The organism is Nocardia sp. NPDC024068, from assembly GCF_040638875.1.
Lineage (GTDB): Bacteria > Actinomycetota > Actinomycetes > Mycobacteriales > Mycobacteriaceae > Nocardia.
In genome coordinates this window covers 1-43856 of the sequence record NZ_JBEZYU010000048.1, presented here as the reverse complement: position 1 = coordinate 43856, position 43856 = coordinate 1, and the positions used below count along the sequence as shown (strand labels likewise).

Below are 43856 nucleotides of genomic sequence, written 5' to 3'. Positions count from 1 at the left end.
CCTCGAGACTCGTGGCTTCGCCACATGCGCTTCGAGGGCTGACAGCAGACGCGGGCCGAACCCTTTCAGGGCCTCGCTGAACTCGGCACCGAGGACGTGACCCATCCAATGGGTTGAGCCCTGTCCGGATCGGAACCGGGTAGTGACGCCGGTACCGGACCATGCGCTGCGTAGTACGGGGCCGCGTTCGCGGGGATCTCACGTTTTATCCGGATGGTCGCAATCTGTCCTGGGTGGGGCCCGCCCGGTTCTGGAGCGACCAGAGGGAGGGAGCGCAGCGACCGACCGGCGGGAGTGAAGAACCGGGTTAATAGGGCCCCACCCTCGAGCGGCGGAGCCGCTCCAAAATCACAGCCCGACCCTTCACGGAGGGGTCGATCCGAACTCCTCTTCGCGGAGGGGCCACTCCAACCCACCTACCCACCCCTTAGAAAATTACAGCTCGGGGATTCTGGTGGCGCGGGCGTAGACCGTTTCTCCCTCGGTCAGGCGCAGTGCCTCGGCGTCGCCGCGGGTCACCTGGGCGACGAACAGGTCGCCGGTGGCGGCGTTGCGCATTTCTACCCGGACCTCGAACCCGAGGCGCACCACCCGTTCGATCGTGGCCCGGGTGACTCCCGCCGATTCCGCTGTTCCCTCGTGGGCGGCCATGGCCATACTCGGATCGCGGCCCACCCGGATATCGTGCGGACGCACCAGATGCCCGTTCAGCCGGGCGACGGCGCCGAGGAACGTCATCACGAATTCGCCGGCGGGGCGGTCGTAGACATCTTCGGGTGAGCCGACCTGCTCGATCCGGCCCGCGTTCATCACCGCGATCCGGTCGGCGACGTCGAGCGCCTCCTCCTGGTCGTGGGTGACCAGCACCGTGGTCACGTGCACCTCTTCGTGCAGGCGGCGCAGCCAGGTGCGCAGGTCGGCGCGGACTTTGGCGTCCAGCGCGCCGAACGGCTCGTCCAGCAACAGCACCTGCGGATCCACGGCCAGCGCCCGCGCCAGCGCCATCCGCTGCCGCTGGCCGCCGGACAACTGTGCCGGATACCGGTGCTGGAACCCGTCGAGCCCGACGATGCCGAGTAGCTCGTCGACCCGTTTGGCGATCTCGTTCTTGGGCCGTTTCCGGATGGTCAGGCCGAAGGCGACGTTGTCGCGGACCGTCATATGTTTGAACGCCGCGTAGTGCTGGAAGACGAAGCCGATATCGCGTTTCTGCGGCGGCACCCGGGTCACGTCGCGGCCGCCGATGGTCACCACCCCCGAATCGAGGCTCTCCAGCCCGGCGATCGAGCGCAGCAGCGTCGACTTCCCGGAACCGGAGGGGCCCAGCAGCGCGGTCAGCTCGCCGGAGGGTATCTCCAGGCTGACGTCGTCGAGGGCGGCGAAGGAACCGTAGTTCTTGCGCGCGTTGGTCACGGTGATCATGGGCGGCCTCCGGCGTGCACCATCAAGATGTCTCCCGCTTACGTTCCAGGAGCGTCATCAACAGCAGGGTGATGAGCGCGAGACCCATCAGCAGAACTGCGGCGCAGTACGCGCCGAAATCGTTGTGATCGTTGATATAGCGTTCGTGCACCAGCAGGGTCAGCGTCTGCGAGACGCCGGGGAAACCGGACGACACCATGATCACCGCGCCGAACTCGCCGAGCGCGCGGGCCACGGTGAGCACGACGCCGTAGGTGAGGCCCCAGCGGATCGCGGGGACCGTGATGCGCCAGAAGGTCTGCCAGCCAGAGGCGCCGAGGGTGGCGGCGGCCTGTTCCTGGTCGTCGCCGATCTCGTGCAGCACCGGTTCCACCTCGCGGACCACGAACGGCATGGTCACGAAGATGGTCGCCAGCACCATGCCCGGTAGCGCGAAGATCACCCGGAAGCCCCATTCGGTGACCACGCCGAACCAGCCGCCGACTCCCCACAGCATGATCAGCGCGACACCCACCACCACGGGTGACACCGCGAAGGGCAGGTCCACGATGCCCTGCAGCAGGCGCCGGCCCGGGAAGTTGCCGCGGACGAGGGCCAGCGCGATCACCACGCCGAGGATCACGTTCACCGGCACCACGATGGCCAGGATGATCATGGACAGGTTGAAGGCGGAGATGGCGGCCGGGGTGGTGATCTGGTCGATGAAAGCGCCGATACCGTGCTCGAACGCCCGGTACAGGATGATGCCCAGGGGCAGCACCAGCAGGACGAGCAGGTAGCCGAGGGCGAGCACGCGCAGTGTCACCCGGCTCGGTGTGGACAGTTTCATCGGGCCTCGCGTTCCTTCCGCGCGGTGCGCTCGGCGAAGATCCGCAGCACCAGCAGCACCACGAAGGCGATCACCAGTAGCGCCACCGAGACCGCGGCCGCGTTCACGGGCCGGTCGATTTCGATCTGTTGCTGGATGTACTGCGAGGCCACCTGGGTGTCGTGCGGGATATTGCCGCCGATCAGCACCACCGACCCGAACTCGCCGATCGCGCGCGCGAAGGCCAGCCCGCCGCCGCTGATGATGGCGGGCGCCAGGGTCGGCAGCACGATCCGGCGGAAGGTGGTCCAGTTGTCGGCGCCCAGTGAGAGCGCCGCCTGCTCCACCTCGCGATCGGCCTCGATGAGGACCGGCTGCACCGACCGCACCACGAACGGCAGTGTGACGAACGCCAGTGCGACCACCAGACCCGGCCGGGTGGCGTTGAGATGGATATCCACCGGGCTCTGCGGGCCGTACAGGGCGAGCAGCACAATGCTGGCGACGATGGTGGGCAGCGCGAACGGGAGATCGATGAGGGCGTTCACCGCACTCTTACCCGGGAAATCGTCGCGCACCAGCACCCAGGCGATCAGCGTTCCCATCACCACGTTGATCAGCGCGACGACCACCGAGACCAGGACCGTCACCCGCAGTGCGGCCAGGGCCGACGAATCGGTGATCGCACCCCAGAAGCCGGCCCAGCCGTCGTCGAACGCGCTGACGGTGAGCGCGGCCAGTGGCAGCAGCACGATCACACTGAGCCACAGCATCGCGGTGGCGATGCCGAGCGGGCCGACCGAACCGGAGAAACCGAGCCGCGACCGCAGCGGCCGGCGAGGTGTTGCGGAGGAATCCGGGCCGGCGGGCGCGGCGTCGACGGTGGGGCTGCGTTCGGTCACGAGTATCGAGTATCGCGTGTGGTCCGGGTCACCCGGCTACTCGGTCGCGTTGTCGTAGGCCACGGCGATGGAACCGGAGTCCGGGGCGAACAGTTCGTCCTCGACCCTTTCCCAGCCGCCGAGGTCGGCGATGGTGTACAGGGTCGCGGGTTGCGGGAACACCTCGGCGTACTCGGCGGCCACTCCGGGGTCGACGGGCCGGAACCCCGCCTCCGCCCACGCCTTCTGGGCGGCCGGGGTGTAGAGGAAATCGCGGAACGCCAGGGCCTGGTCCGGATGCTGGGCATGTTCGAGCACCGCGACCGGATTCTCGATCTTGAAGGTGGTCTCCGGCACGATGTGCTCGACGGGGTCCCCGTGCCGCTGCGCGAACAACGCCTCGTTCTCGTAGCTGATCAGCACATCGCCGGTGCCCTGCAGGAAGGTTTCGGTGGCCTCCCGGCCGGATTTCGGCTGCACCCGCACACGGGTGAGCATCTGGTTCAGATAGTCGATTCCCGCCTGGGGATCGCGACCACCGGCGCTTGCCGCGGCATATGGGGCCAGCAGATTCCATTTCGCCGATCCGGAACTGAACGGATTGGGAGTGACCACCTCGACATCGGGTCGCAGCAGATCGTCCCAGCCCCGGATGCCCTTGGGGTTGCCGGTCCGCACCACCAGCGACACCACCGACCCGAACGGCACACCCCGGGTGGCGTCGGCGTTCCAGTCCGGATCCACCAGCCCGGCGTCCACCAGCCGGGTGATATCGGGCTCGAGCGAGAAACTCACCACATCGGCGGGGGCCCCGCGGGCGATCTTGCGGGACTGGTCCCCGGAGGCGCCGTAGGACTGGCGCACCTCCACACCGTCGCCGGCCTCGGTTTCGTTGAACTCGGGGATCACCAGGTCGTAGCCGGGTTTGGGGATGGCGTACGCGTACAGGTCGACGGTCCCGCCGCTGCCGTCGGCGGCGGTGCCCCCGACCACATCACTGGACCCGCCCGCGCATGCCGAAACCAGCACCGGCAACGCCACCACGGCGGCGAGGAAACGGCGGCGGACAGCGGACATGACGGGCCTTTCTGCGCGGAACCGGCGCAAGTCTAGTGGCGACCGGCAACCACCAGCGCGGACGGCGGTACCGCTCACCTGGTCAGCAGCCAGGCGATGAGCACCAACGCCAGCAGCGCCAGCAGCGCCAGCTGTACTCGCGAGCGTGGCATCAGCACGCCTCGTTTCCGGAATCGCGGTCCTCGCCGCGGCCCAGCGCGGTGGCCACCAGCCGCAGGACCCGGTCGATCAGATAGGCGATACCGAAGCTGATCGGCACCATGCCGACCAACACCACGAGGAACTGGGGTATGAAGGGCAGCCCCGCCACCCACAACTCGAACCCGTCCCACCAGCCGGCAATACGCTCCACGGCGACCAGCGTAGAACACCCGGGGCCGCCACCCGCGTCCCGTCTTGACCTCAACCCGGGTCGAGGTTGCAGCCTGGAGGCATGACAGAGGCCACCGAGGTATGGAACTCCGCCTACGACAACGACACCGCGCCGTGGATCATCGGCGAACCCCAGCCCGCGATCGTCGCCCTGGAACGCGCGGGCGGCATCCGTGGCCGGGTGCTCGACCCCGGCACCGGCGCCGGTGAACACACCATCGCGCTCACCGCACTCGGCTACGACGTCCTCGGCGTCGACCTCTCCCCCAGCGCGGTCGCCTATGCCCGCCGCAACGCCGCCGCCAAGGGCGTGCCGAACGCGCGGTTCGAGGTCGCGGATATGGTCGCGCTCGCCGAGTCGGGAACCGATTCGCTCGGCGCCTTCGACACCGTCGTCGACAGTGCCCTGTTCCACGTGTTCATGGCGGACGCCGATGCCCGGGCCGCGTATGTGCGCACGTTGGGCATGCTGTGCCTACCGGGCGGGCGGGTGCATGTGCTGGCGCTCTCCGACGCCGAACCCGGGTTCGGGCCGCGGATCGGCGCCGGGCTCATCCGCGACGCGTTCGCCGGACCCGGCTGGGAAGTCGAGGAACTGCGGGCCGACCATTATTACGGCCGGATCACCGATACCGTCGCCGACCAGGCGCACGAGCTCACCACCGACGCGACGGGCAAGGTCGAACTCGCCGCCTGGCTGGCCCGCATCCGCCGCACCGGCGGATGAAGGTGGACGATCCGGGCACCGGCGACACATGATGGGTTATGCCGACTCCCGAGCACGCACCCGCCCACAGCGGGACCGGCGCTTTCCCGTCGGAACCCACCCGGCCGGAGGACAACTTCCCGACCATCGACGACTACGCGTTCCTGTCCGACTGTGAGACAACCTGCCTGATCGCCAGTAACGGGTCGGTGGAATGGATGTGTGTCCCGCGCCCGGATTCGCCCAGCGTTTTCGGCGCCCTCCTGGATCGCAGCGCCGGGCATTTCCGGCTCGGCCCGTACGGGCACAGGGTGCCCGCCGCCCGGCGCTACCTGCCCGGCGGGATGATCCTGGAGACCACCTGGCAGACCGCGACCGGCTGGCTCATCATCCGCGACGCGCTGGTCCTGGGACCCTGGCACAACACCGACCAGCGCAGCCGCACCCATCGGCGCACGCCCACCGATTGGGATGCCGGGCATATGCTGCTGCGCACGGTGAAATGTGTCAGCGGCACCGTCGAACTGGAACTGAGCTGCGAACCGTCGTTCGATTACCACCGCGCCGCCGCGCAGTGGGAGTACACCGGCAAGGTGTACGAGGAGGCCACCGCGGTGTGCTCGGCCGATGCGACCGCGGGCCCGACCCTGGTGCTCACCACCGATCTACGGCTCGGCCTGGAGGGCCGCGAGGCGCGCGCCCGCACCCGGATGACCGAGGGCGACTGCGCCTACGTCGCGCTCACCTGGTCCGAACTGCCCGCGCCGCAGACCTTCGACGAGGCCGCGGACAAGATGTGGACGACCATCGAATGCTGGCGGCAGTGGATCACGCTCGGCGACTTCCCGGACCATCCGTGGCGCCGGTTCCTGCAGCGCAGCGCCCTGACCCTGAAGGGCCTCACCTACGCACCCACCGGCGCCCTGATGGCGGCGGCCACGACCTCGCTGCCCGAGGATCCGGGCGGTGAACGCAACTGGGACTACCGGTACTCGTGGGTGCGCGACGCCAGTTTCGCGCTGTGGGGTCTGTACACCCTGGGGCTCGACCGCGAGGCCGACGACTTCTTCGCGTTCCTGCACGACGCCACCACCGGCGCCGACGGCGAACCGGTGCCGCTGCAGGTGCTCTACGGGATCGGCGGGGAACGCGAACTCCCCGAAACCACCCTCGACCATCTGTCCGGCTACGGCGGCGCCCGCCCGGTGCGCATCGGCAACAGCGCCTTCAACCAGGAACAGCACGATATCTGGGGCACCATGCTGGACGCGGTCTACCTGCATGTGAAGTCCCGCCAGCATGTCCCGGAAACCCTGTGGCCCATGCTGAAACGTCAGGTCGACGCGGCCATCGCGAGTTGGCGCAAACCCGATCGCAGTCTCTGGGAGGTGCGTGGCGAGCCGCAGCATTTCACCTCCTCGAAGGTGATGTGCTGGGTCGCCCTGGACCGGGGGTCGAAACTGGCCGAGGTGCACGGCCAGGCGCAGATCGCCCGGCAATGGCGCACGATCGCCGATGAGATCCGCTCCGATATCCTGGCGCACGGTGTCGACGAGCGCGGCCGCTTCACCCAGGTGTACGGCGGAAGCTCTCTCGACGCGTCGCTGCTCCTGGTGGTGCTGACCCGATTCCTGCCGCCCGACGACCCCCGGGTTCGGGCCACCGTCCGCGGGATCGCCGACGAACTCACCGTGAACGGACTCGTGCTGCGCTATCGCACCGACACCACCGACGACGGCCTGGCCGGTACCGAGGGCACCTTCACCATCTGCTCGTTCTGGCTGGTGTCGGCGCTGGTCGAGATCGGCGATGTGGACCGGGCCCGCAGTCTGTGCGAACGGCTGCTCACCCATGCCAGCCCGCTCAAGCTCTACGCCGAGGAAATCGACGCCTACACCGGACGCCACCTGGGCAACTATCCGCAGGCGTTCACCCATCTCGCCCTGATCAACGCGGTCACCCACCTGATCCGGGCCGAGGGGGCCCGGCCTGCCGGGAGTTTCCGCCCGGCGCACGCCCAGAACAGCGGAACTCCGTGGCGTAGCCGGCCGCGCTGAACCGGGCCCCGTCAGGCGGCGGTGATGGTCTCCGCCTGGCGGCGCAGGTCGCGGAGTTTGCCCAGATCGGTGTCCAGGCGGGCGAGACGTTCGGCGCCCCTGTCCCCGTACTGCGCGCCCGCCTCCTCGGCCACCCGCAACGCCTCGTCGGCGGCTCGCAGCGCATCGGTGGCGATATCGGTGAAATGGTCGCGCAGCACCCGCTGCACTTCACGCAACCGGGTCCGCGACTCCTTGCCGACCTGGAAGACCACATCGTCCATCAATCGCGACACCGCCACCTTCGCCTCGGCCTGGCGGCGAATGCGGCGCGCCCGGCGGTCCTCCCACAGCGCGTGCAGGCCGAGCAGGATGCCCGCGCCGGCCGAATACCAGTTCACCAGCGACATTCCCAGCAGACTGGTGGCCAGGCCGACCATCAGGATACCGCCGTAGGACCCGCGCAGCGCCGACAGGAACTGTTCCGCGACACCGGCTTTCGCGCTCTGCAACGGCTCCAGCGGGGCCACGTTCTCCAGCAGATCGGCCGGATACCGCGGCCGGATATCGGGCAGATCGGGCCGACGGTGATCGGCCGGGAACCGCGCGGCCACCTGTTCGGCGAGTTCCTCGGCGCGGTAGTTCGCCGCCTCGAAATTCTCCGCCACGGCCTCCCCGATACGAGTTTCCAGCTGATCGCCGAAGCGGGTCCAGCGGGCGGCCGGATCGGTGCGCGAGATCTCGGTCTCCGCGTCGCGCGCGAGAGTACGCAGCCGGTGCCGTAGATCGTGTTCGATATCGGCCATGAGTTCGGTACTGCCGTCGGCGAGGGTGATCTGCCAGGTGGCGGTCCGCTGGCGCAGCTGATCGGCCTGATCGCGGGCGGTGGCCAGCTGCTGGGTGACATGGGCACGGCGGCGCGGGTCACGCAGCGCGTCGGCCTCGGTACGCAGCACCACGCCGAGGTGGTCGCCGACCAGTTGGATATCGCGGACCGCGGATTTCACCGCCATCGCGTCGGCATGGGCCACCACATAGTCGCGCAGATGCTCGACCAGCTGCGGCAGCCCGGATTCGATCGCCCGCTGCTGATTACCGGACCGCAGCGCCTCATGGTGGATCTCCGCCGATACCGGCGCCACCGCGAAGCCGAGCCCGGCCGCATCCAGCAATGCGCGGTTACGTTCCTGCACATGCGCCCAATGCGTATTGCGATCGATCTTGTTGAGAACGCAGATCACGGTGGGACAGACCTGACCGATACGGCGCAGGTGAGCGATCTGGTCGTGCGAGTACTCGGCGGACGCGTCGCTCACATACAGCACGGCGTCCGCGGCGGCGATCATCGACCATGTCGTGCGTTCCTGCACCGCCGAGCCGGGCGCGTCCATCAGGACGATCCCCTCCGCGAGCAGCGAACTGGGCTGGGTGAAGTCGGCGCGGATCACGCCCTTCGCCATCAGCGCGGGTCCGGGATTCAGCGGATCGACGGGCTGCCGCCGGATCCGCCCCCCGCCCTCGCGGCGGATCAGGGTGGCGCTGGGGTCGGGGCCGTACTCGACGATCGCCGGCACGCTGATGGGCGCGTCGGTGGCGCTGACGGGCGCTTCCGCCAGTGCGTTCACCAGGGTGCTCATCCCGCTCTTGGGCGGTCCCACCACCACCAGCCGTACCCGGCTGTCGGCGACCCGGGCGCGGACCATCCCGAGGCGTCCACGCAGGTCGTTACGGCTCGCGGTCCGGGAGACGTCGCGCAACTCATCGATGATCTGGATGAGGGGGGCCATCACATCCGGATTCTTCACCGTGGCGGCCCGTGGTCCGGCTACGGCAGACAAAGCCCAGCTCCTCACTCTTGGTCACAACTACACGTTCATCGACCGCGGGCGGTCACAACTCCATCGACCGCGGGCGGTCACAACTCCAACTCACCGCGAGCGGTCATACTCCCACCGCTCGCGGGCGGTCACACAACACCACCGACCGCGAGCGATCGAAAACTCCACCGATCGCGAGCGATCGAAAACTCCTTCGACCGCGAGCGGTCGCCTATCTCGACCGCAGGCGGTCGAAACTCCACCCCGACCGCCGGTAGGGCCGGCCACCGACGGGAACGGTCAGAGGATTACCCAGTGACCGGGATCGGCGATCGTGTCGTGCGTCACCGCGACCGTATGCGGCAGCAAACCCGCCGACAGATCCCCGGCCGGGTCGCTACCGGCGAGTCCGTACACCGCGTGATCGGCGTACGTCGCCGCAGCGACCCCGTGGACATCGTACGGAACGACCACCGCGTGGTGGTCGGCAATCGGCTGCACCTGTGGAGTCGGCATCGGTGTGGGCACCTGATGCGGCAGCGTCGGCGCCGGTGCGTCCGGCACAGCCGGCTGCTGGGTCGGCACGCTCACAGTCGGGACCTGCGGCGAGGGCTGGTCGATGGTGGGGACCTCTCGGGTCGGGACGTCCACCGTGGACGGAGTGGCACCGGACCCCTGGTCGCCGGTGGGCGGGCTGCCGGTTCCGGATTCACCGATGGGCCCGGTGGTGGTCCCGCCGTCGACGGTCGTACCGGACGGCAGGGGCGTGGTGGTGGTCGCGCCGCCCGACTCACCGGTCGACGAAGTGGACTCACCGGTGGGGGTGGTCGATTCCGTCGAGGAACCCGTGGTCGACCCACCCGCACCGGTGGTGGTTTCCGGCGAGGTCGTCGACCCGTCCGGCGAGGTGGTCGACCAGTCGGGGGAGGTGGTGGACCAGTCGGGGGAGGTGGTGGAGCTGCCGTCGTGGGTCGTCGTGGTGCTGCCGTCCACCGAGGTGGTGCTGCTGCCGTCGCTACCGGTGGTGGTCGACCCCTCCGGCCCGGTGGTCGTGGTGTCCGGGGTGGTGGTGGCGCCGGTGGTGACCGGAGCCGTGGTGGTGGGGACCACTGCGGTGGTCCCATCCGGACTTCCGGGTCCGGCCGGCGACTGCGGTTCGCGGTCCGGAGCGGCCGGTGGCCGGTGGAACAGATCGGGCAGTTGTGCCTTCGGGGCGGTCAGCGGCGAGGGACCCGCGGGTGGCTGGAACACATGCGCCACCGGGGTGGTCGCCAGATCCGGCTGGACGGTGCTCTGCAGCGGAGTGGCCGCCACGGGCTGTACCGCCGGAGCCATCACCGCCGGGGCCACCGGAGGCGGCACGGGGGCGGGCACCACCGGAGCGGGTGGCGCCACCGGGGCCGCGGGCAGCGGCGCCGGCGCGATGGGAGCCGGAGCCACCGGGGCCGGAGCCACCGACGCCGTGGTCATCGGCGCGGGTATGCCGGGTGAACCGGCCGGTCCCAAGGCCGAACCGGGTGCGGCGGCAGCGGCGGCTCCGGGAGCCGCGGCGCCGGCGGAAGCCGTCCCCGCGCCCGGAGCGCCGGCCAGTGCCGCGACACCTTCCGCGGCGGCCGCTTCGGCGGGTATCCCGGTGTCCGGAGAGCCCGCCCGGCCGGCGACCTGCGGCGGGTCTCCGGCGGTGCTGCCCGGCTGCTGGGCCCAGTCCAGGTATTGGTCCAGGTGATCGTCGAGCAGGCTCGCGTCACCGACGGTGATGTCGAGGTCCCAGTCGCTGTCGATCCAGACGCCGTTCGGGCCCACCGAGACGTCGAGCGTCATATCGGAGTCGACGATCACGGCGCCACCGATCCCGCCGTCGGAGAACCCGTCGAACCATCCGGTGTCGAAACCACCGGCATCGAATCCGTTCGCGTCGAAACCACCGGCGCCGGGGCTGTCGTCCTCGTCGTCGCGCTCTCGTTCGTCGCGCTCGTCGCGGTCCTTCGCATCGGGCCGCTCCGGACGGCCGAAGAGACCGGCGAGATCGAAACCCCAGTCCGAACCCGATTCCTGCGCCACAGTTTTCGGTCCCCAGTCGGGGTTCTGACCCAAGCCCGGCAGATCGAAGATATCGGTCTGGAAGGCATCTCCCGGCGAGGGCAGGCCGAAATCGTCCGGGATACCGAAACCTTCGTCGCCCGGAGCGGGGAGGTCCTCGCCCAGACCGGGAATACCGTCGAGACCCGGAATACCGCCGGAGGGCTGTGATCCCGCCTCCGGCATGCCGAAGTCCGGCATACCCGGAACCACCGACTCGGGAACGCCGGTGCCCGGCATCAAACCGGTGTGGGGAGCCCCGGATTCGGGTCCGCCCGGCACCAGCGACAAGCCCGGCACCTCGTCCATGTACGGCACCCCGTAGGGGCCCATATCGTCGAAGTCGAACTCGCCCGGATGGCCGACCTGAATATCGAGGGTGCCGTGCGGAAGCGGCATGGTGACGCTCGCGTCCCCCTGCGACCCGAAAGGCATGTCCTCGGGCGCCATCGGCTCGGGATCGGGGAAGGTGACCACCGGACTCGGCACGTCCGGATCCGGATCGGCGTTGCGCGCCCAACCGGCGTTGCGGCTGTCCAGCTCACCGGGGTGGGCCGGGACACCGCCACCGTTGGCGGCGATCAACGCGCCACCGGTCACATACGCGCCGCCGCGGGCGACCCGGGACGCGGCACTGGCGATACGGTAGGCGGTATCACCGCCGCGTCCGGCAACTTCTTCGTCACCCTCGAACGGCAGCTCACCGTCACCGTCGAACGGCAGATCACGCGCCATTCCATTACTCCACTCTCGGGTCCACCAGCGACCGCACCGCCATCGCTGGGGCGCGGATCCGTTATCAGCCTATTGTCGACATACACAGCTGTCACATTTTCGTTATCAGCGAATATCCGAGGCCGGGCCGCCGTCGAGACCGTGAGAGGGCCGTGGAAGGGTACGGCCGTTTCTCCAGCGGGAGCGGTCGGACCCTACTTCTTGTCCTTCGGCTTGTCGGACTGCGCGTCGGAGGACAGCGCGGCGACGAAGGCCTCCTGCGGGACGTCCACCCGGCCGATCGTCTTCATCCGCTTCTTGCCCTCTTTCTGCTTCTCCAGCAGCTTGCGCTTACGGCTGATATCGCCGCCGTAGCATTTGGCCAGCACATCCTTACGGATGGCGCGGATGTTCTCGCGGGCGATGATCTTCGACCCGATGGCCGCCTGGATCGGAACCTCGAACTGCTGACGCGGAATGAGTTCGCGCAGTTTGGTGGTCATCTTGTGCCCGTAAGCCTGGGCGGCGTCGCGGTGCACGATCGCGCTGAACGCGTCGACCGCCTCGCCCTGCAGCAGGATATCGACCTTGACCAGCTGCGATTCCCGCTCACCGGCCTCCTCGTAGTCCAGCGAGGCGTAACCGCGGGTCCGCGATTTCAGTAGATCGAAGAAATCGAAGATGATCTCGGCCAGCGGCAGCGTGTAGCGCAATTCGACCCGGGTCTCGGACAGGTAGTCCATACCGCCGAGATCGCCGCGCCGCGACTGGCACAGTTCCATGATGGCGCCGATGAATTCACTGGGCGCGATGATGGTGACCTTGACCACCGGCTCGAAAACCGAGCGCAGCTTGCCTTCCGGCCAGTACGACGGATTCGTCACGGTATGTTCCGCACCGTCCTCCATCACCACCCGGTACACCACGTTCGGCGCGGTGGAGATCAGGTCGAGGCCGAATTCGCGCTGTAGCCGCTCACGGGTGATCTCCATATGCAGCAGACCCAGGAAGCCGCAGCGGAATCCGAAGCCCAGCGCCACCGAGGTCTCCGGCTCGTAGGTGAGCGCGGCATCGTTGAGTTGCAGTTTGTCCAGTGCGTCGCGGAGGTCGGGGTAATCCGAACCGTCCACCGGATACAGCCCCGAGTAGACCATCGGCCGCGGTTCGCGATACCCGGTGAGCGGTTCGGTGGCGCCGTTGCGGGCGGCGGTGACGGTATCGCCGACCTTCGACTGGCGGACATCCTTCACACCGGTGATCAGGTATCCCACCTCACCGACCCCCAGGCCCTGCGTGGGTTTGGGCTCCGGTGAGACGATGCCGATCTCCAGCAGTTCGTGGGTCGCGCCGGTGGACATCATCTTGATCTTCTCGCGCGGCGTCAGCTTGCCGTCCACCACGCGGACGTAGGTCACCACACCGCGATAGGTGTCGTAGACCGAATCGAAGATCATCGCGCGGGCGGGGGCGTTGGCCTCGCCTACCGGGGCCGGCACTCGCTCGATCACCCGGTCCAGCAGCTCGGTGACGCCGGCTCCGGTCTTACCGGAGACGCGCAGCACATCCTCCGGCTCACAACCCACGATATGGGCGATCTCGGCGGCGTAGCGGTCCGGATCGGCGGCCGGCAGATCGATCTTGTTGAGGACCGGGATGATCTCCAGATCCTTGTCCAGCGCCAGATACAGATTCGCCAGCGTCTGCGCCTCGATTCCCTGCGCGGCGTCCACCAGCAGGACCGCGCCCTCACAGGCCTCCAGCGCCCGCGACACCTCATAGGTGAAGTCCACGTGGCCAGGCGTATCGATCAGGTGCAGGACGAAATCCTCGCCCACGTGCGCACCGGACTGCGGCTTCCAGGGCAACCGCACGTTCTGGGCCTTGATGGTGATACCGCGCTCGCGTTCGATATCCATCCGGTCCAGGTACTGGGCGCGCATCTGCCGTTCCTCCACCACACCGGTGAGCTGCAGCATCCGGTCGGCCAGCGTCGACTTGCCGTGATCGATATGCGCGATGATGCAGAAGTTCCGGATCCTGGACGGATCGGTGAACGTCGTATCGGCGAAGCTGGCGGGCACTCCACTCCTCAATGGGTATCGGGCGTACTGGCGACCATCGTCCCATGCTGGTCCCGGCCCGCTGTCCCCCAGGTCCGGCGCCGCCACCACCCACCCGCGGCAACCGGAGCGATATCACCGCCCGCGGGGTGCCGTTATTCTCCTGAGATGGCCCGCAGTTGGAACAGTCTCGGCAGACAACTCACCGCGATCGCGAAACAGCAGGGGCCCAAGATCGTGCAACGCCAGGCGCCGCGCCTGGTCGAGGCCCTCCTCGACCGCCGGGCCCGCCGTGGCGCCCGCCCTGCGACCGGCGCGCCGGGAATCGCCGTACGTCCCGCCGCGTCCACCCCGGTGCCCACCGCGCAGCGGGCCCGCCGGGTCGTCTACGCGCCACAACTGGACGGCCGCGCCGATCCCGGCGAGATCGTGTGGACCTGGGTCCCCTACGAGGAGGACCCGCGCAACGGTAAGGACCGCCCGGTCCTCGTGGTCGGCCGCGACCGCGACACCCTGCTCGGACTCATGCTCAGCTCGAACACCGACCGCGACCACGATCCGGACTGGGTCGGGATCGGCGCCGGTATCTGGGACCACCAGGGCCGGCCCAGCTGGGTCCGGCTGGACCGGGTCCTGGACGTTCCCGAGGACGGAATCCGGCGTGAGGGCGCGATCCTGCCGCGGGCACTCTTCGACCGGGTCGCCCACCGGCTGGTCCGCGAGTATCACTGGAGCTGAGCCGGGATCCGCCGCGCGAACCGCTCGACGGGGAGTACCTGATCGGCAGTGCGGCTCAGGCCTGCATTTCCCGCGACCGCCCGAACAGCATCCCGTACACCAGTGCGCCCAGCACCCCGCCGATCAGCGGGAACAGGATGAACGCCCACAGCTGGCCCATGGCACCGCCCTGATACGGGGCCACCGCGATACTGCGGGCCGGGTTCACCGACGTGTTGTCGACCGGGATGGCGATCAGGTGGATCACGGTCAGCGTCAGGCCGATGGACAGACCGGCCAGCGGCTTGTCCGAGATCTGATCGGTGGAGGCCAGCACCACGAAGACCAGCAGCGCGGTGAGCATCACCTCCACGATGATCATCGCGGCCAGTCCGTAGCCGTCCTGGATCACCACGTTCCCGGCCGGGCCGGTCACCGCCGACGGACTGTGCGGGCCCCAGCCGTTCGCCCCGAGTCCGTCCACCGCGCGGTCGTAGGACGGCAGATTCTTGGCGACCGCGAACAACACCAGACCGGCCAGCAGACCACCCACGACCTGTCCCACCAGGTAACCCGCGGCGCTGATCGGTGACAGCCGGCCCATCAGGAGCTGCCCGAGCGTGACCGCCGGATTGACGTGGCAACCCGATATCGGGCCGATCGCATACACCAGCACCAGGAGACTGAGACCGAAGGCGAACGCCACCCCCAGCGGGCCGACCTGGTCACCGGCCAGCACGGCCGTCCCGACACCGCCCATCACCAAGACGAATGTGCCCAGGGCCTCGGCCGCCCATTTCTTGGTATCGGGGATCGCAGTCTCCTCGACATCGAGGACGACTACCGCTTCCTGCGCACTGGAGGACATAAGAGACCGCCTTCCGAGAGGATTACCGCGCCACGGGCGCACACCGGATAATTCCTGGGTCCTGCGGGGAAAAACGTGCGTAGATTTCGTCGGACGTTACGCTGGACGAAAGATGTTCTCAACGGCATCCGGCCAGGCCGGAGTGTGATATAAGCCTCGCGACCTGGAGTCTCGCACCCGCGATTTCGTGACCCCGCCACGTGCTGGTAATCTGGCACATCGGCGTTGCCGTACCCCGTGCCCGGAGAATTCCGATCCGGCGAATCCAGGGCCGGGTGGCGCACACAGACTTTCCGACCGAACCAGACAGGAACCAGAGGATACCGGCGTGGCCAATATCAAATCCCAGATCAAGCGGATCCGCACCAACGAGGCGGCTCGGCAGCGCAATCAGTCGGTGAAGTCCGAGCTGCGCACCCATATCCGCGCCTTCCGGGCGGCCACCGCGGCCGGCGACAAGGACACCGCGGTCGAGCGTCTCCGCGTCGTGAGCCGCAAGCTCGACAAGGCCGCCTCCAAGGGCGTCATCCACGCGAACCAGGCCGCCAACAAGAAGTCGGCCATGGCCTCCGCGCTCAACAAGCTCTGATTTTCTGATCTCTCGACGAACAGCCGCCGCGGGCTTCGATGACCACGGCGGCTTTTGGTGTGCCCGGAGCCCGGTCGGAGCGCTATTTCGCGGCACGTGCGGACGGCGCCGACAGGATCGTCGTCCGCCTGCCGTAGCATGCGGCGCATGGTTACGGTGTATGCGAACCAATCGGTAGTCCATGCCGAGGACCTGCCCGGCGTCATCCGCGCCGCCGAGGTCCTCGGTTTCGGTGTGCGGATCGAGAACGTGCTGGTCCCCGCCGACGAAGACGGCACCCAGGTGATGGCCTGGATGGTCACCCGGGATGAGGAGACCCCCGTCTACGAGGAGTGGGAGGGCCGCTACGAGGAGGTCGCGGAGGAGGCGCTGGAGCTCAGCGCCGTCGACTGACGGCACCCTCCACCGCTCCCTGCCCCGGCCGGCGTCGTCTCTGCCGTCAGCTGCGCCCGTACAGGGCCAGCAGCTTCAGCACGGCGTCCTCGAGGGCGAACCCGGAGTCCGCGGCCCCACCTTTGACATCAGCGTTCAGCGTCGCCACGACCTGCAACGCCGATCCGATCGTGGCCGGGGTCCAGCCGCGCGCCTGGGCCTGGGCCTTCTTGACCTTCCACGGCGGCATTCCCAGCGGGCCCGCCAGCTTGAACGGATCACCCCGGCCGGCCGACCCCACCTTCGCGATGGTGTGTACGGAATCGGCGAGCGCGTCGGCCAGCACCACATGCGGTACCCCGCGGTCCTGGGCCCAGCGCAGCGCCTCCACGGCGCCCGCGCGGTTGCCGGCGACGGTGAAATCCGCGACCTCGAACCCGGAAACCTCCGCCTTCCCCGAGTAGTACCGGCGCACCGCCGCGATATCGACCTTGCCTCCGGTGTCGGCGACCAGCTGCGAGCAGGCCGCCGCCAATTCGCGCAGCTCCGAACCCACCGCCTCGAGGACGGCCTGCACCACGTCCCCCGAGGCCCGCACCCCCGCCGCCCGGAATTCCGCCCGGACGAACTCCGCCCGTTCCGCCGCCTTGGTGAGTTTCGCGCATTCGTGCACCTGCGCCCCGGCCTTGCGTAGCGCCGGAACCAGCGCCTTCGCCCGGCCCCCACCCGAATGCACCACCATCAGCACGACACCTTCCGGCGGTGCGTCGGCGGCATCGGAGATGACCGCCACGGCATCCTTACCGGCCTGGTCCGCCGCTTCGAGGATGATCACGCGGTCTTCGGCGAACAACGAGGGGCTCAGCAGTTCGGCGAGTTCGGACGTACCGGCGTCACCGGCACGCATCCGGTCGACCGGCACCCCGTCGGGGTCCGGCGCGTGGGCCCGCACCGCGGCGGTCACCTCCGCCACCGCCCGCTGGATCAGCAGTTCTTCTTCCCCGAGAACCAGATGCACCGCCGCAGGTCGTTCGCTCACGGCTCCGATCGTACGGCCGCATCCCGCTGTGGCCCCGATCGGTGACCTCCGGTCGATCGGCGTGCCGGATACGACCGCCGGCCGCGATAGGCGCCCGGCCGCCGGTCATCCGGAGGCCCACAGGGAAAGCACGAGTTGCGCCGCGAGGACACCGGCGGTCGCGGCCAGGACGACTCTCCTGATCGGGGGTGCGCGGAGTGCGCAGATCCCGGTTGCGACGATCACAGCCGCCGACAGTCCACCCACGACTCCCCCGGGCACCGTGACCGTCGCGCCGGGCACCGCGGCGGCCTCGTGGGCGACCGTCAGCAGCCACCACAGCAGCGGTGCGGCCGGCCGGAGCATCAGCTCGGCCGCGATCGGTACCCACCCGGCGGTGCACGCGGCGACGGCTCCGAGGATCGTCACCGGCGCGATCACCGGCGCCACCAGGATATTCGCGACCACCGCCAGCAGCCCGAGCCGGCCGGACAACGCGATGGTCAGCGGGGCGGTGACCACGAAGGCGGCAGCGGCCACGGCGACCAGTTCGGCCGGTAGCCGCCACCAGCCGCGCGCACGCAGGTAGTCAGTCCAGCTCGGTGCGAGCAGCAGCAGCGCTCCGGTGGCCAGCACCGACAGCGCGAATCCGGCCTGTACCGCCAGTTCCGGCCGCCACAGCAGGAGGCCGATCACCGCCGCGCACAGTGCCGGCAACGCCTGTTTGCGGCGTCCGGTCAACAGGGCGAGCAGGGTGACCGACCCCATCGCGGCGGCCCGTAGCACGCTGGGGTCGGGGCGGGCGATGATGACGAACGACACCAGCGCCCCGGCCGCGACGAACAGCGATATCCGCGGGCCGAGAGTGAGCAGGCGGGTCAGTGCCAGCACGCCGGTGAGCACGATGGTGAAATTCGCACCACTGACCACCGTCAGATGCTGCAATCCGGCCGCGACGAATTCGGCGTGCAACCGATCGGTGACACCCGAGGTATCACCCACCACCAGCGCGGGCAACACCCCCGCCGCATCCGGCGCCAACGCGACGCCCGCCGCCCCGGCCAGATCGGCCCGCACCGTATGGGCGGCCGCCTGCCACCACGGCAGGGTTCCCACCGCGACCGGCTCGCCCACCGGCCGCAGGGTGACCACGGTCAGGTCGCGCTGCCGGGGTGGCGCCGGGCGGGCCCGGAACTCCAGGGGACGCCCGGGCCGCAACTCACCCCACTCCGGACCGGAGGCCAGCAGGAGCACACTCCCACCGGCGCGCACCACCCGGTCGCGGTATTCGTACTCGCGCAGTTCCGCACGCAGAACCCAGAGTCTTCCGGCACCGGAACCGCTGCCGCGCACCGGCTTCGGATCATCGGTGGGAGTCACCACCACCCGGACGGCCGCCGCGGCCGGTACCGCGCGCAGCGGATGAGCGCTCACCTGGTGCTCCCGCCAGGCGCCGGCGACCGCGAACGCCGCCCCGAGTAGGGCGGTGCCGACCACCGCGGTCGCGAGAACCCGGCGGCGTTCGGTGCGATGCGCGGCGCCCGTCCAGAGCAGCGCCCACGATCCCAGCGCCGCGACGACCAGCGCGAGGCCCACACCCACGCCGGCGGCCCATCCCATCCCGACCGCCACGATCGTGACCGACCAGCAGACCAGCGCCGCCGGCAGCAACCGCGCGTCCAGCACCGGCCGGGCCGTGCCTGCCGCACCCTCCGGTCCTTCGCCGCGCGCGCCCTCGACCGGGCCGCGGCGATCGGTCACCAGATCTCCCCGGCATACCGCACCTCGTCGGAGGTGCCGTTCACACCGTCACCAGTTCCCGGAGGCGGGCCAGCCGCGCGGGACCGATCCCGTCGACCTCGGACAACTGCTCCACATCGGTGAACCGGCCGTTGGTCTGCCGCCAGGCGATGATGGCCTTGGCGGTGACCGGGCCGACGCCGGGCAGCGCGTCGAGATCTGCCTCGGTGGCGGTGTTGAGATCCACGGGTGCCGCGGCGGCCCCCGGGCTTTTTTCGCCAGGTGCGGCGGCACTCTCTCCCCCGCCGCTGACCGTCGCGCTGCCGGCCGGCGGCGCATCGGCACCGGCGGCTCCCACCCGCACCTGATCGCCGTCGGAGAGCCGCTGCGCCAAATTGATTCCCGTGAGATCGGCACCGGCGAGGGGGCCACCGGCCGCCCCGAGCGCGTCGGCCACCCGGGCGCCGGGCGCCAGCCGTACGAGCCCGGCCCGATGCACCAGCCCGACCACACTCACCACCAGCTCGGCGGGTTGGGCAGGTTCGGCTCCGACGGTGGGGACACCCGCCCGCGGGGCGGAGGATGAATCCTCCGCGGACAGCGCGACGGGGGCGGCGGCGGGAAGTGGCGGAACAGGTTGGGCGGCAGGTCGTTCCCACAGCACCACGATCGCCGTCACGAGGGCGGCGAGCAGGCCTATACCGGCCATGGTCGCCGCACCGCGGCGGCCCGAGTCCAGCCGGGCATGACGAAATCGCTCCGGTATCAGGCGGTCTCGCCAGCCGGGAGGTTCCGGCTCGTCCTCGAGCCAGCGTGGGGTGCGGATCGCCTCGTCGCCGGGGTCCTCCGGATCCGGCCACCGCGATCCCGCGCCGGAATCGGCGCGGACCGGATCCGTGAGATGCCCGCCCAGCCGGGTGCGTACATGTTCACGCTCGTCTTGTCGTGCCATACCCGCGACGCTACGACCGCGCTACTCTCCGGCCGGGCCGTCGACCAGGGGATTCGGAAACCCTGTGGATAACTTCCGCCCTGTGGAGAACCGGCAGATCACCGGGCCGGCCCGGCCGCGCCGGAATCTCCTCCGCAGCCACCGGGCAACACCAGCACACCGACCGCGCCCGGCCCCAGATGTACGCCGAGTGCCGGGCCGAATTCCGCGGTCAGGATTTCGCCGGCCGCCGGAATACGCTCCCGCAGCCGGTCGGTCAGGGACTCCGCCGCCTCGGGCGCGCCGAGATGCTGTACGCCCAGCGCGACCTCACCGAGCCCGGCCGCTTCCTCGGCGGCGGCCACCAGTGTCGCGAAAGCCTTCGCTCGGGTCCGCACCTTCTCGCGTAACTCCAGCCGTCCCTCGACGAGTTGCAATACCGGTTTGCTCACCAGCTCACTGCCGAAGAATCCGGCCGCGGTACTGAGCCGGCCCCCGCGACGCAACTGCTCGGTGCGATTCACAACGATGAAGGTGCGTGCGTTCCGGGCCGCGGCGACCGCCGCCTCGTATACCGCGGTCAGTGGTTCGCCGCGGGCGGCACACCGGGCGGCTGCCAGCACCGGTAACCCGGTCGCCAGACCCGCACCGAGAGAATCCACCAGCAGCACCGATTCCTCGGCGCCCATATCGCGAGCGGCCTGCCGGCCCGCCTCCCAGGTCGCCGAGAGCTGCCGGGACAGATGTATCCCGACCACCCCGTCGCCACCGCTGCGCTCCAGCGCCGCGGCATAGGCGCCGCGCAGTTCCCCGGGCGAAGGCGCCGACGTGGTGACCGAGTCCGAGGCATAGTCGATGGCGAACGCGTCGACGCCCTCACGGACCTCCCGCTCGCCCACCCGCACATGCAGGGGCACCACATCGATACCCAGTGCGCCGACGAGGTCCGCGGGCAGACTGGCCGACGAATCGGTGACGACCACGACCGCCACGGCTCACCCCACCTCTTGCAGCGTTTTCACCATCGCCTTGGCGACCTCGGTATGCCCGTCCCACCCCCAGTGGATCCCATCGGGGTTGGCCGCACCGGAGAAGATGTTGTCGTGGACGGCGGCCTTCAAATCGACCAGCGGCACACCGGTCCGCGCCGACCAGGCCGCGAGCGCCCGGACCGCCGGTTCCCGGCCGCTGTGCACCCGCCCGTAGGCCTCGCAATCGTGCACCGACGGGAGTACCGCCACCACCGGCAGCTCGGGCCGCAACTGTGCCAGGGCTTCCCGGCACTGCTCCAGATAGTCGACACTCACCGCGGGCGGCAGCGCCACCGGCCGGCCCAATTTCGCGGCCCGGGGCTGGATCCACTGGTATGCCGACCGCACCACCCGCCGCAGGCCCGCCGGCCGCAGGTAGCGGATGAGTTCACGCATCGCGGTGGGTAGCGGCGACGGCAGGGAATCCATCCCGCCCACCGCGAAGACCACCGCGCCCGCGCGGGGCACGACGGCCCATACCCGCGGATCGCCGATCAGCGCCCAGTAGGCATCCCGGCAGGTCCACCCGATGCGGGCGACGAGTTCCACATCCCAATCGAGCTCGGCGCCCACCAGATTCGGCCAGATCCGGGGATGGTCGGCGGGCAGACCGCCCTTCGGCCCGAAATAGGACAGGGAGTCCGCGATCACCAGCAGTACGGGACGCGGCACCTCCGCGCCGCTCCCGGCGGGCTCCGTGGTGACCTCCGCGTCCGGTCCGGTCCCGGAATCGGCGGCGGGATCCGCCCCGGTACCGGTCGAATTGGCTCGATCCGACGTGGATGTCACTGCGGAAACCTCCTGGTGATCAGACTGCCTTCCGGACGTCGCCGCCGTCGGTGTCTTCGAGATGCTCGGTGTCCTCGCCCTGCTCCTGACCGGCCGGGGGACCGAACAGGGCGTCGGGCAGGGCGCGTTCCGGTTTGGCGGAAACCTTCTGGAACAGTTCGTCCGGAATCTGCCTGTTCAGGTCTTCAGATGACATCGGGTGCTACTTTCGCCGCTGCGTTCCACACATCGAGACGCCAACCGGGCTTCTCGATGCTCGGGCCGTGGCTGCTCAGCTGCACCCAGCTGGCGTTGGCCAACCCACCGAGGGCAGGCCAATTCTGGGGCGGCAGATCGAGCAACGCAGCCGTGAGCGCGGCGATCAGCCCGCCGTGCGCCACGAGAATCATAGTGGCGCCGGGCCAATCCTGCCGCTCGGCGAAAAGTTCCTGCACCACAGGTAGTGCGCGGGCGCCCACCTCGAGTTTGGACTCGCCGCCGGGCGGGGTGTACGTGGCGTCCATCCGCCATTCCAGCCGGGCGCCGGGGTAGCGGGAGTCGACCTCGACGTCGCCCATCCCCTGCCATTCACCCAGGTGGGTTTCCCGCAGCCGGGGTTCCCGGACCACCTCCAGCCCGGCGGGTTCCGACAGGGCCTGCGCGGTTTCGTAGGCCCGCTTCAGATCGGACGAGATCAAGCCGACGGCCTTGTGGGACACCAGTTCCCGCGCCGCCTCCTTCGCCTGCCGCCGGCCCAGCTCGGTGAGATCGGTATCGATCTGCCCCTGCATCCGGTCGGTGGCGTTCCACTCGGTCTGCCCGTGGCGCAACAGGATCAGCGTGCGCACACCGGATTTATCTCTCACTCGGTTTCTCCAGCACTTTCCTCTTCGGCGGCCGATGGCGCGCCGATCCCCTCCACCGGAACGGTCGGGCAGTCTTTCCACAACCGTTCCAGCGCATAGAAATTACGTTCGTCGTTGTGCTGGATATGCACCACCACGTCGACATAGTCCAAGAGTGCCCAGCGGCCCTCGCGCGTCCCTTCCCGGCGTACCGGCTTATGACCGGCCGCGCGCAGTTTCTCTTCGACATTATCGACGATCGCGTTCACCTGGCGCTCGTTCGGCGCAGAAGCGATCACGAAACAGTCGGTGATCACCAACTGCTCCGAGACGTCGAGCACCACTACGTCGGCGGCCAGCTTCTCATCCGCGGCCAGTGCCGCCATGGTCGCGATCTGCACCGCTTCGGCCGTCGCGGTCATGCGGTCACCTCCGGACATCCGCCGCTCATGCCAGCACCTCGTTCACGCTTCCATTACCTTCCGATTGTGCGGGCACGTAGAGGTGCCGCTTCGATATGTACTGCACCACCCCGTCCGGGACGAGATACCAGACGGGCCGGCCCTCGGCCGCGCGGCGGCGGCATTCGCTGGACGAGATCGCCAGCGCGGGGACCTCGATCATGGTGACCGCGTCGTCGGGCATCCCCCGCAGGTGTTCGGCGAGATGATCGATGTTGAGCTCGTAGCCCGGCCGGTTGACCCCCACGAATTTCGCCAGCTCGAACAGTTCCGCCCAATCCTGCCAGGTGAGGATGCTGGCCAGCGCGTCCGCCCCGGTGATGAAGTAGAGCTCGGCGCCTGGATGCTGTTCGTGCAGGTCACGCAGGGTGTCGACGGTGTAGGTGACCTTGCTGCGGTCGACGTCGGCCCGGCTCACCGAGAACCGCGGGTTGGACGCGGTGGCGATCACCGTCATCAGATAGCGGTCCTCGGCGGGGCTCACCTGCCGGCCGGATTTCTGCCACGGCTGGCCGGTGGGCACGAAGACGACCTCGTCGAGGTCGAACCGGTGGGCGACCTCACTGGCCGCGACCAGGTGCCCGTGGTGGATGGGATCGAACGTCCCGCCCATCACCCCTATCTTGGGTCCACCCCGGCCTGTTCCACGCATGAGTGTCGAGCTTAACGGTGCGCCCGCGACGCGTTCCGCTCAGACCGGTAGCAGCTGGGATACCACGGCGGTGAGCTGGGACGCCGAGCGGCATTCGTGCATCTCGATCACCTGCTGGTATCGGTCGGCCGCGGAGTCGCCGGAGCCCCAGTTCGAGCGCGGTTCCGGGTTCAGCCAATGCGCGTGCTTGGCGATACCGACCAGGTCGGACAGGGTTTGCAGCTCCGGGTCCCGGTAATTGGTACGGGCGTCGCCCAGGATCAGCAGCGCACTGCGGCTGGTGACGGCGTCCGGGAAATCCGCGGCGAAGCTGGTCAGCGCGTTGCCGTAGTCGGAGTGGCCGTTGAAGCCGACGATGTCGGCCTCCGCGAAGATCCGCTGCAAGGCCTCGTCGAGCTGGGTGTGCGGATCGAAGAATCGGGTCACCTCGTCGGTGTTGTCGACGAACGCGAAGATCCGCACCTTCGAGAATTGTTCCCGCAGCGCGCTCACCAGCAGCAGGGTGAAATTGCTGAACCCGGCCACCGATCCGGATACATCGCAGAGCAGCACGAGTTCGGGGCGGCCCGGACGGGGTTTGCGGTTCACCAGGTCGATCGGTACACCGCCGGTCGACATCGACCGGCGCAGCGTTTTGCGCAGATCGATCTCGCCCCGTTTGGCGTGCCGCCGGCGCACCGCCAGCCGCGACGCCAGGATCCGGGCCAAACGCTGGGTGCTGCGCTTGAGTTCGGCCAGTTCGGCCTGCGAGGCCCGCAGGAAGTCCACGTCCTCGGCCTGGCGCGGCACCCCGTAGGAGGCGACCCGCTCCTTGCCGATCCGTTCGGCCACCCGGCGCCGGGTCTCGGCCTCCACCGTCCGGCGGAAGTTGTCGATCCGGGTCCGCGCGGTCCGCCGGGCGATCTCGGTATCGAAATCGCTCATACCCGGGGTGGTCATACCGGCCAGGATCTGGGCGAGCAGCGTCTGCGGCTGCACTTCCTTGAGCGCCTGGTACGACGAGAAGGAGGGCCCGCGCGCGGACTGGTACTGACCGACCTGCTCCACCAGTTGCGAGGCCATCAGCGCCTGCTGCGCTCCCGACCCCTCTTCGGCGAGCATTTCGGCCAGCATCCGGCGCAGCTCCGGGACGTCGAGCCGGCCGTCGGGCAGATACGGCAGTTCGACCTCCGCGGCCGCGTCGCGTTCGCCGATCGCAACGGGAAACCACAGATCGAACAGTCCGTCGTAGGTGGCCCGGTGCGTGGTCCGCCGCAGCAGCGCGCAGGCCAGGCCCTCCCGGACGGCCTCCCGGTCCAGCAGGTCCAGCACCGACAGCACCCGGCCCGCGTCGACCGTCTCGGAAGGTCCCACCGGAATCCCGCGGGCCCGCAGCGCCTCCACGAACCCCACCAGATGCCCCGGCAGGCCGTGTGGCGCGAGCGGCCGGTCCTCGGTGACCGCCACGATCAGGCCGGTTTCAGATCGGCCAGCGCCCGCTGGTGGTCGCTGCGGTGTTTGAGGACCACACCGAGGGTTTCGCGCACGGTGGCGTCGTCGAGTTCGGTGTACCCCAGGGCCAGCAGGGTGCGGGCCCAGTCGATCGATTCGGCGACCGACGGCAGCTTCTTCAACGGCATACCGCGCAGCACATGCACGACCCGCACCATCTGCGCCGCCACCGCCTGCGGCAGTTCCGGCACCCGGCTGGCCAGGATGCGCCGCTCCAGATCTTCGTCCGGGAAGTCCAGGTGCAGGTACAGGCAGCGCCGTTTCAGCGCCTCCGACAGCTCCCGGGTGGCATTGGAGGTGAGGACCACGAACGGCCGCCGGGATGCCACGATGGTGCCCAGCTCCGGAACGGTGACCGCGAAATCGCTGAGCACCTCCAGCAGCAGCCCCTCGATCTCGACGTCGGCCTTATCGGTTTCGTCGATCAGCAGCACCGTGGGGTCGGTGCGCCGGATCGCGGTGAGCAGCGGCCGGGAGAGCAGGAATTCCTCGGTGAAGACATCGGACTTGGTCTCGGCCCAGTCGTTCTCACTCGACGCCTGGATCCGCAGGATCTGCTTGGCGTGATTCCATTCGTAGAGCGCCCGCGCCTCGTCCACACCCTCGTAGCACTGCAGCCGCACCAGCTCCGCGCTCGCGGTCTGCGCCACCGCACGGGCCAGTTCCGTTTTTCCGACACCGGCAGGACCCTCGATGAGGAGCGGTTTACCGAGCCGGTCGGCCAGGAACACCGAGGTCGCGGTGGCCTTGTCGGCCAGATAGCCGGTCTGCCCGAGACGCGCGATCACATCGTCGACCGACGAGAAGATCGGCTCCTGGGCCGGCGGGGTGGGGGAACTCGCGGGCTCCATGGGGGCGTCCTTCCGTCGAACTCTGTTACCCACGCTACCGGTCGGGCCGCCACCGGTCCTCGTCCCCCGGAGCCAACCCCGCGGGCCGCCGATTACACCCCGCGGATCTGGCCCGAGCCCCGCACCACCCATTTCGAGGAGGTGAGTTCGGGCAGGCCCATCGGGCCGCGCGCGTGCAGTTTCTGGGTGGAGATGCCGATTTCGGCGCCGAAACCGAACTGTTCGCCGTCGGTGAAGGCGGTGGAGGCGTTGACCATCACCGCGGCGGCGTCGACCCGGCGGGTGAATTCGTCGGCGGCGGCCAGTTCACCGGTGACGATGGCCTCGGTATGCCCGGTGCCCCAGGTGTTGATGTGCTCGACGGCGGCGTCGAGATCGTCGACGATCTTCACCGCGATATCCAGAGTCAGGTATTCCTCGGCCCAGTCCGCGTCGGTGGCGGGGACCATACCTTCGAGGTCGCCGTGCAGGGTGACGCCCTTGGCTTCGAGCGCCTTGGACAGGCGCGGCAGCGCGGTCTCGGCGACGGCGGCGTCGATGAGGACGGTTTCGGCGGCATTGCACACGCTGGGCCGGCGGGTTTTGGCGTTGATCAGGATCTGCTCGGCCATCTCGAGGTCGGCGGCCGCGTGCACGTAGACGTGGCAGTTGCCGGTGCCCGTCTCGATGGTCGGCACCCGGGCGTCGCGGACCACGGCGTTGATCAGGCCGGCGCCGCCGCGCGGGATCACCACGTCGACCAGGCCGCGGGCCTGGATCAGATGGGTCACGCTGGAGCGGTCCCGGCTGGGCAACAGCTGGACGGCGTCGGCGGGCAGACCGACCGCGGTGAGCGCGGTGCGCAGCACCTCGACCAGGGCCGCGTTCGAGCGCGCCGCCGAGGAGGAGCCGCGCAGCAATGCCGCGTTGCCGGATTTCAGGGCGAGCCCGAAAGCGTCGACGGTGACGTTGGGCCGGGCCTCGTAGACCATCCCGACCACCCCGAGCGGTACCCGGACCTGCCGGATCTCCAGCCCGTTGGGCAGGGTCGAGCCACGCTCGACCACACCGACCGGATCGGGTAGACCGGCCACCTGGCGCAGCCCGGAGGCGATCCCGTCGATCCGGTCCTTGGTGAGCCGCAGCCGGTCCAGCAGGGAGTCCTCGGTGCCGGCCGTTTTCGCGGCGACCAGGTCCTCGCCGTTGGCCTCGAGAACGGTGTCGGCCGCGGCCAGCAGCGCGTCCGCGGCGGCGTGCAGCGCCTCGTTCTTGCGGTCGGTGGTCAGCTGGGCGAGCGTCCGGGACGCGACCCGGGCGCGGCGCGCGGCGGCGTGCACGGCCTCCCGCATATCGGGGGCGCCGGGCGCGGCGGCCGGGCCGGCCTCGGTCGACACGGCCGGGTCGGCCCCGGTGTGCACGGCCGGGTCGGCCCCGGTGTGCACGGCCGGGTCGGCCCCGGTGTGCACGGCCGGGTCGGCCCCGGTGTGCGCAGCGTTATCGGACACAGCGGTGTTCTCGGCCGTCATGGCCTCCAGACTACGCACCCCGAAAAGCGGTTTTGCCGGGCCGTGGCGGGTTAGGTTCTCCCTCGTGCGCACTCCCCTGATCGCCGTCCTCGGCAGTATCAACATGGATCTGGTGACCACCACCGACCGGCGCCCCGACCCCGGCGAGACGGTGCTCGGCAACGGCTTCACGATGGTGCCCGGCGGCAAGGGCGCCAATCAGGCGATCGCCGCGAGCCGGGCCGGCGGGCATGTGCTGTTCCTGGGTGCGATCGGCACCGATGTGTTCGCCCCGCGGCTGCGCGCGGTGCTCACCGAATCCGGTGTGGACACCACCGGGCTGCGCACCCTCGACGGCCCCAGCGGTATCGCCTCGATCGTGGTGGACGGGACCGGCGAGAATTCCATCATCGTCGTAGGCGGCGCCAACGCCGGGATGACCGATCCGACCCCGGCCGATCTGGACGCGATCGCCGCCGCCGATATCCTGCTGTGCCAGCTGGAGGTCCCGGTGCCGACGGTCGCCGCCGCGATCGGTCACGCCCGCGCCCACGACACCACCGTGATGCTCAACCCGTCGCCGGTCCAGCGCCTCGCACCGGACCTGTGGGCGCAGGTGGATATCGCGGTGGTGAACCACGACGAGGCCGCCCACCTGGGCGACGCCCTCGGCCCGGTTCCGCATCTGGTGGTGACGCTGGGCGGTGACGGCGCCCGATACCGGGGCCCCGACCGGGCGGAGACCACCGTCGCGGGACCGCCGGTCGAGGTGGTCGACACGACCGGGGCGGGCGATACGTTCACAGGCGCGCTGGCAGCCCGGTGGCCCGAGGGGCCGGCCGAGGCACTGCGATTCGCGTGCGTCGCGGGCTCGCTGGCCACCACCGCGCTCGGTGCCAGCGCCTCGATTCCCTGGCGCACCGAGATCGACGCCGCCCTGTCACGCTGACCGTATCCAGCGGGACCGGAAATTCGAGTGCCGTCTCCTTCCGCGCGGCCTACCGTGAAAAGCGGGCGGCGGACATCGGTTCGCCGCGTAGGAGAGGATCGAAACGATGTTTCCCGTCGAGCTGTCCGGAACCCGGGCACGGACGTTGATGTGGGCCCACGAGAACGAGATCGACGCGGCGGCGCTGCAACAGCTGCGCAATATCGCCCGGCTGGAATGGGTCCACGGCGTCCGCGTCATGCCGGATGTGCACCTCGGGAAAGGCGCCACGGTCGGTTCGGTCATCGCCATGCGGGACGCGGTCGCCCCGGCGGCGGTCGGAGTGGATATCGGTTGCGGGATGGAGAGTGTGCGCACCGATCTGACCGCGGCGGATCTCCCCGATGATCTGCGCGCGCTGCGTTCGGCGATCGAGGCCGCCGTGCCCGTCGGTTTCGCCGCGCACAAGAACCCCGTGTCGGTACGCAAGCTCGTCAACGACCGGTCCGGGGTCGCCACCGCGACGCTGCGCACCGGATGGGAGCGGTTCTGGTCAGCGTTCGATGACCTGGACACCGCGGTCGCGCCGCGCGAATCCAAGGCCCACAAGCAGATGGGGTCGCTGGGCGGCGGCAACCATTTCATCGAGGTCTGCCTGGACCAGGACGACCGGGTGTGGGTCCTGCTGCATTCGGGTAGCCGCAATATCGGCAAGGAACTGGCCGAGCGGCATATGGCGGTGGCCCGCAAGCTGCCGCACAACCAGAACCTGGTCGATCGTGATCTGGCGGTGTTCCTGGCGAACACATCGGAGATGGCCGCCTACCGGCACGATCTCACCTGGGCGCAGGAGTACGCGGCCCGCAACCGGGCGGTCATGCTGGCGCTGGTGTGCGAGGCGGTACGCGCGCAGTTCCCTACGCGTGGAGTCGGTTTCGACGCGCCGATCTCGTGCCATCACAACTATGTGGCGGAAGAGAAGATCGACGGCACACCCATGCTGGTGACCCGTAAGGGCGCGGTTCGCGCCGGGGCGGGCGATATGGCGCTCATCCCGGGTTCGATGGGGACCCGTTCGTATGTGGTGCGAGGTAAAGGCAATCCGGCCTCGTTCATGTCCGCATCGCACGGTGCGGGCCGGCGGATGAGCCGCAATGCGGCCAAGCGGCAGTTCAGCGTCGCGGATCTGGTCGCCCAGACCGAGGGCGTGGAGTCGCGTAAGGACGCGGGCGTGCTGGACGAGATCCCGGCCGCGTACAAGGACATCGACCAGGTGATCGATGCCCAGCGTGATCTGGTCGATGTGGTGGCGACACTGCGGCAGGTGCTCTGCGTGAAGGGCTGAGCGGATAGTGGGCCGGGTCTCCGGCCCACTATCCGTACCGGATCAACCCCGATCGCCGTTCATCGCGACCCGGCGCCGGGAGAGCACGGCGGCCGCGCCGACGCCGAACAGCAGCACACCGACGAGCAGCACCACTCCACTCGACAGCCAGGTGTACAGCGCGCGATCGAGATCGGCGGGTATGCCCGGCAGGGCCGAGACCATCCGGAAAGTGCTCCCCGGGGCCGCGATCTGCACTGTGCCGGGCACGATCCCCCACAGCAACCCCGCGACCACTGCCGATACCGGCTCGTAGACGGCCAGCGCCGCAACCAGCAGCAACAGTCCCGCACCGAGTACCGACTGCAAAGGGGCGAGCCACCGGTCGGTGGTATCCCACCAGCGCCCGGTTCCCAGCGCGCCGTTCGCCGCGATTCCGACGGCGAGCGGCGTGAGCACCGATGCGAGCAGCGAAACGAGCACCGTCCGCCCCGGTCCCGCGGACACCTCGGTGGTACGCGGCTGGGCACGGTCGGTCATCCACACTCCTCGGGACGTCTGGCCACACGGTTGCGGTCATTGTCTCCATACCCGGCGCGGACGGCCGCACGCCCCACTCCTCGCAATGGTCTCCGCCCCGACACTCGGCACCCCCGCCGGGTAGGCGGGTAGGGAATCAGGAGATCGAACATCTTGTTATCAGTCAATGCTTACGATAAATTATCATTCGATAACAACAACCTGTCCCGACTCCCGCCGAGACCCGATCACCGCTTCGGAGAACCCCATGTTCGACACCCTGATGCTCTTCGTCGTCCCGACCCTCGTGCTGCGCCTGCTGGGCCTCATCGGCGTCCGCCGATTCGGGACCTGGCGGGTCAGCGCCGCTCACGGCCTGGCCTTCCTCTTCACCATGACCGGGCTCGCCCATTTCATGCCCGACTCCGTCACCGTGATGCCCAGCCACGCCGATATGGTGGCGATGGTGCCGCCGGCCATTCCGTTCGCTGATTTCGCCGTCTACGCGACGGGTGTACTGGAGTTGGCCGGCGCGGCCGGACTGGTCTTCGCCGCCACCCGGCGGTGGGCGGGGATCGGGCTGGCCGCCCTGCTCGTCGTGATGATTCCGGCCAATATCCATGTGGCCCTGGAGGACATCCCGCTCAACGGCGATCCGGCCACACCGCTGTGGTTCCGGATCCCGGAACAGATCGTGTATTTCGCGCTGGCGCTGTGGGTCGCGCAGGCGCTGCCCATCCCGGGACGAAACCGCGACGCCGCGGTCAGTCGACCCGTCGCCGCTGCCAACTGAATCCGGCACACGATCCGCGGTGCCGCGTCGCGCGCGCCCGCCGCCTCGCCCAGGGCACTCCCGGCCACCGCCGACCTCGACGACCTCGACCCGAGGTATAGCAAGCCCGATCTGCGCCGGACAACCGGGCTCGCCTGGACTTCGACGGGATCTCAGCCCATCAGCAGGGGCCCGCTCCGGATGGAGCGGGCCCCTGACGTGTCCGCGGCCGGTTCAGCCCTGCGGAGTCGGGACCAGGATCAGTTCGGCCACATTCAGCCGGGCCGGTACCGAAGTGGCGAAGGCGACGGCGTCGGCGATATCGCCGGGTTCGAGAATGGTGAACCCCGTACGCCACTCCGCCAACTGGGCGAGCTGTTTCGTATCGCTCATACCGGCGCCCAGTTCGGTGCCCACGAATCCCGGTTCGATGTTCTTCACCCGCACCCCGCGCGGACCGAATTCGGCACGCAGATTGCGGGTCAGGTGGGCCACCGCGGCCTTGGTCGCGGAATACACGGCGTATTCGGGGAAGATCCCGTGTCCGCCGACCGAACCGACCAGCACCAGGTCCGCCTTGCCGCCGTCGTCCGCCGCCGCCAGCAGATCATCGATGAACGCCCGCGCCGTATGCAGCAGTCCGGTGATATTGGTGCCCACCATCTGCTCCCACTCACCCACTTCCGCCGTTTCGAAGGCCGCGCCCAGCATGACACCCGCGTTGGCGACCACCAGGTCGACCGGACCCAGCGCCGCCCGCACGGTCGCGGCCGCGTCCCGCACCGAATCCCGGTCGGTCACGTCCGCGACGACCGCCACGGCGCCCGCCCCGATCTCGGCGGCGAGTTCTTCGATCCGTTCCTTGCGCCGGCCCAGGAGCGCCACCTTCGCGCCGTCGGCCGCCAGCCGCCGCGCGGTCGCGGCGCCGATTCCGCTCGAAGCTCCGGTGATCACTGCCACCCGGCCGTTCAGATTCTCGTTGTTGGTCATGTCCACAACCTTCGGCCGCGGCGCCGATCGCTGCCAGGTCGCGGACTTCCTGGTAGTCGCGGGGCCACCCGGCAGCTCCGACCCGCGCTTACGCTGGGATCATGAGTGCGGACAACCGACTGGGCGCGTTCCTGCGGGCCCGCCGTGAACTGGTCAAACCCGAGGATTTCGGACTCCCCGGTGGCGGGCAGCGGCGGGTCGCCGGATTGCGCCGCGAGGAGCTCGCACTGCTCGCGGGTGTCAGCGCCGACTATTACGTGCGGCTGGAACAAGGTCGCGACAGGCACCCCTCCGAACAGGTGGTCGCCGCGCTGGCGAGGGTGCTCTCGCTCGACGAGGCGGGCACCGCCCATCTGCGCGAACTGGCGCGGCCGGCACCGGCCCGCCCGCGTGGACCGCGCCGCCCGGAACGAGTGGCCCCGGGTCTGCTCCGGTTGATGGATGCCTGGTCGCATACCCCGGCCCTGGTCCTGGGGCGGCATATGGACGTGCTGGCCGCCAATCCACTCGCGGCCGCGGTGAACGAATGCTCGGTTCCGGGCGTCAACCAGGTGCGGATGGTCTTCCTCGACCCGCGTGCCCGCGAGGTCTACCCGAATTGGCGCCGGATCGCCGAGGAGACGGTCGCGAGCCTGCGCGCCACCGCCGGCACCGATCTCGACGACCCCCGGCTGACCGAACTCGTCGGCGAACTCTCCCTCAAGAGCGAGGACTTCCGGCAGCTGTGGGCGCGCCACGATGTGCGGGCCAAAACCTCGGGAATCAAGGAGTTCCACAACGAGGCGGTGGGCGACCTGACCCTTTCCTACGAGAGTTTCGCGGTGAACGGCGCGCCGGGACAGCTCCTGATCGCCTATCACGCCGAATCCGGGTCGCCCTCGGAGCGTTCGCTGGCACTACTCGGCAGCCTGGTCGCCGGTACCGCCGGGGCCGGATCCCGGGACACCGAAACATCGGCCCAGCCCGGCACGTAGTGCGGTTCAGCCCGCCGACTATCGTCGCCACCCGGCGCCCCCACGTCTCCGGGCGTTCGGCCGATTCGACCGACAGCACCCGCTCGCGGCGTTTGCTGTAGGTGGGCATCTCGGCGACTCCTTCCCCTCGGCGCTCTTTCTGCCGGATTCCCTAGCCCGCACACTCGTGCGCGCCGATCACGATCCGGCCGCAGCCGGGCCGGTCGCGACGTTGCCGCCGACCGGCCACCGGGGAACCGCGCTGTTACCCTGCCCAGTGGAAACTTGCGCACCACGTGGCCGATAGACGAGCGAACCGACTGCCCATCCCGCGGGATCGCGGCGGCGGGTGCTGTTCGAACGGAGTCGCCCGGGGATTCGAAGGGGACGATGAACGATCTCGGCACCGGCGAGGTATTCGCCGGATACACCATCGAGAATCGGCTCGGCGCGGGCGGCTGGGGGATCGTCTATCTGGCCGCGGATCCGCGTCTGCCGCGGCCGGTCGCACTGAAACTCCTGGACCCCACCATGGCCGACGACGAGGCCAGGCACCGCTTCGCGCTGGAAGCCGACCTCACCGCCCGCCTGGACCATCCGAACATCGTCACCATCTACGATCGCGGTGTCGAGGGCGAGATCCCCTGGATCGCCATGCAATACGTGCCGGGCGGTGACGCCGCGGCCCTCCTCGGTGTCGAACCGGAGCGCGCGCTGCGGATCGGGGCGCAGATCGCCGACGCACTCGACCACGCGCATCGGGCCGGAGTCCTGCACCGGGACGTCAAGCCGTCGAATTTCCTGATCACGCCTGCCGAACCCGGTCAACCGGAACGGGTACTGCTCACCGATTTCGGGATCGCCCGGCTGCGCGATGCCACCAGCCGGTTGACCAGAACCGGTTCGGTGACCGGTACGGCCGCCTACATCTCGCCGGAACAGGTTTCCGGCGAGGAGGTCGATCACCGGGCGGATCAGTACTCACTGGCCTGCAGTTTGTTCGTCCTGCTCACCGGGCAGCCGCCGTATCCGGTGAGCGAACCGATCGCGCTCGCCCACGCCCATGTGTATTCCCCGCCCATGCTCCCCGGTCACCTGGTTCCGCGTTTGCAGGTCCTGGATCGGGTGTTCGCGAAGGCACTGGCGAAGCAGCCGGACGACCGCTACGCGACTTGCGCTGAGTTCATCGCCGACGCCCACCGAGCCCTGGCGCTGCCGGTACCACCGGAGTCGGCGGCGACTCCACGAATGCCGACACCGGCGAATACGACCGCGGTCTCGGCGCCCACCCCGCCCACGACGTCCTCGCCCGCTTCGCCCACGACCTCGTCGCCCACCCGGGCCGCGGCGTCGTCGCTCACCCCGCCCGCCCGGGCACCGGAGGATCAGACCTCCTCTCCCGCGCCGACAGATACGACCGCGGTGTCCCCGGCGACTCCGCCGGAGGCGGCAGGACCTCGATCCCGGCGCACCTCCCCGCTCGTCGTCGCCGCCGCGGCGGTCGCGGCGGTGATCATCGCGGCGGCCGGTTTCCTGATCGCGGGTACGGACACATTCGGTGACGACGCGGGCGGCGCCGCTCCGGTGTCCGGCGAGGCCGCGGCACCCGGCGGAGCCTCGACACCCGGATGGGACGACCGGCACCGGGCCGCGGCTACCGCCTTCCCCGACCTCGTCGGCGATAAGAACGCGAATACCGGTTGGCAGGGCGCGACCTGTACCGAAAACGATCCGGGCTCCGCCGAGCGACGCGCCTACCGGGACTTCGCCCGGATCTCCTGCTACCTGCCGATGGACGAGAACGGAACCGACACACTCAGTTTCGATATCCTCGACCGGGCCGGGACGGCGCAGGCCGGGCGCAGGCTCGACCAGCTGATCACCACGATGTCGGAGGGCTGCCAGCCCCGCGACCAGAACATGGACCATCCCAGAACCGGGAAAACCTTGCGGGTGGTGACCTGCGCGGGCGTGGACTACCGCCGCGATACCCACACCTCGACCTATGTGTGGACCTACTTCCCCGGCCCGGCCTACACCCGCTTCGTGGTGGTGGCCCGATGGCCCGGCCATACGGTCGACGCGCTGCTCAACCAGTGGTGGAAACGGGCCCCACTGGGGAACTGACGCGCATCTGCCGCCGCCTCCGCTTTCCGCGACGGGGGGACGCCCGCCGATCCAGTGGATGGCCGTCCTCGCGGTCGCCGACGCCCGTGACGAGACGGCCGGGCGCCGGGAGGTCTACCGGCGCCGATCCCGCGAGGGCGACTCGGCGGCCGCGGCCGGCGCCGCGCGTCGGGCGGCACGTGCCCGGGTCCGGCGCTATCGTCGGAAGATGGGCGGCAGCACGGGCGCGGTGGAGCTCGCAGTCGGCGATCGCGTGGTGCGGATCTCGAACCCCGACCGGGTGTATTTCCCGGAGTCGGGTGCCACCAAGCTGGATCTGGTGCAGTACTACCTGAGCGTGGGCGACGGAATAGTCAACGCCCTGCGGGACCGGCCGTGCATGCTGCACCGATTCCCGAAGGGGCTCGCGGGCGACAAGGTGCATCAGAAGCGGTTACCGGCCGGTGCGCCGGACTGGGTGCCCACGGTGCGGGTGTTCTTTCCGCGCTACAACCGGCACGCCGACGAACTCTGTGTGCGAGAGCTGGCCGATGTGGTGTGGGCGGTGCAGATGTCCACGGTCGAGTTCCATCCGTGGAACTCCCGGCGCGCCGATACCGAGAGCCCGGACGAATGGCGGATCGACCTGGACCCGATGCCGGACTGCCCGTGGTCGCGGGTGCAGCGAGTGGCCGGGGTGGTGCGGGAGGTGCTGGCCGAGATCGGGGCGGTGGGCTGGCCGAAGACATCCGGCGGCAAGGGGCTGCACGTGTATGTCCGGATCGCACCCGACTACGGCTTCCAGCAGGTGCGGCGGGCGGCGCTGGCCTTCGCGAAGGAGGTCGAGCGCCGCGCCCCCGACGATGTGACCACCGCCTGGTGGCGGCGCGACCGCGATCCGGCCCTGCTGTTCGTCGACTACAACCAGAACGCCCGAGACCACACCATCGCCGCCGCCTACTCCGTGCGCGGCGTCCCCGCGGCGACCGTTTCCACCCCCGTGGGCTGGGACGAGATCCCGGATATAGAGCCCCGGGATTTCACGATCGCCACCGTCCCCGACCGTTATCGCCGCCTCGGTGACCTGCACGCGGGTATCGACGACGCGGTCTTCGACCTGACCACCCTGATCGAGTGGGCCGACCGCGACGAGGTGGACCTCGACGAGGACGCGGATACGGAGAATTAGCTCGAGTTCAACCTCTGAACTGCTGGTGGACTTCCTGCGAGGTCCGGCACGGTTCATGGGCAGGGCGAGCTGTGCCCCCATAGTTCCATTCCGCTTCGGCCGTAACCGCGCAACCGGGCCAACTCTCCTGCGGCGTATTGAACCGGGCTGACGAGCCGTGCCGGCGGGTCTCCAAGACCGCCGGGCAGGAGATATGTCCCGCTATCGAGATCGTCGTCGCCCGGTATCGTCAGCTCCATTCGGTAACAGCTTTGCGTGCTTTCGTCCCGCAGCAGCAGCTCCGCGGTCCGGGCTTCCTGCCAGTTCAGGGCCAGGGGACGGAAATCGGCGCCGAGCGCTGCCCGGCGTGCGATCGCTTTGGACAGAGCGCCGAAGCCGCGGCCGATCCCGGCGTGCGCCGGCGGCTCGCGCACCTGGATGTCCCAATAAGTCCCGCGTGACTCGGTATAAGGAAGGTAATACGCGGGGAAACGCGGGTTCTCATAGATTGTTCGGACGCGGGTACCGTCCCGATCGATCAGTGACACGCGCAGACCCCGGTACCGCACCCTGTGAGCGGCCCAATCGAAATCTTGCGGTGCCGCGATCGGAGGACCACCAGATCCGCGCAGCAAGATTGCGAAATACCAGACAGGCGACATCCTGGCATTCGCCTGTTCGGGGTCTTCGAGTAAATAGCATTCATCGAACTGCGGCAGCAGGTGATTACGCCATGCGGTTGCCTCGTCTACACGCAGCCCACCGACCAGGCTCCGGCCGGTGCCGGTGCTCGGAACGGTTGTCGACGAGATCGTCAGGCGAAGCATCTTGATAGATGAGGAATCGGGGAACGAGCCATCGTCGCCGACGCGCCGGAGGCCGACTTCTGCCCGAATTTCCCTGCCAGAATCTATCGCGGACGACTTGGAGACCGTCGCCGAGACCGGTGTCGGCTGTCCGTCTGTGAACCCGACGGTGTCCCCGTCGGTCACGATGCGCCAGCCGGCCAACCGGCTACTCACTGCGTGGCGCAGGTGATCGAGCCGATGACACGTGGGATCGGTCATACGCTGATCCTAAGCAGTTGCATCGCAACCTCCAGTCGATGCTTTCACGCCTGGTCGCGGCCGGTCACCGCGGCCACCAGATCGTCGCGGCGATCACCCCCAACGGCAGCCCTATCGCGATCACGTATCCGATCACCACCGCCGCGCTCACGGCCGGACACCTTCGGTCAGTCGCCAACGGGCGAAACTCAGTCGCGGCAATACGGTTTCCACGTCCGCGACACCCATGACCGCGTTCAGAGCGATCGGGCCCAGATGGTCGGGCGCGGGCACGATCACCACCTCGGCGCCGGCGCCGCGCGCCTGCTCGGCGACCGGCAGGACGGATTCCGCACTCGCCCAGACCAGCCGATATCCCAATCGCCGCGCCAGCCGTTGGACCTGGGCGAATTCCCACTCCCACGACCGGCTGACCTCCACATCGATCCAGCCGAACGCGATCGGCGGCATCATCGGGCCACGACCTCGCCGCGGCCGTCGCCGAGTACCGGCCGACCGTGCGCGGGCACCGCCCACGCGCGAGCATCATGTGTCATCGCTGCGACTCCCTGTCGAGGGGTGAGGTGGGCCCGGCGGCCAGAAGGTGACATCGAGTCCCTACCGCTTGATCGCCTGGTGAATAGCGGTATTCTCGAACCAGTCGCACCTGGGATGGGGATCTTGTTGGGCGGCTTACCGATCCGAGTTTCTGGCTGCCGGGGTGAATCCAGAACATCACCGGACGAACAGCCCACACAAGCGCGATCTGCAATTGCGCGGAAGTATTCCCGAATTCCCAGAGCGGTTGTCACACGGCGCACAGAGGGTTTGCAGCGCGCAAACGACCGTCGCTCACGAGGCAAAGTGAGGAACCCCTGTGCCCGAAGACAGTTCGACGACACTGCCGCGCCGTCAACTCGGCCGATATCTCCGGGAAGCCCGGGAAGGCATCAATATGAACCTCGAAGACGTGGCACCGCTACTGCAACTATCGGTCAGTACGTTGTCCCGGATAGAACGCGGTCTCACGGGTGTGCGCGTACCGGATGTCGAAGCGCTGTGCCGTATCTACGGCATAGACGACTCCGAGACCGTCGCGGGATTGGTCGGCCTGGCGCGACAGTCGGCGGGTAAGAGCTGGTGGCAGGCATTCGACGATGTCATGTCCCGCAATTTCGACCTGTACGTCGGATTCGAATCCTCGGCCAAGAAGCTCACCATCTACCGACCGGATATGTTGTCCGGCCTGTTCCAGACTCCGGATTATGCCCGCGCGCTCGATCGCATCTATCTGCCGGACGTGAGCGACGAGGCACGGGACCGGCGTATCCAACTGAAGAAGAAGCGACAGGCGCTGATCACCCGCAAAACCAAACCGGCCCTTGTCGACTTGGTGGTGCACGAATCGGTCCTGCACACCACCGTCGGCGGCTCGAAGGTGATGCGAGAGCAACTGAATCGCCTAGCGAATATGCCAGCCAACGTCACAGTATCCGTGCTCCCGTTCTCGGCGGGATTTCCCGTAGGCGCATCGACCGGACCATTCACGATCCTGGAATTCGGCGAGGACACCAGAGGCCGCGAGGTGTCGCCCACGGTCGTATACGTCGAGTCCTATGCCGGTGATTTGTACCTCGAGCGACCCAAGGATGTGAACCGGTATCGTCAGGCGTACGACGCCATCCGGCAATCGTCGCTCGACGTTGCATCCAGCAAGCGCCTGGTGAGACGGATAGCAGCAAGGGAGTACCAAGCGTGAATACCGACCTCTCGCGGGCGACCTGGTTCAAGTCGAGCCGCAGCGCGGCCGATAAGGACTGCGTCGAGGCCGCGTTCCTCGACGGCGGAGCGGTCGGTGTCCGCGACTCCAAGAACCCCACCGGCCCCGCCCTTGTTTTCACCCCGGCCGAGTGGGACGCATTCACCACCTCCATCCAGGGCGGAGGATTCGGCCGCTAGCAAGCCGGGGCGGCACCCGGGCTTGCACACACCGGCACGACGCCGGTTTGTATGTTCGTGGCCGTGTACCGAGGAGGAGTCGCCCGTGGAACCGGCGGTGCCACCAGGGTGGATCATCCTGCTCAACGGAGTGTCGAGTGCGGGCAAATCGAGTCTCGCGCGGCAGTTGCTGATCGACCTGGCGGGGCCCTACTTCCATATGAGCGTCGATATGTTCGGCGCCATGCGCGCCGACGCCGCCACCCACGCACTCGACAATGCCACGCACCAGGAGGTACTCCGGCGCACCCGGGCCGGGTTCCACCGGGCGGTCGCCGGTATGGCCCGGGCGGGCAACCACATCGTGATGGATCACGTCCTGTCCGAGCCGTGGCGACTACGGGACTGCCTCGAGGTCATGGCCGGACTCGAGGTCGTCTTCGTCGGCGTGCACTGCGCTCCGGCGGAACTGCGCCGACGTGAACTCGCCCGCGGAGATCGCGAACCCGGCACCGCTGAAAGGCAACTCGAGCAGGTGCATGCCCACGGCGTCTACGACCTGGGGTTCCGGTAGTAACCGCCGAAAAACCAACGGATATGGCGTAGCCGCAGCTGGCCGCTGGTGAGGCCAGGTTCGGTCTGCGGTGGAGGCGGGTTACTGGTTGGCCTGGCTCCCAACGTGGTTGGTTGGTGGGAGGTCGGTTTCGTGGCGACGCGGGTGTTCGCGGATGAGGAGTTGGCGCGTCTGCGGGAGTTCCCGGAGATCGGCCGCGAAGAGCTGTTCCGGTTCTTCACGCTCTCGCCGGCGGATCTGGCGTTCGTCGATCCGGGGCGCGGGCGTGGTCCGGCTGATCGGCTCGGTATCGCGATCGCGTTGTGCACGTTGCCATGGCTGGGGTTCGTGCCGGACCGCGTGGTGGGCGCCCCGCCGGTCGCGGTGGCCAGGTTGGCCGAGCAGCTGCGCCTCGACGGTAGCGAGATCCGTTCCTACGGCCGCCGAGCCCAGACCCGCACCGATCATCTGCGCCTGGTCGCGCAGTATCTGGGCTGGCGGGCGGCCGGTGCGCTCGAACTCAAGGAGCTCGACGAGTTCCTGCTCGCACGGGCGATGGAGCACGATTCCCCGACTCTGCTGTTCCGGTTGGGATGTGAGTACCTGATCTCGGCGCGGGTGATCCGGCCCGGCCCGGTGAGCATGGTCGAACGCATCGCTCATGCCCGTGAGCAGGCCCAGCGCGAGACCTACGACCGGCTGGCCCACGAGTTCACCCCGGCCCGGTGCACCGAGCTGGACGCGCTGCTGGTCACCGATGCCTCGTTGGGGGTGTCGCGGTTGCGGTGGCTGTCGACCGGGCCGGTGGAGGCGTCGGCGGCCGCGGTGCGCGCGGAGGTCGACAAGCTGGCGTTCCTGCGCGGGCTGGGCGCGGACCGGCTCGATATGTCGGTGCTCCCGACCGAGCGGCGGCGGTTCCTGGCCACGATGGGGCGCCGGTTGACCCCGCAGGCGCTGGAACGCCGGGACCCGCAGCGCCGGTACCCGATCCTGCTCACGGTGCTGGCCCAGTCGGGCACCGACGTGCTCGACGAGGTCGTGGCGTTGTTCGATCAGGCGATCTCGGCGAAGTTCGGTGCCGCCGAACGCCGAATGCAGCAGGAACTGGCCGAACGCGGCCGCTCCGGAGAGGACCGCCAAGCCCTGCTCGACGACCTGCTGGCGATCGTCACCGACCCGGCGGTGGCCGATGAGGAGATCGGCGCGCTGATCCGCGGCGATGCGATCGGGTGGGAGCGCCTGCGCGCGGCGATCGCTCAGGCCAAACCCCGGTTGCCGCGTGATCACGGGCATCTGGCCGCGCTGGACTCCTCCTACAACTACCTGCGCCAGTTCACGCCCGCGGTGCTGTCGACGGTTGGTTTCGCTGGCGGCACCGCCGCGGCCGAGCTGCTGATCGCGGTGGCGATGCTGCGCGAACTCAACGCCACCGGGCGCCGGAAGGTCTTCGACGAGGCCCCGACCGGCTTCGTGCCCGCGAAGTGGCGCGGCTACCTCGACGCTGCCCGCAAGTCCGGCAGCACCACCGCCTACCGGCACTACTGGGAGCTGTGCGTGCTGCTCGGGCTGCGCGACGGGCTGCGCAGCGGGGACGTGTACGTGCCTGGCTCGCGCCGCTACGCCGACCCGGCCGCCTACCTGCTCACACCCGAGCAGTGGGAACCACAGCGCAGTGAGTTCTGCCGTCTGGTCGGGCGCCCGGCCGACCCCGGCGTCGCCCTGGCCGCCGTCATCGACGAGCTGCACACCGCGGTCGGTGAACTCGAAGCGGTGCTCGCCGAGGGTGAGGGCCCGGTGCGGCTGGACGGTGAGTCCGGGGAGCTGGTCATTTCCCCACTGACCGCCGAGGACGTTCCGGCCGAGGCGGTCGCACTCAAGGCGGAGCTGACCGAGATGCTGCCGTTCGCGCCGATCGTGTCGCTGCTGATCGAGCTGGACAAACGCACCGGCTACCTGGACTGCTTCACCCACGCCGGCGGCCAGGCCACCCGCAGCCCGGAGCTGAAACGCAACCTGATCGCGGTGCTGCTGGCGCACTCGACCAACCTCGGGCTGACCCGGATGGCCGAGGCCTGCGGCATCTCCTACGACATCCTGTCCTGGACCGACGAATGGTATATGCGCGAGGAGACCCTGCGCGCGGCCAACCTGGTGATCATCGGCTACCACCAGCGGCTCCCGCTGACTCCGGTGTTCGGCACCGGGACGCTGTCGTCGAGCGATGGGCAGCGCTTCCCGACACGCGGGAAGTCCACGACCGCGCGGCCGATGAGCCGCTACTTCGCGAACGAGGGCCTGTCGACCTACACCCACGTCACCGACACCCACGCCACCTACGGCACCAAGATCATCGTCGCTACCCGCCGCGAAGCTCACTACGTGCTCGACGAGATCCTGGGCAACGCCACCGATCTGCCGATCACCGAGCACGCCACCGACACCCACGGAGTCACCCTGGTCAACTTCGGCCTGTTCGACCTGCTCGGCATGCAGCTCTCGCCCCGGATCCGGGACCTGGGCCGCATCACCCTCTACCGGCCGGGTCCGCGCGCGGGCGCCGAGGCCCGGTTCCCGCACGCGGGCCCGTTGATGACCCGCAAGGCCAACCTGGATCTGATCGCCGGGCACTGGGACGATCTGCTCAGGTTGGCCGGTTCGCTGAAGTTCGGGCACGCCGCCGCCTCCCTGCTCGTCGGCAAGCTCTCGGCGTCGAGTCGCCAGAACACCCTGGCAGCGGCCCTGAAGGAGTACGGGGCGCTGCGGCGCACGATCTACGCCGCCCAGTACCTCGCCGAGCCGGACTACCGGCGCAAGATCGCCCGCCAGCTCAACAAGGGCGAATCCCTGCACGCGCTGCGCCGCGACCTGCTCTACGCCCACGAGGGCACGATCCGCGCCCGCCAGCTCGCCGACCAGACCGAGCAGGCGTGGTGTCTGACCCTGGCCACCAACGCCGTGATCGCCTGGACCACCGAGTACTACGGCCTCGCGGTCGAGCAGATGCGCCGGGCCGGACAGCGAATCGACGACGAGGTCCTGGCCCACATCAGCCCCGCGCACAGCGCCAACATCAACTTCTTCGGCGCGATCGAAGTCGACATCGACGCCGAACTCGCCGCCCTCGACCCGACGGGCTACCGGCCGCTGCGGGTGCGCGACACCCTGTTCTGACCGGTCCCGGCGTTACCCCAGGGCCCGGTTCGTGTGCTCGCGGTCGAGCCATTCGGTGGTCGTCATGTCCGGGATCAGGTCCGCGCAGGATCGTCCGGCCTGGGGCCAGTCGCGGTCCCAGGCTCGCGGGTAGTGCGGTCCGGCGAGGTAGCCGAAGGAGTAGGGGCGCCCTCGACTCCGATCCGCAGCTTGTCGGCGGTGATGCCCGCCCATTGGCGTCCGGTGTGCCAGCTGATCACCCACCACACCCAGCCGGTCCACACGTGCAGGGCGTATTTCTGGCTCGCTGTGGGTGACGCCGGGATTCCATGCCGGCTCCTGGGGCGACTGCGCGGGCGGGGCGTCGGGTCGGCCGGTGACCGCGGCGCCGAAGGGGCGGCGCGCCAGTGGGGGCGATGCGGTTCGGCGTCGCGTTGGTCGGTGACATGCGTACCCCAGGTCCACGCTTCCCGCCGGGCCGTGTACGTCGGGGACCCCGCGGTTAGGACTTACTGCGTGCGAACAGAATCGCTTGCTGAGCTTTCGCATCCGGGTCGAGCAGCATCTGGGCCTCGACCACGAATCCGGCATCGTGCAGCCAGGATGCCACCTGGTCCGG

The 43856-nt window shown here is 69.0% G+C and carries 40 protein-coding genes; 15 read left to right on the top strand and 25 right to left on the bottom strand.

The window, feature by feature from the left end; translation table 11 throughout:
- Positions 1–435 precede the first annotated feature (435 nt).
- From AB0F41_RS25465 to AB0F41_RS25445, 5 genes are all read right to left on the bottom strand, one after another.
- Positions 436–1422, bottom strand: coding sequence for a sulfate ABC transporter ATP-binding protein (locus AB0F41_RS25465; protein WP_357427944.1), 987 nt, complete (start codon positions 1420–1422; stop codon positions 436–438).
- Positions 1423–1444: 22 nt separating this feature from the next.
- Entirely contained in the window at positions 1445–2251 is an 807-nt protein-coding gene (cysW, locus tag AB0F41_RS25460; RefSeq protein ID WP_357427942.1) for a sulfate ABC transporter permease subunit CysW, read from the bottom strand.
- Positions 2248–3060 carry a sulfate ABC transporter permease subunit CysT gene (cysT, locus tag AB0F41_RS25455; RefSeq protein ID WP_357427952.1) on the bottom strand — a complete coding sequence of 271 codons (813 nt, stop codon included), beginning with the start codon at positions 3058–3060 and terminating at the stop codon, positions 2248–2250. Before cysT ends, cysW begins: the two co-directional genes overlap by 4 nt.
- Positions 3061–3168: 108 nt before the next feature.
- Positions 3169–4188, bottom strand: a complete 1020-nt coding sequence (locus tag AB0F41_RS25450) for a sulfate ABC transporter substrate-binding protein (RefSeq protein WP_357427940.1) — start codon at positions 4186–4188, stop codon at positions 3169–3171.
- 151 nt (positions 4189–4339) lie between these two features.
- Positions 4340–4540 carry a hypothetical protein gene (locus AB0F41_RS25445; RefSeq protein WP_357427938.1) on the bottom strand — a complete coding sequence of 67 codons (201 nt, stop codon included), beginning with the start codon at positions 4538–4540 and terminating at the stop codon, positions 4340–4342.
- A gap of 81 nt (positions 4541–4621) precedes the next feature.
- On the opposite strand from AB0F41_RS25445, the gene AB0F41_RS25440 reads away from it, so the two are divergent.
- Both AB0F41_RS25440 and AB0F41_RS25435 read left to right on the top strand, forming a co-directional pair.
- Positions 4622–5287: a class I SAM-dependent methyltransferase gene (locus AB0F41_RS25440; RefSeq protein ID WP_357427936.1), complete on the top strand. Its 666-nt coding sequence runs from the start codon at positions 4622–4624 to the stop codon at positions 5285–5287.
- A gap of 38 nt (positions 5288–5325) precedes the next feature.
- Positions 5326–7323 carry a glycoside hydrolase family 15 protein gene (locus tag AB0F41_RS25435; protein ID WP_357427934.1) on the top strand — a complete coding sequence of 666 codons (1998 nt, stop codon included), beginning with the start codon at positions 5326–5328 and terminating at the stop codon, positions 7321–7323.
- Between the two features lie 11 nt (positions 7324–7334).
- On the opposite strand, the gene AB0F41_RS25430 is transcribed toward AB0F41_RS25435, so the two are convergent.
- From AB0F41_RS25430 to lepA, 3 genes are all read right to left on the bottom strand, one after another.
- Positions 7335–9140 carry a hypothetical protein gene (locus AB0F41_RS25430; protein WP_357427932.1) on the bottom strand — a complete coding sequence of 602 codons (1806 nt, stop codon included), beginning with the start codon at positions 9138–9140 and terminating at the stop codon, positions 7335–7337.
- Between the two features lie 279 nt (positions 9141–9419).
- Positions 9420–11933, bottom strand: a complete 2514-nt coding sequence (locus AB0F41_RS25425) for a hypothetical protein (RefSeq protein WP_357427930.1) — start codon at positions 11931–11933, stop codon at positions 9420–9422.
- A 194-nt stretch (positions 11934–12127) separates the two neighbouring features.
- Positions 12128–13993, bottom strand: a complete 1866-nt coding sequence (lepA, locus tag AB0F41_RS25420; protein WP_357427928.1) for a translation elongation factor 4 — start codon at positions 13991–13993, stop codon at positions 12128–12130.
- A 147-nt stretch (positions 13994–14140) separates the two neighbouring features.
- Between lepA and AB0F41_RS25415 the strand changes: the two genes are divergently transcribed.
- Positions 14141–14710 (top strand): type II toxin-antitoxin system PemK/MazF family toxin, encoded by a 570-nt coding sequence (locus AB0F41_RS25415; RefSeq protein ID WP_357427926.1) that lies wholly within the window; start codon positions 14141–14143, stop codon positions 14708–14710.
- A 55-nt stretch (positions 14711–14765) separates the two neighbouring features.
- Here AB0F41_RS25415 and AB0F41_RS25410 read toward each other — a convergent pair whose 3' ends face one another.
- Positions 14766–15557, bottom strand: coding sequence for an aquaporin (locus AB0F41_RS25410; RefSeq protein ID WP_357427924.1), 792 nt, complete (start codon positions 15555–15557; stop codon positions 14766–14768).
- Between the two features lie 328 nt (positions 15558–15885).
- Here AB0F41_RS25410 and rpsT point away from each other — a divergent pair, with 328 nt between their 5' ends.
- Together rpsT and AB0F41_RS25400 are read left to right on the top strand one after the other, a co-directional pair.
- A complete protein-coding gene (rpsT, locus tag AB0F41_RS25405; protein ID WP_357427922.1) occupies positions 15886–16146 on the top strand; it encodes a 30S ribosomal protein S20 in 261 nt (86 codons plus the stop codon).
- Positions 16147–16293: 147 nt separating this feature from the next.
- Positions 16294–16539 (top strand): hypothetical protein, encoded by a 246-nt coding sequence (locus AB0F41_RS25400; RefSeq protein ID WP_357427920.1) that lies wholly within the window; start codon positions 16294–16296, stop codon positions 16537–16539.
- Positions 16540–16585: 46 nt separating this feature from the next.
- Here AB0F41_RS25400 and holA read toward each other — a convergent pair whose 3' ends face one another.
- From holA to AB0F41_RS25340, 12 genes are all read right to left on the bottom strand, one after another.
- Complete coding sequence (gene holA / locus AB0F41_RS25395) at positions 16586–17557, bottom strand: DNA polymerase III subunit delta (RefSeq protein WP_357427918.1); 972 nt, start codon at positions 17555–17557, stop codon at positions 16586–16588.
- Between the two features lie 105 nt (positions 17558–17662).
- Positions 17663–19297 (bottom strand): ComEC/Rec2 family competence protein, encoded by a 1635-nt coding sequence (locus tag AB0F41_RS25390; RefSeq protein ID WP_357427916.1) that lies wholly within the window; start codon positions 19295–19297, stop codon positions 17663–17665.
- Between the two features lie 40 nt (positions 19298–19337).
- Positions 19338–20228, bottom strand: a complete 891-nt coding sequence (locus AB0F41_RS25385) for a ComEA family DNA-binding protein (RefSeq protein ID WP_357427914.1) — start codon at positions 20226–20228, stop codon at positions 19338–19340.
- 98 nt (positions 20229–20326) lie between these two features.
- On the bottom strand, positions 20327–21199 hold the full coding sequence (locus tag AB0F41_RS25380; RefSeq protein WP_357427912.1) for a DegV family protein: 873 nt from the start codon (positions 21197–21199) through the stop codon (positions 20327–20329).
- 3 nt (positions 21200–21202) lie between these two features.
- Positions 21203–21910 carry a diglucosylglycerate octanoyltransferase gene (octT, locus tag AB0F41_RS25375; RefSeq protein ID WP_357427950.1) on the bottom strand — a complete coding sequence of 236 codons (708 nt, stop codon included), beginning with the start codon at positions 21908–21910 and terminating at the stop codon, positions 21203–21205.
- 136 nt (positions 21911–22046) lie between these two features.
- A complete protein-coding gene (locus tag AB0F41_RS25370; protein ID WP_357427910.1) occupies positions 22047–22223 on the bottom strand; it encodes a hypothetical protein in 177 nt (58 codons plus the stop codon).
- Positions 22213–22872: a histidine phosphatase family protein gene (locus AB0F41_RS25365; RefSeq protein WP_357427908.1), complete on the bottom strand. Its 660-nt coding sequence runs from the start codon at positions 22870–22872 to the stop codon at positions 22213–22215. Before AB0F41_RS25365 ends, AB0F41_RS25370 begins: the two co-directional genes overlap by 11 nt.
- Positions 22869–23273: a ribosome silencing factor gene (gene rsfS / locus AB0F41_RS25360; RefSeq protein WP_357427906.1), complete on the bottom strand. Its 405-nt coding sequence runs from the start codon at positions 23271–23273 to the stop codon at positions 22869–22871. The genes AB0F41_RS25365 and rsfS overlap by 4 nt, the downstream gene beginning before the upstream one ends.
- Before the next feature lie 25 nt (positions 23274–23298).
- The gene (gene nadD, locus AB0F41_RS25355; RefSeq protein WP_357427904.1) at positions 23299–23925 is read right to left on the bottom strand and encodes a nicotinate-nucleotide adenylyltransferase; all 627 of its coding nucleotides are present in this window, start codon (positions 23923–23925) and stop codon (positions 23299–23301) included.
- A 78-nt stretch (positions 23926–24003) separates the two neighbouring features.
- Positions 24004–25410: a VWA domain-containing protein gene (locus tag AB0F41_RS25350; RefSeq protein WP_357427902.1), complete on the bottom strand. Its 1407-nt coding sequence runs from the start codon at positions 25408–25410 to the stop codon at positions 24004–24006.
- 2 nt (positions 25411–25412) lie between these two features.
- A complete protein-coding gene (locus tag AB0F41_RS25345; protein WP_357427900.1) occupies positions 25413–26306 on the bottom strand; it encodes a MoxR family ATPase in 894 nt (297 codons plus the stop codon).
- Between the two features lie 92 nt (positions 26307–26398).
- Positions 26399–27634 carry a glutamate-5-semialdehyde dehydrogenase gene (locus AB0F41_RS25340; protein ID WP_357427948.1) on the bottom strand — a complete coding sequence of 412 codons (1236 nt, stop codon included), beginning with the start codon at positions 27632–27634 and terminating at the stop codon, positions 26399–26401.
- 241 nt (positions 27635–27875) lie between these two features.
- On the opposite strand from AB0F41_RS25340, the gene AB0F41_RS25335 reads away from it, so the two are divergent.
- On the top strand, positions 27876–28739 hold the full coding sequence (locus tag AB0F41_RS25335) for a ribokinase (protein WP_357427898.1): 864 nt from the start codon (positions 27876–27878) through the stop codon (positions 28737–28739).
- A 106-nt stretch (positions 28740–28845) separates the two neighbouring features.
- The gene (locus AB0F41_RS25330; RefSeq protein ID WP_357427896.1) at positions 28846–30063 is read left to right on the top strand and encodes an RtcB family protein; all 1218 of its coding nucleotides are present in this window, start codon (positions 28846–28848) and stop codon (positions 30061–30063) included.
- 42 nt (positions 30064–30105) lie between these two features.
- Here AB0F41_RS25330 and AB0F41_RS25325 read toward each other — a convergent pair whose 3' ends face one another.
- Positions 30106–30582, bottom strand: a complete 477-nt coding sequence (locus AB0F41_RS25325) for a hypothetical protein (protein WP_357427894.1) — start codon at positions 30580–30582, stop codon at positions 30106–30108.
- Positions 30583–30829: 247 nt separating this feature from the next.
- Here AB0F41_RS25325 and AB0F41_RS25320 point away from each other — a divergent pair, with 247 nt between their 5' ends.
- A complete protein-coding gene (locus AB0F41_RS25320) occupies positions 30830–31354 on the top strand; it encodes a hypothetical protein (protein ID WP_357427892.1) in 525 nt (174 codons plus the stop codon).
- A 213-nt stretch (positions 31355–31567) separates the two neighbouring features.
- Here the strand turns inward: AB0F41_RS25320 and AB0F41_RS25315 are convergent, their stop codons facing one another.
- Positions 31568–32323: an SDR family oxidoreductase gene (locus AB0F41_RS25315; RefSeq protein ID WP_357427890.1), complete on the bottom strand. Its 756-nt coding sequence runs from the start codon at positions 32321–32323 to the stop codon at positions 31568–31570.
- A gap of 101 nt (positions 32324–32424) precedes the next feature.
- Here AB0F41_RS25315 and AB0F41_RS25310 point away from each other — a divergent pair, with 101 nt between their 5' ends.
- The 3 genes from AB0F41_RS25310 to ligD all read left to right on the top strand — a co-directional run bounded on the left by AB0F41_RS25310 (position 32425) and on the right by ligD (position 36571).
- Positions 32425–33297, top strand: a complete 873-nt coding sequence (locus AB0F41_RS25310; RefSeq protein WP_357427888.1) for a helix-turn-helix transcriptional regulator — start codon at positions 32425–32427, stop codon at positions 33295–33297.
- A gap of 369 nt (positions 33298–33666) precedes the next feature.
- The gene (locus tag AB0F41_RS25305) at positions 33667–35403 is read left to right on the top strand and encodes a protein kinase (protein WP_357427886.1); all 1737 of its coding nucleotides are present in this window, start codon (positions 33667–33669) and stop codon (positions 35401–35403) included.
- A gap of 208 nt (positions 35404–35611) precedes the next feature.
- The gene (gene ligD, locus AB0F41_RS25300) at positions 35612–36571 is read left to right on the top strand and encodes a non-homologous end-joining DNA ligase (protein ID WP_357427946.1); all 960 of its coding nucleotides are present in this window, start codon (positions 35612–35614) and stop codon (positions 36569–36571) included.
- A 53-nt stretch (positions 36572–36624) separates the two neighbouring features.
- Here ligD and AB0F41_RS25295 read toward each other — a convergent pair whose 3' ends face one another.
- Both AB0F41_RS25295 and AB0F41_RS25290 read right to left on the bottom strand, forming a co-directional pair.
- Complete coding sequence (locus AB0F41_RS25295) at positions 36625–37617, bottom strand: hypothetical protein (RefSeq protein ID WP_357427884.1); 993 nt, start codon at positions 37615–37617, stop codon at positions 36625–36627.
- A 147-nt stretch (positions 37618–37764) separates the two neighbouring features.
- Positions 37765–38070, bottom strand: coding sequence for a hypothetical protein (locus tag AB0F41_RS25290; RefSeq protein WP_357427882.1), 306 nt, complete (start codon positions 38068–38070; stop codon positions 37765–37767).
- A gap of 403 nt (positions 38071–38473) precedes the next feature.
- Between AB0F41_RS25290 and AB0F41_RS25285 the strand changes: the two genes are divergently transcribed.
- From AB0F41_RS25285 to AB0F41_RS25270, 4 genes are all read left to right on the top strand, one after another.
- Positions 38474–39355, top strand: coding sequence for a helix-turn-helix transcriptional regulator (locus tag AB0F41_RS25285; protein ID WP_357427880.1), 882 nt, complete (start codon positions 38474–38476; stop codon positions 39353–39355).
- Positions 39352–39555 (top strand): DUF397 domain-containing protein, encoded by a 204-nt coding sequence (locus tag AB0F41_RS25280; protein WP_357427878.1) that lies wholly within the window; start codon positions 39352–39354, stop codon positions 39553–39555. The genes AB0F41_RS25285 and AB0F41_RS25280 overlap by 4 nt, the downstream gene beginning before the upstream one ends.
- An 85-nt stretch (positions 39556–39640) precedes the next feature.
- Positions 39641–40108, top strand: coding sequence for an AAA family ATPase (locus AB0F41_RS25275; protein ID WP_357427876.1), 468 nt, complete (start codon positions 39641–39643; stop codon positions 40106–40108).
- A gap of 132 nt (positions 40109–40240) precedes the next feature.
- Entirely contained in the window at positions 40241–43258 is a 3018-nt protein-coding gene (locus AB0F41_RS25270; protein ID WP_357427874.1) for a Tn3 family transposase, read from the top strand.
- The last annotated feature ends 598 nt before the right edge of the window (positions 43259–43856 follow it).

What these genes read in the sequence shown, in the direction of transcription:
- AB0F41_RS25465 (WP_357427944.1), bottom strand. Translation starts at nt 1,422, where the DNA reads ATGATCACCGTGACCAACGCGCGCAAGAACTACGGTTCCTTCGCCGCC.
- cysW (WP_357427942.1), bottom strand. Translation starts at nt 2,251, where the DNA reads ATGAAACTGTCCACACCGAGCCGGGTGACACTGCGCGTGCTCGCCCTC.
- AB0F41_RS25450 (WP_357427940.1), bottom strand. Translation starts at nt 4,188, where the DNA reads ATGTCCGCTGTCCGCCGCCGTTTCCTCGCCGCCGTGGTGGCGTTGCCG.
- AB0F41_RS25440 (WP_357427936.1), top strand. Translation starts at nt 4,622, where the DNA reads ATGACAGAGGCCACCGAGGTATGGAACTCCGCCTACGACAACGACACC.
- AB0F41_RS25435 (WP_357427934.1), top strand. Translation starts at nt 5,326, where the DNA reads ATGCCGACTCCCGAGCACGCACCCGCCCACAGCGGGACCGGCGCTTTC.
- AB0F41_RS25425 (WP_357427930.1), bottom strand. Translation starts at nt 11,933, where the DNA reads ATGGCGCGTGATCTGCCGTTCGACGGTGACGGTGAGCTGCCGTTCGAG.
- AB0F41_RS25415 (WP_357427926.1), top strand. Translation starts at nt 14,141, where the DNA reads ATGGCCCGCAGTTGGAACAGTCTCGGCAGACAACTCACCGCGATCGCG.
- AB0F41_RS25410 (WP_357427924.1), bottom strand. Translation starts at nt 15,557, where the DNA reads ATGTCCTCCAGTGCGCAGGAAGCGGTAGTCGTCCTCGATGTCGAGGAG.
- AB0F41_RS25400 (WP_357427920.1), top strand. Translation starts at nt 16,294, where the DNA reads ATGGTTACGGTGTATGCGAACCAATCGGTAGTCCATGCCGAGGACCTG.
- AB0F41_RS25385 (WP_357427914.1), bottom strand. Translation starts at nt 20,228, where the DNA reads ATGGCACGACAAGACGAGCGTGAACATGTACGCACCCGGCTGGGCGGG.
- AB0F41_RS25370 (WP_357427910.1), bottom strand. Translation starts at nt 22,223, where the DNA reads ATGTCATCTGAAGACCTGAACAGGCAGATTCCGGACGAACTGTTCCAG.
- rsfS (WP_357427906.1), bottom strand. Translation starts at nt 23,273, where the DNA reads ATGACCGCGACGGCCGAAGCGGTGCAGATCGCGACCATGGCGGCACTG.
- nadD (WP_357427904.1), bottom strand. Translation starts at nt 23,925, where the DNA reads ATGGGCGGGACGTTCGATCCCATCCACCACGGGCACCTGGTCGCGGCC.
- AB0F41_RS25345 (WP_357427900.1), bottom strand. Translation starts at nt 26,306, where the DNA reads ATGGAGCCCGCGAGTTCCCCCACCCCGCCGGCCCAGGAGCCGATCTTC.
- AB0F41_RS25340 (WP_357427948.1), bottom strand. Translation starts at nt 27,634, where the DNA reads ATGCGGGAGGCCGTGCACGCCGCCGCGCGCCGCGCCCGGGTCGCGTCC.
- AB0F41_RS25330 (WP_357427896.1), top strand. Translation starts at nt 28,846, where the DNA reads ATGTTTCCCGTCGAGCTGTCCGGAACCCGGGCACGGACGTTGATGTGG.
- AB0F41_RS25325 (WP_357427894.1), bottom strand. Translation starts at nt 30,582, where the DNA reads ATGACCGACCGTGCCCAGCCGCGTACCACCGAGGTGTCCGCGGGACCG.
- AB0F41_RS25320 (WP_357427892.1), top strand. Translation starts at nt 30,830, where the DNA reads ATGTTCGACACCCTGATGCTCTTCGTCGTCCCGACCCTCGTGCTGCGC.
- AB0F41_RS25315 (WP_357427890.1), bottom strand. Translation starts at nt 32,323, where the DNA reads ATGACCAACAACGAGAATCTGAACGGCCGGGTGGCAGTGATCACCGGA.
- AB0F41_RS25310 (WP_357427888.1), top strand. Translation starts at nt 32,425, where the DNA reads ATGAGTGCGGACAACCGACTGGGCGCGTTCCTGCGGGCCCGCCGTGAA.
- AB0F41_RS25305 (WP_357427886.1), top strand. Translation starts at nt 33,667, where the DNA reads ATGAACGATCTCGGCACCGGCGAGGTATTCGCCGGATACACCATCGAG.
- ligD (WP_357427946.1), top strand. Translation starts at nt 35,612, where the DNA reads ATGGGCGGCAGCACGGGCGCGGTGGAGCTCGCAGTCGGCGATCGCGTG.
- AB0F41_RS25295 (WP_357427884.1), bottom strand. Translation starts at nt 37,617, where the DNA reads ATGACCGATCCCACGTGTCATCGGCTCGATCACCTGCGCCACGCAGTG.
- AB0F41_RS25290 (WP_357427882.1), bottom strand. Translation starts at nt 38,070, where the DNA reads ATGATGCCGCCGATCGCGTTCGGCTGGATCGATGTGGAGGTCAGCCGG.